Source organism: Bacillus sp. AFS015802 (assembly GCF_002561455.1).
Classification (GTDB): domain Bacteria; phylum Bacillota; class Bacilli; order Bacillales; family Bacillaceae_B; genus Rossellomorea.
In genome coordinates this window covers 1-57,118 of the sequence record NZ_NTUP01000059.1, presented here as the reverse complement: position 1 = coordinate 57,118, position 57,118 = coordinate 1, and the positions used below count along the sequence as shown (strand labels likewise).

Genomic DNA, 57,118 nt, shown 5'->3' with positions numbered 1-57,118 from the left:
GAGAGTCGTCCCTTTATTCGGGGATGCCCTTGAACTCGGTGAGGAAGTGGCAAAGCACGGTCCTTTTGATGCCATTTTCATCGATGCGGCCAAGGGACAATACCTTAAATTCTTTGAACTTTACTCTGAAATGCTGTCGGAGGAAGGGGTCGTCTACTCGGACAATGTCCTGTTCAAGGGACTTGTCGCTCAAGAAGAAGTAGAGCAGAAAAGAATCCGGAACATGGTCAAGAAACTACGGAATTATAATGAATGGCTCATGAAACATGAGCATTTTCATACGAGTATTTTACCCGTTGGAGACGGAATTGCCATCAGTAAAAAAAGAGGTGAGCGCTCATGAAAAAACCAGAACTACTCGTCACTCCAGTCTCTGTTTCCGATATCGAACCCCTGGCACTGGCAGGGGCAGATGCGTTCATGATCGGTGAACAAAGATACGGCTTAAGGCTTGCCGGTGAGTTTTCAAGAGAAGATGTGACAGAAGCCATCAAGCTTGCTCACAAACACGGGAAGAAAGTGTATGTGGCCATGAACGCTCTTTTCCATAATGATAAAATTTCTGAGCTTGATGAATATATTGCCTTTCTTAATGATTCCCGCGCTGATGCCATCGTGTTTGGTGATCCGGCGGTATTGATGGCTGCCCGTGATGCGGCTCCAGGTATGAAACTTCACTGGAATACCGAAACCACGGCAACCAATTGGTATACATGCAATTACTGGGGCAGAAAAGGGGCGAAGCGCGCCGTTCTGGCCCGTGAATTAAGCATGGATGCGATCGTTGAGATGAAAGAGAATGCAGAGGTTGAAATCGAGGTTCAGGTGCATGGTATGACATGCATGTTCCAGTCCAAACGGTCTTTGCTGGGAAATTATTTTGAATATAGAGGCAAGGCGATGGAGATTGAAAACCGTCAAGAACAACGTAACATGTTCCTGCATGATGAGGAACGACATAACAAATATCCGATCTTTGAAGATGAGAATGGGACCCATATCATGAGTCCGAATGATATGTGCATCGTCGATGAATTGGGTGAGATGATAGAAGCAGGCATCGATTCATTCAAAATCGACGGGGTACAGAAATCATCAGACTATATACTTGAAGTGACGAAGTTATATCGGAAAGCCATTGATCTATATGTAGAAGACGAAGATCAATATGAGGAGAAGAAAGATGACTTCCTGGAAGAGGCGAAGAAGCTGCAGCCGGAAAATCGGCCGCTGGATACGGGATTCTTCTTTAAAGAAACGGTGTATTAATCAATGAAATGATGTTTGATCAGAACGGAGGAGTTACGATGACCACGGTTGTGAAAACCCCTATATCCCAGATGGTAGATGGAAAGCGTGTCATTGTGAAGAAACCTGAGCTACTGGCACCTGCCGGTAATCTGGAAAAATTGAAGATTGCCGTCCATTATGGGGCAGATGCCGTCTATATCGGCGGACAGGAATACGGATTGCGTTCAAATGCCGGTAACTTCACCCTGGAAGATATGAAAGAGGGCGTTGAGTTTGCGAAGAAATATGGTGCAAAGATTTATGTAACCACGAACATCTACGCCCATAATGAGAATATGGATGGGCTAGAGGAATACTTGCGCGGGCTTCAGGAAGCGGGAGTCGCGGGTATCATCGTGGCAGATCCCCTCATCATTGAGACCTGCAGGAGGGTCGCTCCGGATGTTGAGGTGCATTTAAGTACCCAGCAGTCCTTGTCCAACTGGAAGGCCGTCCAATTCTGGAAAGAAGAAGGCCTGGATCGTGTCGTGTTGGCCCGTGAAGCAAGCGGCGACGAAATCCGTGAAATGAAAGAAAAAGTGGATATTGAAATCGAAACCTTTATTCATGGGGCGATGTGCATTGCCTACTCAGGACGCTGTACATTAAGTAACCATATGACGGCCCGCGACTCGAATCGGGGCGGTTGCTGTCAATCATGCCGCTGGGATTATGATTTGTATGAAAGCGACGGAGAGAATGAACATCCCCTTTTCGAAAGCGGCGAAGCCCCTTTTGCCATGAGTCCGAAAGACCTTAAGCTCGTCGAGTCCATCCCGAGGATGATTGAACTCGGGATCGACAGCTTGAAGATTGAGGGACGCATGAAGTCCATTCACTATGTAGCCACTGTCGTTAGCGTGTACCGCAAAGTGATCGATGAATATTGTAAGGATCCCGACAACTTCAAGATTCAAAAGGAGTGGCTGGACGAACTGGAGAAATGCGCGAATCGTGACACTGCCCCTGCTTTTTTTGAAGGGGTACCGGGATTCAAGGAGCAGATGTTCGGTGTCCATAACAAGAAAAATACAAATTATGAATTTGTCGGTCTTGTATTGGATTACGATGAAGAAACCCAAATGGTCACCTTGCAGCAACGGAACCATTTTAAGACGGGGCAGGAAGTGGAATTCTTCGGTCCTGAAATTTCGAACTTCACCCAAGTGGTAGAAAAGATGTGGGATGAGCGCGGAAATGAGCTTGACGTGGCCCGTCACCCGTTACAAATTGTGAAATTCAACGTTCATCAGCGAGTATATCCTGATAACATGATGCGAAAGGAGAACACCTAATACTTATGAAGCATAAACCCGTTGTGATCGGTGTAGCAGGAGGATCCGGCTCTGGGAAGACGAGTGTCACCAAAGCCATATATGAGCAATTTCAGGGTCATTCGATATTAATGCTGCAGCAGGATTATTATTATAAAGATCAATCGAATCTACCTTTTGAGGAACGTCTGAAAACGAATTATGATCATCCATTAGCCTTTGATAATGATCTGTTGATTCAGCATCTGCACGGTCTTTTAGATCATCAGCCCGTCAATAAGCCGGTGTATGATTATAAAATGCACACCCGTTCGGATGATACGATTCTCGTTGAACCGAAAGATGTGATTATTTTAGAAGGAATTTTAGTATTAGAAGATGAAAGATTGCGTAACTTAATGGATATTAAGCTATATGTAGATACAGACGCCGATCTTCGCATCATCAGAAGAATGCTTCGGGATATTAAAGAGCGCGGCCGTTCCATCGATTCCGTGATCGATCAGTACATTACAGTCGTCCGTCCCATGCATAATCAATTCATCGAACCGACGAAGCGATATGCCGACGTCATCATCCCTGAAGGCGGTCATAATCACGTGGCAATCGATTTAATGGTAACAAAAATTCAAACAATTCTTGAACAAAAGTCATTTTTGTAATACGATAGCATAGATAAAGACATATAGGCGAGTTGTACCATTTTCCCACATTGTAAAGAAGCAGGGAATGGAGAGAGAAGCGATTCTCCCTCCATTCCCTCCCTTTACATACGCAGCACATTTACATAAAGAGCATGGGGAAGCTCTTGGATAGAAAAGGAGTGAAGAGGGTCATGAGTACAGAAAAAGTATTTCCTATGACAGCAGAAGGTAAAGAAAAGTTAGAAAAAGAATTGGAGAATTTGAAAACGGTTAAACGTAAAGAAGTCGTTGAGCGCATCAAGATCGCCCGCAGCTTCGGGGATTTATCCGAGAACTCGGAGTACGACGCAGCAAAAGATGAACAAGCATTCGTCGAAGGTCGTATTTCCACATTAGAAAACATGATTCGCAATGCGAAAATCATCCAAGAAGATGATATGAATTCAGATACAGTACAATTAGGTAAAAAAGTGACATTCGTGGAACTGCCTGACGGCGACAAAGAAACATACACCATCGTCGGCAGTGCGGAAGCGGATCCATTTGAAGGAAAGATTTCAAATGATTCACCTATCGCGAAAAGCCTCCTTGGACACAAAGTGGGCGCTGAAGTGAACGTTCAGACTCCAGGCGGGGAAATGAGCGTCAAAATTGTAGAAGTAAGCTGATCACCCTGGAAGGGGCTCAAAATCGAGCCCCTTCTTTTTTTGTGCCTATAACAGATTAATTCGTATGAAACTCGTCAACAATGGGGACGAGGTGACAAAATGAAACGGAAACGAATCAGGCTGTTCAGCGTCTTCTTATTACTTGCTCTTCTTGCCCTTTCAGGGAGATTGATGCAGCTGCAATTATTTCAAACTGAATCCTATTCAAAACACAAAATCAATCTTCTTGAAGAAAGCGTCGCTCAACGGACGCAAGCACTGGTGATCGATGAAGGCCGGGGGGAGTTTCTTGACCGGAACGGGGAGCCCCTTACGTTTACAGAGAAAAACGTCCTTGTCCTCTTTCCGTTCCTCAAACAAATGGAGTGGCCGGTGGAAAAAGTGGCAGATATCCTTCATGTTCCCCCGCAAACGATCCAAACCAAGGTGGAGGAAGCAAAAGGGCCAATCATCTTCGGCGGGAAAGAACCCTTAAGGCTTTCGGAAGAACAGATGAAGGAAATCAATTCCCTTGAAATACAGGGCGTGTTCGCTCTTGCCAAAAAGTTCAAAAGCGGCGAGGTGCCAGCCTCACAGCTAATCGGGGTGACGGGGGAAAATACAGAAATATTCCACGAGCGCTACCCTGACAGAGTAAAGGGGGCCAATCAGAAAATCGGGGTCTCCGGCCTGCAGGAGAGCTTTGATGAGTGGCTGGTCGCTGAAGAGGAAGCAAGACTGATCTATCATGTCGATGCAAGAGGGGGCCCGTTATTCGGTGTAGATGTAAAATACCTCGCCCCTGCCAATCCCTTTTACCCCCTCAATGTAAAAACGACCATCGATGCCAGGATGCAGCAGGCACTTGAGGGAGTTGCCGATACGTATAACATTCAAAAGGGGGGATTACTGCTCCTTGATATTGAAAAAAGCGAAATTGTCGCAAGTGTGTCAAGACCTGTCATGAAAAGCCGTGACCCATTCAGTGGAGGCGCAACCAATTATATGCTGAAAGCGCTGATCCCTGGTTCTGTGTTTAAGACCGTCGTTGCGGCAGCAGCATTGGATGAGGGGATCGTGGATGAACGCAGGCTTTTCCCGTGTGATGAAGACATCCGCGGGGAAGCGGCCGAAAAGCCACACGGAAACATCAATATCAAGACGAGTATCGCTGTCAGCTGTAACCGGACATTTGCGGATTTAGCGAAAGAGCTGACGGAGAAGGATGATCACCTCCTGGATGAGTATGCCGGGAAGATCGGACTGATCGGTGACATTGCCTGGAAAGGGAACGTCTATCATTATGAAAACTTTCCACAGCTTAATGTGAGTGAAGGAAGGATCTTCGCATCCGACGAAGAGAGGAAAGATCCGAACTACGTTTCCCAAACGGGGATCGGACAGAGGGAAGTGCGCGTCACCCCGCTCGGAATCGCCAATATGATGGCGACCATCGCCAGAGGGGGAGAGAAATTCCAGGTGAGTGCCGTATCTTCCGTACAATATCAAAATGGGACGAATATGTTTACCTTCCCTAAACAGAAGATCGAAGGAGAAACAATCACACCATTCACGGCCATGAAGCTTCAGCAGTACCTGAGGGGCGTGGTGAACTCACCTGAAGGAACGGCACCCTATCTGCAAAACGCTGCTTATGCCATCGCTGGAAAAACCGGCACCGCACAGACAGGAAATTACCGGGGCGAAAGAGTGAAGGCAAACGAATTGTATAATAAATGGTTTGCAGGCTACTTTCCCTTTGAAAACCCCAAATACGCCCTGGTTGCCGTCAACATGGATGTGAAAATCGATGAGGGGGGGATCTACCCGATCTTCAAAGACAGCGTCGATGCCATCTATCATCTGGAAAACTAAAACTGTTGTGTCCAATGGTCCTGCGACCTTTTTCCCTTTATGGATGGGTTGGATCATGTTTCGCTTTATTCTTTTCCTCTTATCATGTTAAAATGTTTAGGATAATAGGGAGGGAACAATATGGCGAAATACCAATCTCGATTAGATAAACGATCCAAAAAGAATACAAATAAAATTTTAAACATAATGATTGCAGTCGTACTTCTTCTGATTGTCGTTGTCGGAGGCACCATCGTATTCGGCGGCGGGGGAGACGAAAAGGCGACGACTGACGCTCCGAAGAATTCAGAAACAAAAGATGCCGGCAGCGATAAAGATGCAAACAAAGAAGACAAATCCGTTTCCATGGATGATAAGGACGATTCAGGGGAAAAAACGGATCAAGACGATAAAGCCGATGAAAAGAAAAAAGAAGACGAACAAAAGAAAAAAGAGGATGAACAAAAACAAGACGAATCCGCTGATGAAAACAAGGAAAGTGTCGCTTTAGACGGTGAAGACGATAGTAAGATGAAAGTCGAGGAAAGTGACGAAACCAATGTGGAGAAAAACATGGTGCACCCTGACTGGAAGCCTATCGGTACCGAGCAAACAGGTGAACACGTTTCTTCCTATGAACAAGGCTCTGTCGACTGGCAGGAAAAAATCAAGGCGATCTCTTATGCCACAGGCATCCCGGAATCCAACATGACCGTTTGGTGGGTAGAAGGGAATGGCGGTCCCCAGAAGTCGATGGCGACCGTGACGGCCAAAGATACAAAGACGCCTTACAGAGTGTATTTGCAGTGGATCGACGGCAAAGGATGGCAGCCGACGAAAGTCCAGGAACTAAAGGAAAATGATAAAGACTGATTCATGTAAAAAGGCCCTTNNAAGGGCCTTTTTACATGAATTATTTCTTCACTTTAAAATGAACCATGGCACTGTACAATCGTCTGCCGTTCTCATCGATGGAGACAGCATGATCGACATGGTGCACACTCAGCATGATCGCTTTATTATGCTGGATTTGTTCGTCCACCTTCTTCTCCAGGGTACGCAAGCTGTCTGCCTCAAAAAATTCCACTTTATCTTCTATTAAATCAAATGAAATATTCATGGAAACCTCCTTCTTATGCATGTTCTTAATAGGGTTATCCACTTTATTTTAGAGTCCCTTTCCCCTTTTTACAAATAATATTTGTTGAATAAGTCAGGAGAATATGATAATTTAATAACAGTTTTAAATTTAATTCATAGTATGTTTATAGGAATTATAAACTTAATGTGGCTGAGGTGCTTAACCATGGGTAGAGAATTTTTGGATCTGTTCGAGGAATGGGCAGATTCTTATGATGATACAGTGACAGGGAAAGATCTGGAATATCAAGCAGTATTCGAACACTATGAATCCATTCTGGACGAAGTGGTCTCCCGTTCGAGGGGAAGGGTCGTCGAGTTTGGACCCGGTACGGGAAATCTTACGAAGAAATTACTTGATGCAGGGCTTGAGGTCATCCCTTTTGAACCTTCTCCCGAAATGAGAGCGGTCGGAATGCAAAAGCTGGGTGAGCGTGTCACGTTCAGAGACGGAGACTTCCTCGACTTTTCCTTTGAAGGAAAAGTCGATTCCATTGTGAGTTCATATGCATTTCATCATTTAACCGACAAAGAAAAGGGAAAAGCTTTCGGCATCTATGGAAAGCTCCTAGTACAAGGTGGTAAAATAGTATTTGCTGATACGATGTTCGAAACAGAGCAGCACTATCAAGCCGCCATATCCCAGGCAATCAAGAAGGAGTTCTATAACCTTGCTGAAGATCTTAAACGGGAATATTACACCACTCTCGATGTACTTGAGAATTTATTAGTGAAGAAGGGGTTTTCGGTCCGTTTTCAGCAAGTGAATGCGTTTGTGTGGATCATGGAGGCGACTAAACAGTAGAAAGAGGTATTAACGAATGAAAATCGCCATCATCGGAGCAATGGAAGAAGAAGTAGCCCTACTTAGAGAGAATATTTCAAACCCAACGGTGGAAACGATCGCAGGGTGTGAATATACAAGCGGTACTATGAGTGGTAAAGAAGTGATTTTACTTCGTTCAGGAATCGGGAAAGTGAATGCAGCGATGTCGACTGCGGTCCTATTGCAGCACTTCAAGCCGGATTGCATCATCAACACGGGGTCAGCAGGAGGATTCGATCCTTCTCTAAATGTTGGGGATGTCGTCATTTCTACTGAAGTAAGACATCATGATGTGGATGTAACGGCTTTTGGATATGAATATGGTCAGGTTCCACAGCTTCCGGCAGCGTTTGAGGCTGATGAGAAATTGAAGCAAACGGCCATCGACAGCGTGAAGGAGCTTGGAGACGCACAGGTGGTATCCGGCTTGATTGCCACCGGAGATTCATTCATGAATGATCCTGTGCGGGTGGATGCGATCCGGGATAAATTCACGGATCTGCAGGCAGTGGAAATGGAAGCGGCAGCCATTGCACAGGTGGCCCATCAATTCCATGTACCATTTGTCATCATCCGTTCCCTTTCGGATATTGCCGGTAAGGAATCAGATGTTTCCTTTGATCAATATCTGGAAAAAGCTGCACTGCATTCGGCCAAAATGGTCATGAATATCGTTAAATCTGTTTAATACAACGAATATAAGCTGACCCAGGCGCCTTCTTCTCTAGACCAGTGATACATGTTTGGTTTCCTATCACACTTTAGAGAATCGATTGGTAAATGGGTCAGTTTTTTGTTTGAAGGGGGATTGAATGCATGGACGTGTATAAAAGTGTACATGACCTGATAGGAAATACACCGATTGTCGAACTGACACATTTCCCGCTTAAGAACGGCGTCCGCCTTTTTGCCAAGCTTGAATTCTTCAACCCCGGAGGCAGCGTGAAGGATCGGCTGGGACTTGAGCTATTGAAGGATGCCGTTGAGAGCGGCAAGATAGAGCCCGGGGGTACCTTCATCGAGCCGACGGCAGGCAATACGGGGATCGGGCTGGCTTTGGCCGCGGTGAACTCCGGGTATAAAGTGATGTTCTGTATCCCGGAAAAATTCAGCATGGAAAAACAGGAGCTGATGAAAGCCCTGGGAGCGGAAATCGTCCACACCCCTACGGAAGAAGGGATGAAGGGAGCCATCGCGAAGGCTGCACAATTGGTGAGTGAAATCCCTAACTCCTATTCACCGCAGCAATTCGGAAATGAGGCCAACCCGAAAACGTATTACAAAACGTTGGGACCTGAACTCTGGAGACAGATGGACGGTCAGATTCATACCTTCGTCGCCGGTGCAGGAACAGGCGGAACCTTCATGGGGACTGCCCGTTATCTTAAGGAAATGAAGAGCACGTTGAAAACGGTGATTGTCGAACCTGAAGGATCCATTCTTAACGGGGGGGAGTCGGGACCACATAAAACGGAAGGGATCGGCATGGAGTTTCTCCCGGATTATATGGATCATGAGTTTTTTAACAGCATCCATACCGTTACGGATGAGGATGCGTTCAGGAGAGTAAAAGAACTTGCAGCATGGGAAGGGTTGCTGGTGGGAAGTTCTTCCGGGGCAGCCCTGCACGCAGCGCTTATAGAAGCGGAACAAGCCAAACCGGGAAGCCATATCGTCACGATCTTCCCTGATTCAAGCGAACGATATTTAAGTAAGAAAATATACCAAGGAGGAATCTAATCATGAAAAAGAAAACACAATTAATACACGGTGGTATCCCGACAGATCCTCAAACAGGTGCCGTATCCACCCCCATCTATCAGGTGAGTACGTATAAGCAGGATGAAGTGGGAAAACACAAGGGGTTCGAATATTCACGTTCAGGAAATCCCACCCGTCACGCCCTTGAAGAACTGATCAAAGATCTCGAAGGCGGCGAAAAAGGCTTTGCATTCGGCTCTGGGATGGCGGCGATCACAGCAGTCATGATGATGTTCAACAGCGGGGATCATATCGTCATGACAGATGATGTATATGGGGGAACATACCGCGTGATGACCAAAGTGTTAAACCGGATCGGAATAGAGTCCACATTTGTTGATACAAGTGATGTCAACAATATCGAAAAGGCCATTCGACCGAATACAAAAGCTGTCTATATCGAAACACCGACCAATCCACTACTTAAGATCACGGATATCGAGGCGGCCGCTTCATTAGCGAAGAAACACAATCTGCTGACGATCGTCGATAATACGTTCAGCACACCTTACTGGCAAAACCCGATCGCACTTGGTGCAGATATTGTCCTACACAGTGCGACGAAATATATCGGCGGACACAGTGACGTGGTCGCGGGGCTTGTGGTCGTGAACTCTCAAGAATTGGCTGAAGAATTATTCTTCGTTCAGAATTCCACTGGAGGGGTCCTTGGACCGCAGGATTCATGGTTATTGATCCGCGGTATTAAGACACTTGGACTTAGAATGGAAGAGCATGAAGAAAACACAAGGAAAATCGTCGAGTTCCTTACTGCCCATCCAAAAGTATCAAAGGTGTACTACCCGGGATTAGAAACCCATCCGAATCACGCCATTGCCAAGAAACAGGCATCAGGATTCGGGGGGATGGTTTCCTTTGATGTTGGCAGCGAAGAGAATGCGGACCGCCTGTTAACCAACACGAAGTATTTCACATTGGCTGAAAGCCTGGGAGCGGTTGAGAGCCTGATTTCGGTTCCTGCCCGCATGACCCATGCGTCCATTCCGGCGGACCGTCGAAACGAACTTGGCATCACAGACGGACTTGTCCGCATTTCTGTGGGTCTTGAAGATGTAGAAGACCTTATTGAAGATATCGAGAACGCCCTTTCCAAGTAGGGAAGCGTGTGGCAGAACTGGTATCAATTACATGGCAGCCTGCATGCATTCATATGTTACCATAGAATGAGAGTTTACTAGTTCTAAAGTAGGTGAATGCACATGGAAAACAAAAAGACCGTTCAACATAAGGTCGTTGACTTTAAACGATTTGGATTTACGTTACTTGCACTAAGTGTCTTTATGTATTTAGGTGTCATCATTCCAACAGAAACCGTCACTCCTGGTAAAACGGTCACCCTCATGACGGGAACCGTCATCTTACTCGGGATGTCACTATTATTTTTTACAAGAGCCATCAAATATAAAAAAGATCTGCAGTCTGCGGATGAATGATAGATAAAGAAAAGCGGAAGGGCTTTGCCCAGAGGCGACAAGCATAAGGCGAACCTGCCGGAAAGGCGTTCTTTGCCTTTATGGCAGGTTAGACTTATGACCTCGAGCCTCTAAGCCCTGCAGCTGGCCAATAAGAAAAGCGGAAGGGCTTTGCCCAGAGGCGACAAGCATAAGACGAACCTGCCGGAAAGGCGTTCTTTGCCTTTATGGCAGGTTAGACTTATGACCTCGAGCCTCTAAGCCCCGCAGCTGGACAATAAAGAAAAACGGGTCCTCATTGAGGATCCGTTTTTTCACGTCAACTATTGTGGGAATTTGTAGAAAAAATATTGAAGAAAAGAGTTTACATTACATCAGGAATTGGATATACTAACCAATGTAAGAAAAAAATCACAAGAGGGAGGTCGAAGAAGATGTTCGTGCTTATTGGAAAAAGAGACACAACTTCATATTGTTTTTATCATTCGACCGCTTGTGGGATGTTTTCTGCTTAATTTGAATTCCATTAACTGATAGCCACAGGGAGAATGTACGTCCCTGTGGCTTTTTTGTGCCACAAGGACCGGTCTCTTTGTGGCTTTTTATTATGTCCTGCATTACTGCAGGCACTTTGAAAGGGGTGATACGTATGACACTGAATCTTTTATTTATAACCGTAACCTTCAACAAGAAACAAGAAACATTTGAAGAAGCTTCCCACAACGAAGCGGTTTCAAAAAGCTATGAAGAAACGAAAACAAAGCAGCACTACATGTCTCAATTGTTTTAATCCTAAGAAAACCAACCAGTGGAGAGGAGAATGAAAAATGATTTATGTACAGGAGAAAATGCTGAATGCGCTATGGGTAGAGAAGGATACTGCCTAACGAAACAGAAGGTGGTGGAATGATGTTTTTGAATATTATCATTTGGTCGGCTTTCTTCCATAGAAAGAAGACGCGGCCGATGAAATAACAAAAAGGAGGATCTCTGGTGGTTGAGGGGGTCCTCCTTTTGTTCTCGTGGTCACATATCTGTCATTTTTTAGTAAAGAGTTGTTCACGAATGGCAGGGGAATATCCGTTTTTTCGTGATACATTAATAGTAAGAAATCCAGTTAGCATGAAGGAGGGGAACGCGATGTTCTCAATGGTAATGGGCCTTATCCTGACATCTGTGATTGGTTTGATCATTTCTGCTGAAGTGAGTGTGGAGTAGGGAAAACGGAAAGAAAAGCGGCCCCGGGCCGCTTTTCTTTTTTTAGGATTTATTCCGTTTTTCTTTTTCCTCCCGATAAAATTCGTGGAACATCTTCATAAGCGCCCGTTTTTCAATCCGGGAGACATAGCTTCTGGAAATCCCCAATTCCTTAGCGATTTCCCTTTGCGTTTTCTCTTCTTTTAAGTCCAGTCCGAATCGCCCGACGATGACTTCCTTTTCCCTCTCGTCGAGGACACAAATGTATTTTCTCACTTTTTCAAGCTCCATGCTCAATTGAATCGTATCAATGACATCATCGCTTTCCGATTTTAAGATATCGATCAGGCTGATTTCATTGCCTTCTTTATCCTGGCCGATGGGATCGTGGAGGGAAACGTCTTTCTTGGTTTTCTTGAGGGCGCGGAGGTGCATGAGGATTTCATTCTCGATGCATCGGGCCGCATAGGTGGCGAGTTTCGTCCCTTTTCCTTCTGAATAACTTTCAATCGCCTTGATTAATCCGATGGTCCCGATGGAAATCAAATCTTCTGGATCTTCGCCTGTGTTTTCAAACTTTTTGACGATGTGGGCAACCAGCCTCAGGTTATGTTCGATGAGCATGTTGCGGGCGTGTTCATCCCCCTCCGCCATCAGCTTTAGATACTTTCGTTCATCTGCAGCGGATAACGGTTGAGGAAAGGCATTATTCTTAACGTAAGAAACGAGGAAAATTAACTCCTTAAAGAAATACCCCAGTGCTGTTAGAACTCCGGACATATTTACACCTCCATAAGGACTTAAGCCTATACTCATTCATATGATAAGGAAGGAATGTCCTTGCATGTCCGGTGAAAGTAATCGGGAAATGGAACATTTTTTTCCAAAATGAATTCTATAATAAAGATGTAAACTGCCTATACGCTATTTACCCATGTACATATACTGATAGTAAAAGTGAGTGAGGAGGTATGGCCATGCCTTATGGATATCCGTGTTACGGCCCAGTCTATCCAGGTTGCTATGGTGGTGGAGGATTCTATTTTGCCCTTGTCGTCGTATTACTCATCCTGCTTTTCTTATTTGGTGGATGGTGGTATGTCAATAACTGTTAGCCTGATAAGAATTTCATGAATACCCAAAGAGAGCCCCGTTCATAATGGAACAGGGCTCTCTTGTATGCGTTACACCTTTTTTAGCGTAAACGGACTGATCATCAGGATCGACAGAACGATCACGATACATAGTAGCAGAACGCTTGAAACAAACGGAATCACAAAATAGCACATCGTCAGTAAGCAGCCGGCTGCAGTAATGGGTAACCCGGTAAAATAGCCGTCATTATCCGAAATATTAAAGCGTGCCAATCGATAAGCTCCGCATGCTAAGTATAAAATCGTGAAAAAGATGCCGGGAAAATCAAACTGACTGAGAGCGGCCGTGTACAGAAGCAAAGCAGGGGCCACGCCGAAGGAAATAATGTCACTCATGGAATCCAGCTGTTTTCCTAATTCTGATTCGATGTTTAATTTTCTCGCCACCATTCCATCGAACCGGTCGGTTAAGGCGGCTGTGAAGATAAGAATCAAACTTAAATGTAATTGGTTATGAAGAATGGAAATGATAGCGCAACCACCTAAAGATAGATTGGACAATGTAATCAGGTTGGCTGTTTGAGCTTTAAGCTTTTTGAATGTTTGATCGATAACGCCGGAGAGAAACAACCATCACTCACTCCTTATCATTAAGATTGTTCACTGTTGAACATGAAGCAGGGTTAAAAAGGCCTGAATGGCTGCCCGTTCAACCGATTACCATTGATTGTTACTGCACACAGTGAAAAAAGATTCTTATACATATAGTATATAACAATATTTTATTATATACTTATTAAACTGTGAAAGTTAGTCGTTTTTCAAAATTGTGTATGAAACACGGTTCAGTGAAGATGACGGAGTCTGAAAAGTGCACTGGATTGGGACGGCCTTCAGGGAATGCGATCGGAGAGTTCATTCAATAAAAAGAGGACGGATTTAAACAAATCCGTCCCATTTCATGTTAGTATTCTACGAAGTAGCTTTTATTTTATTAGTAAGAGATCGACGGTGAATTTCCATTTCGATGAGGCGAATGAATTCTGTATTGAGTTTCAGCTCCAACGCTTTGAAATAAGAATCAATCAACAGTTCGTCCGATAATTTCCTCATTAATGCCACCTCCTATAATATAATCATCAACTTTTTATTTTGAAACCCATGTAAGTTACGTTTTAAGTAGTAATTAAACTTTACCAAATTTATTTTTGCAGAACAAGCGTTCCGTTATCCACAGTTCACGGTGGATAAGTTGTGACTAACTTGTATATAACTGGTAAATGAGCGATGTTTATGTTCTGTATAATGTGAATAAGGTTATCCACAGGTAAGAAAGAAACTGGAAATTTGTCGAAAAATATTTATTTTTATAAGGAATATGTTTGGAATTCCAGGAATATATATGATTTATTTTGAATCTGTATGTAAAATTGGTTATCATTAATCTGTTATAGGTTAAAGGTATAATATAGAAATCGTTCCTTCTTTCCAGGGGGACGTTCAATGAATGAAGAAAATCGAAAGTCATTTTCATATAATCGATAAAGAAATTTGAGGTGTAGCACGTGATCAAGCAGTTTTTACCGAATGAACAGGTCCAGGATATTTTCAGTATCAGCCCGGGGCATCTTAAGGAAAAAGGGATCAAGGCCATCATTACCGATTTGGATAATACGCTGGTAGAGTGGGATAGGCCCAACGCCACCCCGAAATTAATTCAGTGGTTTAAAGAGATGCAGGAGCAGGGGATCCTTGTCACCATTGTATCGAATAATAATAAAAACCGCGTGGGAGCATTCGCTGAGCCTTTGGGTGTCCCCTTTATATTCCAGGCGAGGAAGCCGATGGGACGTGCTTTTAAGAAAGCGATACAGCAAATGGGCGTAAAGAAGGAAGAGGCGGTTGTCATCGGCGATCAGCTTTTAACGGACGTATTGGGTGGGAATCGCAGTGGTTTCCATACGATTCTGGTTGTTCCAGTGGCTCAATCAGATGGTTTCTTTACCAAGTTCAATCGTCAAGTAGAACGGAGAATCATGAAGTTTTTCAAGCGTAAAGGCATGCTTGAGTGGGAGGATAAACAGTGAGTGAAGTTGTATGTATAGGTTGCGGCGTTGAAATCCAGACGGAAAACAAAGAAGGCATGGGCTATGCGCCTCCTTCGGCTCTTCAAAAAGAAGAGATCATCTGTCAGCGCTGTTTTAGATTGAAGCATTATAATGAAGTCCAGGATGTCCCGTTGACCGATGATGACTTCCTGAAAATATTAAATGAGCTTGGTGACTCTGAAGGATTGATTGTCAAAGTTGTAGATATCTTTGATTTTAACGGGAGCTGGCTGCCGGGGCTTCACCGGTTCGTCGGGTCAAACCCGATCCTGCTGATTGGAAATAAGGTGGACCTGCTTCCTAAGTCGGTCAAGCACTCCAAGCTGATTCATTGGATGAAGCACGAAGCCAGTCAGCTGGGATTAAAGCCGATCGATGTTCAGCTGGTTAGTGCCGCCAAGGGTCAGGGAATCTCAGATGCCATCGAAGCGATCGAAGAATACCGGAATGGCAAGGACGTCTATGTGGTAGGATGCACGAACGTAGGGAAGTCCACATTCATTAACCGTATCATCAAGCATGTCTCCGGAGAGCAGGATGTCATCACGACTTCCCACTTCCCCGGAACGACTCTCGATATGATTCAAATTCCATTGGATGATGAAGAATCCCTGATCGATACACCTGGAATCATCAATCATCATCAGATGGCACATTTTGTAGATAAGCAGGACTTGAAAATCATTACGCCTAAAAAAGAGATCAAGCCAAGAACGTTCCAGTTGAATCCGGAACAAACCTTGTTCTTCGGAGGACTGGCCCGCTTTGATTTCATGGCCGGTGAGCGTCAGGCGTTTACATGCTATTTCTCAAATGAGCTGTCCATCCATCGCACGAAGATTGAAAAGGCTGATGAGCTTTATAAAAATCACGCGGGTGAATTGCTGCAGCCGCCTAGAAAAGATGATATGGATACGTTTCCGCCACTTGTAAGACATGAGTTTAGGATCAAAGAAGCCAAAACGGATATCGTCTTCTCCGGATTGGGATGGATTACCGTGAATGATGCAGGAGCGACCATTGCCGCCCACGTTCCAAAGGGCGTCAGCGTGTTCCTGAGAAAATCATTGATCTAGGAGGGGTTCTATGGCTCTTTATGGTGTAATAGGGGACCCGATTGCTCATTCCATGTCTCCCCTGATGCATAATAGTGTATTTAAAGATAGTGGGATGGACGCTGAGTATGTCAAGTTCCACGTAAAGAAGGAGCAGCTTTCTGAGGCCATAAGCGGCATCAAAGCACTCGGCATCCAGGGGGTCAATGTGACGGTTCCCCATAAGGAGCATGTCATGCCTTTGTTGGACGGAATCGATCCATTGGCTGAAGCCATCGGCGCCGTCAATACGATTGTGAATGAAAATGGCAAGCTGATCGGTTATAATACGGACGGCCTTGGGTTTGTTGAGGGCTTGAAGAAGGTGGCAGGCGATCGACTTGAAGATAAATCGATGCTGATCATCGGAGCGGGGGGTGCGGCGAAGGCCATCTATTATACACTTGCCTCATCGGGAGTGAAGACGATCGATGTAACCAACCGCACCCCCGGCAGGGCAGAGAACATGATGGAAGCATGCCCGTTTGAATTACACTCTTCGTATTTGACTCTTGCCGCTGCCGAAAACGCTTTGCACCAATATGATGTGATCATCCAGACGACGTCGATCGGCATGTTTCCGCATATGGAAGATAGTCCATTGAAGATCAACAGGTTAAAAGCGGGAAGCATCGTCAGCGATATTATTTATAACCCATTAGAAACAGCATTACTGAAGCAAGCTAAACAAAAAGGTGCCCTTACGCAAAACGGGCTCGATATGTTCGTTTTCCAGGGAGCACTCTCATTTGAGAAATGGACAGGAATCTTTCCTTCCTATTCGATCATGAAGAACACCGTTTTACAACAACTAGGAGGTTAACATGTTAACAGGCAAACAAAAAAGATTTTTACGTTCAGAGGCACATCACCTAAATCCGGTCTTTCAAGTAGGGAAGGGCGGAGTCAATGATAATATGATCAAAACGATCGGAGAAGCAATTGAAACAAGGGAATTGATGAAAATCAGCATCCTTCAAAATTGCGATATGGATAAGTCTGAGGTTGCAGATCAGCTATCGAAAGGCGTAGGGGCTGAAATCGTTCAGATTATCGGTAATACCATCGTCCTTTACAAAGAATCCAAAGAAAACAAGCAATTAATCCTACCAAGATAAGGATTGATACGATGAAGAAAAAGGTTGGACTTCTGGGGGGGACATTCAATCCTCCCCATATGGGTCACCTGGTCATTGCCGAGCAGGTGCTTCAAAAGGCACAATTGGATGAAATCCGTTTCCTTCCCAACCATGTGCCTCCTCATAAACAGGTGGATGAACGGGTATCGGTGAATCAGCGCCTCTCTATGCTGGAGGCAGCCATCAAGGGGCATCCCCGTTTTTCCATTGAACGGATCGAACTGGAAAGACAGGGTGCCTCCTATACGTATGACACCATCAAGCTTTTGAGAGAAAGGGAAGCGAACACCGAATTTTCATTTATAATCGGTGGGGATATGATCGAGTATCTTCCAAAATGGCATAAAATCGAAGAGCTCCTGGAAATGGTGACGTTTATCGGGGTGAACCGCCCCGCCTATTCCCACGAGACTTCTTTTGATGTGCAGTTGATCGAAGTCCCGGCCATCGATCTTTCTTCTTCTTACATCCGCGACACAGTGAGGAAGGGACAATCGGTACGTTATTTAGTTCCCGACGATGTGTATCGTTTCATAAAGGAGGAGAAGTTGTATGAATAGAGAAAAAGCGCTGGAAATCGTGAAAGAACATTTAACGGAGCATCGCTACATTCACACATGCGGGGTCATGGAGACGAGTATCGAGCTTGCCGGACGGTATGGAGCCGACGTGAAAAAGGCCGAAACCGCCGCGATTTTTCATGACTATGCAAAGTTCCGTGATAAACAGGAAATGAAAGCGATCATTGAAAGGGAGAACCTGCCGAAGGATCTGCTGCTCTATAATGGCGAGCTGTGGCATGCGCCGGTAGGAGCTCTTCTCGTAGAACGTGAAGTCGGGATAGAAGACGGGGAAATCCTGGATGCCATCCGCTTCCATACTTCAGGTAAAGAAGGAATGACCGTTCTCGACAAGGTGGTTTATCTGGCAGATTATATTGAACCGAATCGTCAGTTTCCAGGAGTGGATGAAGTGAGGGATCTCGCTCAAGAGTCTCTGGACCTGGCCATCATCAAAGCTCTTCAGAATACAATGACGTTTTTGATGAAAAAAAACCAAGCGATTTATCCGGATACATTTCGCTTTTATAATGAATTAACTTTAAATCAGAGGAGATGAAGGAATGGAACAAAATTTAGTGGAATTAGCGTATAAAGCCGCTGATGACAAACGCGCTGAGGATATTGTTGTATTAGATATGAAAGGTGTTTCGTTGATTGCGGATTATTTCCTGATCTGCCACGGGAACTCGGATAAGCAGGTACAGGCGATTGCCCGTGAATTGAAAGACGCAGCAGAAGAAAAAGGATACACCGTTAAGCGATTAGAGGGCTTTGATCAGGCACGCTGGATCTTAGTTGATTTGGGTGATGTAGTCGCTCACGTGTTCCATAAAGAAGAAAGAGGTTACTATAATCTTGAACGCTTATGGGGAGACGCATCATTCGTCGAAGTCGGACAAGGTGAGAACCTCTAAATGAGTTATGAACGTTTTGCTTATGTATACGATTATTTAATGCAGGACGTCCCATATGACGGCTGGTTGGAGTATGTTAATAAGCAGGCGGCGGACTATCAGGTTCAAGGGAAAAGAGTGCTGGATATCGCTTGTGGAACAGGGGAGTTATCACTGAGGCTTGCACGGCATGGGTACGAAGTGACGGGTGTCGACTTATCAGAAGATATGCTCATGATCGCCCGGGAAAAGGCATCGGTACAGGATGTCCAGGTTCAATTGTTCCAACAGGATATGTCAAAGCTTGATTCGCTTGGGGAATATGATATCATCACGATATTTTGCGATTCGTTGAATTACCTGGAAGACGAGGGTGACGTGGAGAATACATTTCAAAGTGTCCATGCCCATCTGAAGCAGGACGGGTTATTCCTTTTTGATGTTCATTCGATATTCAAGATGACGCAGATATTCATGAACCAGACCTTCACACTTACCGATGATCATGTTTCCTACATCTGGGATTGCTTCCCCGGGGAAGTCCCCAACAGTGTAGAGCATGAGCTGACGTTCTTCGTGAAGGATGAAGACACCGGACAGTACGGGAGAGTGGAAGAACTGCACAAACAGCGTACGTATCCGGTCCTTCAGTTAAAGGAGTGGCTGGAAAGCTCCGGATTCGATGTGTTGAAAATCACGGCTGATTTCACGGAGCATTCCCCAACTGACCAGAGCGAAAGAATCTTCTTTGCGTGCAAAAAGAAATAACAAAACCGGATCGTCTCTGAAAGAGAGTGATCCGGTTATTTTATTTCTGAAAAAAATTTTAGAAAAAAGAAGGAAAAAATCATTTTGTGTCGAAATATAAAAAAGGAGTCTGATTAGACTCCGAATTGTGATTTCGTCCCTTCGATATCATCCACGAATTTTTCCTGTGTCGCTTCAAATAATTTCTCGAAAACATCCCCCAATTCCCTTTCCATCACGGAAATCCCTATACCGGTCACCCCGCCTTTCACACAGACCTTCTCTTGTAGTGTCGGTAATGTGTAGATGTTCTTTTTTAACAGGTCCCCAAGTCCGACCAGCATTTCAGATGCCAGGACGGTTGCCGTTTCAGGATCAATTTCCGTCACCTCCACAGCAGCATTAATGAACCTTTGAGTCACATAACTGAAAAAAGCCGGCCCGCAGCTGACGATGTCAGAAGCTACCCGTGTCACGTTTTCATCAATCACCACCGGCGTAGAGATGTGGCCGGCAAGCCTCGATAAATCCCGTCTCCATTTATCTGAGCAATGACTTCCATACGTCAAAAGGGAAACACCGCTCAAAGCCCGATTCGTGATACTTGGAATGAATCGGGCGCAAGAACAGGATAATAATGACTCCAACTGACCCACACTTACCGGGCTCGTGATGGAAACGACGCATTTGTCCTTTGTGAAGCTTTTCTTATTCTCCTCGATCACATCATATACATCATGTGGCTTGACGCAGATGAAGATTAAGTCAGATGAAGAAATGACGTCTTCATTTGAATGAGCTACATTTACGCTGCGGAATTTCTCTTTTATATCTTCGGCTTTTTTTAATGAACGATTTGTAATATGAAGATGCGAAGGAGAAATCGCCTTTGATTCAATGAGAGCCTCAATAATGATTTTCCCCATGTTTCCGGTCCCGATGATACCTACCTTCATGTTCAGCCCTCCTTCTATCACACACTCTCCTAAAACTTATGAGTCCCATGCAATGAATATTCCACAAGAGGTGATTTCACGTGAGGTCCATAATCGAAAAGTACAGAACGATCCTTGTGACTCTTATGATTTGTGCCGTTTTTTTGATTGCATATATATTGAAAAATGCTTCCCATCCTCCCGCCGAAGAGACTTTAGCCACGACCACAGCCGTCGCGGTAGAGAAGGAAGTAAAGCCAGAGGCAGCAGAAATAGAGCGTCGGGAGAAAGTGTATGTGGACGTAAAGGGGGAAGTGGTGAACCCGGGACTCTATGAGGTCGGGCAGGGGGATCGGTTAAAGTTTGTCATTGACCGTGCCGGTGGATTCACTAAGGACGCTGATCAAAAATTGATGAATCTCGCCGTCAGGGTGACGGACGAGATGATGATCTATGTCCCGAAAATCGGTGAAATGGATATGCCCCTTGAGATTCAGTCCTCTTCTCCTCAAGAGGCGGATTCGGGACAGGAGAAACTCAATCTCAACACAGCCTCTCAAGCTGAGTTCGAAACCCTGCCTGGAATCGGTCCATCGAAAGCCGCCACTTTTGTCCAACATCGTGAAGAAAATGGACCGTTTACATCCATTGAAGAGATCACAAACATCCCGGGGATCGGTGAAAAAACATTCGAGAAATTAAAAGAGCATATTTTTGTCCAATGAATTGACGAAACAGAGGGACTCTTTATACACTTAAACAAGCATCAAAAAATATCTCAACATACAGAAGGGAGAATGGGGATGGAAAGAATAGCGTGGCATCAATATTTCATGGCTCAAAGTCAGCTGCTTGCCCTCCGCAGTACGTGTACGAGGCTCGCGGTGGGAGCAACCATCGTCCGTGATAAGAGAATCATTGCAGGCGGCTATAACGGTTCCATAGCAGGAGGTGATCATTGTATAGATGAGGGGTGCTATGTCATCGACAATCACTGCGTAAGGACCATCCACGCCGAAATGAATGCCCTCCTGCAGTGTTCGAAGTTCGGAGTCGGAACAGAGGATGCGGACATATACGTGACTCACTTTCCCTGTCTTCAATGCTGTAAGGCGCTCATCCAGGCGGGGATCAAAACGGTCTATTACGCAAAAGACTACAAAAATCATCCCTATGCCATTGAACTATTCGAAAAGGCAGGCGTCCATGTGGAAAAAGTACCCTTCCAGGAAAGCAGCATCGATGTCAAACACAGTGAAAAAGCATCTTTGATGATCCAACTGATAGAAGACCTGAGGGAACAGGGAGTGTCAGAGGAAAAACTTCGCCATTATGAACAAGAATACATAAAGCTTTTTGATGAGTAGAGGTTTATGCCTCTACCTGGCTTTGGCGGTTTTGTCAGGGACATTATTGGCACTTCATTTCCGGTGGGGTGCTGTTCTCTTTGTCCTCCTCCTACTTTCACTTTTCCTCAGAAAAATGACCCGTACCATCCCCATCCTTTCTTTCTTATTTGTCACTCTTTCCTTCCTGAACACGTTCCAGGAAAAACATCAACAATCACGAATATCCCCTCAAGATGAACCTTCCAGCCTCCGTGTGTCCATCGATGACATCCCGACCATTGACGGCAGCTCCTTTGTGTCCCTCGTGACACTTCAGAAAGAAAATGAGAAAGTGCTGATGCGTCATTATTTTTCTTCCAAGGAAGAAAAAAAGACATTTGCGAAGCTGCGCCCCGGTTATGTATGCCGTGTTAACGGCACGTTCATAGAGCCGGAGCAAAACAAAAATCCGAATTTATTCAATTATAAAGACCATCTGTCACATGGAGGGGTCTATTGGATCCTTGAGGTACAGGCGTTCGAGGATTGTGCGGACAACAGCTCATGGAAACACAACCTCACCCGTCTCAGGTTTCAAGGATTAAAAAAAATCGAACAGGAATTTCCGGCTTCTACTGTCGGTATCACACAGGCATTGTTATTCGGGGAGACGGGAATGATCAAAGAGGACACAATGAAGGCCTTCAGGGAGCTGGGTGTCGTTCATTTACTGGCTATTTCAGGTCTTCATGTGGGCCTTTTATTTGCGTTCCTTCATTATTTTTTATTAAGGGTGGGGATCACCAGGGAAGTGTCGTCGTGGCTTTTGATTGCGTTCCTTCTCTGTTACATTGTATTGACCGGCGGCTCACCCTCTGTCGTCCGGGCATCCTCCATGCTGATCGTCCTGATCCTCACGAGAAAGGCAGCAGGTAAAATCAGTGTGATGGACAGTTTAGCCGTTGTGTTCCTTCTGCTCGTCCTTTACGACCCTTTTTCAGTTTACAATGTGGGCTTCCAGCTCTCTTTTTTGGTCAGTTTTTCCCTCGTCATGTCTTCCGGGACAATACTGAAGGCGTCGTCATCACTCAGGCAACTATGCAGCGTAACGATTGTTGCCCAGTTATCATCCCTTCCCGTCGTGATCTATCATTTCTATGAGTTTCCGCTGATCGGCTTTCTGACCAATCTTCTCTATGTACCCCTTTTTTCAATTTTCATCCTCCCGATGGCCATCGTCGTCTATTTCTTCATGACGTTTTCATCCGCTGAATGGATCCTGTCTCTCTATCAGACGCTGTTGGATGGAATTCAATGGATCTCTTCAATCTTGCCTTCGCTTCCTTTCAGTACAATGGTGATGGGGAGGCCGCACTTTTTATTTTTACTGTGTTACCTCATACTCATCTACTGTGTTTTTGTCGGAATGGAAAAAAAGAGGGCATTTATTCCCGTTGGATGGCTGATTGTATTCACGTCTTTTCACCTTTTCATGAACGCCTTCCATCCCTATGGGGAGATTGTGTTCATTGATGTTGGACAGGGTGATGCCACCCTCATCGATCTCCCTTATAATCGGGGGACGTATCTGATTGATGCAGGAGGGGAAGTGCAGTTCCCGAAAGAAAAATGGGAGGAAAAAAAAGACCCCTTTTCTGTGGGGGAAGACATCGTCGTGCCTTTTTTAAAAAGCAGGGGAATCACCTCCATCGATACGTTGATCCTGACCCACGGAGATCTGGATCATATCGGAGGAGCGGAGGCTGTCCTGGAAGAAATGAGGGTGGGGGATATATTGATCAGTCCCGGCAGCCAAGCGAAAGCGGAAGTGGAGAAACTGGTGAGAATGGCCAGGACAAAGCGGATTCCGGTGAAAGAAGCGATGTATCCGCACACTTGGCGGGGCGATGAAGACGGGTTGCATATCGTTTCCCCCCTTGATGATCGGTATGAAGGAAATAATGACTCCCTTGTGTTATACGGTGAAATCGGATCAAAGAAATGGCTATTTACAGGGGATCTGGAGAAGGAAGGGGAAAGAGAGTTCAATCGTACATTCGATCTTCCGGTGGATGTGTTGAAAGTCGGTCATCATGGAAGCAAAACGAGTACCACGGAAGAGTTCCTGGATGAATTGGATCCTGCCGTCGCGGTGATCTCCGCCGGGGAAACCAATCGCTTCGGCCACCCTCATCCTGATGTGATGAAGAGGCTTGAGAGCAGGGGATTGACAATTTATAATACGGGAAGGAATGGGGCGGTCACCTATCGTTTTTGGTATAAAAAAGGAACGTTTTCTGCCCACCTGCCATAGGATGTAGAACAAAACAAATTAAGCGCTAATGAAAAAAGCGGCAGACCCATCACGAAGAATCAGGTGCCTTCAACCCATACGTATGATACCGGAAGTACCATATATGGAAGTTGGAGTAACCGTTTTCTTTCAGGCCTGCCTCCTATTTTTCATTAAGATCCAATGAACTTGATCGCTGTTGCAATAATGAACATTAATGCAAAGAATCCAAAAGAAACACCGAAGGCTACACCTGAATCTACTGCATCATTTCTTTTCGATTGTACATTCTTTTCAAATTGGTTCACAATTACCCCTCCTATTTCTATTCTAGTATAGAACAACGCTTCTGAAAAATCTATACTTCCCTTTACTTTTTCCTTTACTGACAAGAGTTGTCACCCATAAGTTCATGGTTGTGTGGTGACACTAATCAATACAAAGGAAATACCGCTTGACGGAAAAGGTTCCTAGGTCTTATCCGTCAGCGTTAATATAGATATAGGGGGTGTCCTATATGAGGGATGTCCCCTTTACCCCTTGCCAAAACCAAAAAGCTTTTTTACCATAGAGTAGAGAAAAGACTTAATGGAGAGTGCTGACTTGGTTATCGATACATGGAAAAAAATAGAGAAGTCTCAATTTGCCGCTATATATTTAGTTTACGGAAATGAGTCATTTATTATTAATGAAACGAAGCAAAGAATTGTCTCGAAAGCCATTTCCGAAGAAGAAATGGATTTCAATTTTTCCAGCTATGACCTGGAAGAGACGCCTGTAGAAGTAGCGATTGAAGATGCTGAAACTTTCCCTTTTATGGGAGAAAGAAGAGTCGTCATTCTTCAGAATCCCGTTTTTTTGACGGCAGAAAAAACGAAAGAGAAGGTAGAGCATAATATCAAACGCTTCGAACAATACATACAATCACCTGCTCCGTATACGATACTCGTCATCACCGCGAATTACGAAAAACTGGACGAGCGAAAAAAGATCACCAAGTCCTTGAAGAAGCTGGCTGACGTCGTGGAGGCCAAAAAGCTGAATGAGCATGAATTAAAATCCTGGGTAAGGGAGCGTGCCGCGGATCATAGTGTTCAGATCGATGAAGATGCGGTTGAATTACTTCTGGCTCTCGCAGGGACGAACCTGATGATGCTCACCCAGGAATTGGACAAGCTTTCTTTGTACGCCAGTGATACGAACAGGATCGATGTGGAAGTGGTCGAACGGTTGACATCGAGATCCTTGGAGCAGAACATTTTCGCATTGGTGGACAAGGTCGTTCATAGAAGGATCGACGAGGCTTTACGGATTTATTATGATCTTCTTAAACAAAATGAGGAGCCTTTAAAGGTCCTGGCCATTTTGGCAGGCCAATTCAGGCTTATTTACGGGGTCAAGGAACTTTCCAGGAGGGGATATGGGCAGCAGAAGATTGCTTCCACCCTGAAGGTGCATCCTTTCCGGGTAAAGCTTGCAGCAGGACAGGCGAAGCATTTCAATGACAAGCAGCTCGCCTATATCATGGAGCTTCTCTCTCAGGGGGATTACGAGATCAAAACGGGGAAAATTAAAAAAGAACTGATGATTGAGATGTTTCTGTTTAAACTTCATGATCAGAGTTTTACGTAAAAAAAACCACCCGGCCTTTTTGGCAGGGTGGTTCTTTTCAATTAGTTCGCTTTTTTCATAAGGCGAGACTTTTGACGATCTGCAGCGTTTTTGTGGATAAGACCTTTTTGAGCTGCTTTGTCTAATTGACGTACCGCTTCAGTTACTAGATCTTTCGCGTTATCAGCGCTGTTAGTCGTAGCTGCTTCTGCTTTCTTGATAGCAGTACGCATTGTAGATTTTACTGCAGCGTTTTGAGCGTTACGCTCGTTGCTAGTTTTTACGCGTTTGATAGCTGATTTGATATTTGGCATTCCTGTCACCTCCTATAAAAGGATCGAGATTCTATGTGACTCGATTTAAATTCCTAAACAATAAGAACAAATGATATTTTATCAAACGGACAGTGATATTGCAATACTATGGAGTGAAATTAAACAAGTGAATGAACACATATCAAAAAGGTAAACCTAAAAAAATACTGGATAATATCCCAAGCATGGAGGTAGAGTCACAATGAAAAAAGAAGAAATCGATCTGAGTAAATATTCCATCCGTACCGATCTTGCCGTAGAAGCAAAAGAAATGGTGGATGCAGATAAAGCCGAAGACACGTCATCCATTCAGGGTGTCATGATTAAAGAAAGGGAAGAAGAGGGAGTGAAGGTTTCCCTTGTCACGGTGACACCTGAAGGGGAAGAAAAAATCGGCAAGAAACCGGGGAACTATTTAACCATCGAGGCCCATGGTATACGGGAAGAAAATACAGAACTGCAACAACGGGTTGAAAAGGTATTTGCCAATGAACTTAGCCAATTTTTGATTAATAACAAGATCAGCAAAAATGCAAGCTGCTTAATTGTCGGTCTCGGAAACTGGAATGTGACCCCTGATTCTCTTGGACCACGGGTATGTGAAGATGTGATTGTGACAAGGCACTTATTTGAACTTCAGCCTGAATCGGTGGAAGAAGGATATCGGCCGGTCAGTGCCCTCGTTCCGGGTGTCATGGGACTGACCGGGATCGAAACGAGCGATATCATTTTCGGTGTGGTAGAGAAATCCAAGCCCGACTTCATCATCGCCATCGACGCACTGGCATCCCGTTCCATCGAGCGCGTCAATGCGACCATCCAGATTTCAGATACCGGTATCCACCCGGGGTCAGGAGTGGGGAATAAACGTAAAGGGTTGGATCAGGAAACGCTGGGTGTTCCCGTTATTGCCATCGGTGTCCCGACCGTGTTGGATGCAGTGACGATTGTCAGTGATACAGTGGATTTTCTATTAAAGCATTTTGGAAAAGAAATGAGAGAAGGCGACCGTCCATCAAGATCGCTTGCGCCTGCAGGATTAAGCTTCGGTGAGAGAAGGAAATTGACGGAGGAAGATCTTCCGGAAGAACAGCATCGCCAGACATTCATGGGAATCGTCGGGACCCTGCCAGATCAGGAAAAACGGAAACTGATCCATGAAGTGCTCTCTCCGATCGGACATAATCTGATGGTCACCCCGAAGGAAGTGGATGTATTCATGGAGGATATGTCCAATCTCATTGCGAGCGGCCTCAATGCCGCCCTGCATGATGCCGTGGATCAGGACAATACGGGGTATCAGACGAGATAAGGTTATCTTGACGCCTTAAGGTGCAGCGAGCACCTTGGGGCGTTTTTTGATGGGGCGATTCGATGAAAATGGGTTGTGGTGTATGTCGGTTTCGCTGATAAAATGAAAATTCCGCTGATATCCCTCTTCCATTCCCCCTCCCCAACCTATCATTGATTTTCAGAAGATAAAATTCAGCCAATCCATGATCAAAGTGGATCTCCCTCTCCAAATACAGGCAAAAACCCACACCACCACGAAAAATAATAGACTCCACCGTTTAACTTTCCTCCATTCATCTCATAATGACTACTAAATACAGTTCTACTATCTCTAGCAATGTCATAGGTTGTACTAGAGTAGAGAAAAGAAAGGGTGGGAGAATGAGATCATACAAAGCCTCTAATTATGTTGTAGCGATTAATTTGTCGACTATATTGAAAGGGTTGTTGATCTTCGTCGCGGGATTGCTATCCGTTTTCTCGATCATAGGCATCCTCACTTCCTTGAACCCTGAATACAGAATTACGTCGGATTCTTTAAATCAAGCAGCTTCCAATGTGAAAGGCGAGGCATTATATAAAATTCTGGCGCTGGAAAACCGGTCCTTTAATCATATCCTGACAGAAGGGGAGCAGGCTATGCCAAGCTTGTCTTCGATCTTTTTTCAGGTAGCCACGAATGTAAGCTTCGAAGATCCGAGAAGCTTCCTTGGCCGGGAACTTCCCGGATTTTCGATATTCGATGGGGACATCCTGGTGGCGGGGGAGGGGACGGACTTTACAAATATGCCGATTGAATCGGTCCCGCCTCCAGAAGCCCTGGAAGCAGGAAATGAAGCACCGCTAAAAAATATGGGGGACCTGAAAGGAACGGATCAAAAGAGCGGGGATGTGGCACCTCCATTAACCACAGGGAATAAAAAGACGGTCTTCCTTTACTTCACCCATACCCGGGAATCGTATCTCCCTTATCTCGAGGGGGTGACCAATCCCGATTCAGCCATGCACTCCAAGATCAATGTGACGAGGGTGGGGGATATGGTGAAAAAACGACTGGAGGAGCTGGGCATCGGAACGAGCATCGATAAAACGGATGTAATCCAGAACCTGAACAATAAAGGGCTGAATTATTGGGCCGCCTATCAGGAGTCGAGGCCGCTCGTACAGGCAGCCATGACCAGCAATAAAGATTTACTGTACATGGTCGATATCCACCGTGACTCGCAGCGAAGAGATGTGACAACGGGGACGATAAATGGAAAATCGTACGCCAAGCTGGCCTTTGTGGTAGGGGAAGAACATCCGAACTATGAAAAAAATCTGCAAGTGGCAACAGAGCTCCATAAGCGCCTGGAATCAAAGTATAAAGGGATATCACGCGGTGTCATTGCGAAAAAGGGAAGCGGCACTAACGGGAAATTCAATCAGGACCTTTCCGGAAACGCCATGTTACTCGAATTCGGCGGTGTGGATAATACGTTTGAAGAACTTGAGAAAACAGCGGAGGCTTTCGCTGAAATATTCGCTGATTATTACTGGCAGGCAGAAAAGGTCGATCATGCACCCATTACTCCTGCTGTCAGACAGTGAAAAAAGGAGTGATGAAATCATGCCAAAATTCTTTTTGAAATGCGCACTTCTCATAGGGGCATTATTTATCGGGGTCCTGATCGGGATGCAATATGCCAATCAAGGTATCGTGGAAATGAAGGGACATGAACAACAGAACTTCACTTCCCCGGTCGGTATCAAGCAGAGCGGGGATGGGGATGTAGAGGCATCCTTCCTAGGAAATGAAGTGGAGTCCAGAACCCTGAGTGAAAAGAAAGAGAAGCTGGAAGAAATGAAGGCCTTCAATGTGTTTTCTTCGATCGGAAAAGTCATAGCGGATACCATTGAAAGCATCACCGGTAAAATAGTGGATGTAATCGCTTCCTTCATATAGAGGAAAAAGAGAAGGCGCTCATTAAGAGTCTTCTCTTTTTGCTGTTCACCGACTTGATCCGTTTGTTTTTGAAATGAATGAAATCCGACAATTCCCGTATAGCCATTCAGTTTACATTGAATAATATATAGTCTACTGCTATAATTCAAAATAGTGTACATGTGTGGATATAACAGGAGTTGAACGAATAATGAACCGTGAAGAGAAATTAGAGAGACAGTCGAGAATCAGGAACTTTTCCATTATTGCTCATATCGATCATGGAAAGTCTACCCTCGCTGATCGCATACTAGAAAAGACGAAAGCACTGACTGCGCGTGAAATGAAAGCGCAATTGCTAGATTCAATGGATCTTGAGAGAGAACGTGGAATCACCATCAAATTAAATTCAGTACAATTAAAGTATCAGGCGAAGGATGGGGAAGAATATATATTCCATCTCATTGATACACCGGGGCATGTAGACTTTACATACGAAGTATCCCGTAGTTTGGCTGCCTGTGAAGGAGCTGTCCTGGTAGTGGATGCCGCTCAGGGAATCGAAGCCCAGACGCTTGCGAACGTTTATCTTGCACTGGATAATAACTTGGAAATCCTTCCAGTCATCAATAAAATCGATCTTCCTGCTGCCGATCCTGAAAGGGTTCGTCAGGAAGTGGAAGACGTCATTGGTCTGGATGCATCCGAAGCAGTCCTTGCATCAGCCAAAGCCGGAATCGGGATTGAAGAGATCCTCGAGCAGGTTGTGGAAAAGGTGCCGGCTCCAGAAGGGGATCCAGATGCACCATTGAAAGCCCTTATCTTTGACTCTTTATATGACGCCTACCGGGGAGTCGTTGCCTACATCCGTGTGATGGATGGAAGCGTCAAGGTAGGGGATAAGGTCCGCATGATGGCGACAGGGAAAGAGTTTGAAGTGACCGAGATCGGTGTTTTCACTCCGAAAGCGACGGGTCAGAAGGAATTGACGGTCGGGGATGTTGGATATTTGACTGCAGCGATCAAGAACGTCGGGGACACCCGTGTAGGGGATACGATCACACTTGCCGATCAACCTGCACAGGAAGCATTGCCTGGTTATCGACGAATGAACCCGATGGTTTACTGCGGTCTATATCCGATTGATTCAAATCGTTATAACGATTTGAGAGAAGCGCTTGAAAAGCTTGAATTAAATGACTCTGCCCTTCAATTCGAGCCTGAAACTTCACAGGCATTAGGGTTTGGATTCCGTTGTGGATTCCTCGGTCTTCTTCATATGGAGATCATTCAGGAACGGATCGAACGGGAATTCAAGATCGACCTGATCACCACTGCGCCTAGCGTTATCTATCATGTGAAATTGACGGACGGTGAAGAAGTGAAGGTGGATAACCCATCCATGATGCCGGATCCACAAAAGGTCGATCATGTTGAAGAACCTTATGTTAAAGCAACGATCATGGTTCCGAACGACTATGTAGGTGCCGTCATGGAGCTTTGTCAAGGAAAACGCGGAAACTTCATCGATATGCAGTATATGGATGACACGCGGGTGAACATCGTCTATGAAATCCCGCTAGCTGAAATTGTATATGACTTCTTCGATCAGTTGAAATCGAATACGAAAGGGTATGCTTCATTTGATTATGAGCTCATCGGATACAAGGAATCCAAGCTTGTGAAAATGGATATCCTGCTGAACGCTGAAAATGTCGATGCTCTGAGCTTTATCGTTCACCGTGACTTCGCTTATGAACGCGGGAAGCTGATTGTTGAGAAGTTGAAGGAGTTAATCCCGAGACAGCAGTTCGAAGTACCGGTACAGGCAGCGATCGGACAGAAGATTGTGGCAAGATCCACGATTAAAGCGATCCGGAAGAACGTTCTGGCCAAATGTTATGGTGGAGATATTTCACGTAAACGTAAACTTCTTGATAAACAAAAAGAAGGTAAAAAACGTATGAAGTCCGTAGGAAACGTTGAAGTTCCACAAGAAGCCTTCATGGCCGTCCTGAAAATGGATGACACGGATAAAAAATAATTGTACGAATGATAAAGGGGGAAAGTGGCTTGTGTATCAAGCACTGCTTACCCCCTTTTCTCTATGAATGCCCCCAAAGGAGGGATACACTTGGTAAAATCAGCTTATATTCATATACCTTTTTGTGAGCATATCTGTCACTATTGTGATTTCAATAAAGTCTTCTTAGAAGGTCAACCGGTCGATGAATACTTAATCAGCTTAGGGAATGAGATGAAACAACGGGTCCTTACCCCCGGCAAGCTTGATACTATTTTTGTCGGTGGCGGAACCCCGACTTCCCTGGATGCGGGTCAGCTTGATCTGTTATGCGAGTCCATCACGACCCACCTGCCTTTTGAGAAGGGGGAATTCACTTTTGAAGCAAACCCCGGTGATCTAGGTGAGGACAAACTCCGTGTGCTGAAGGATCACGGTGTGAACCGGTTGAGTTTCGGCGTTCAATCATTCAATGATGATCTCCTGAAAGGGATCGGCCGGACCCATAAGAGCGAAGATGTGTATACATCGGTTGAAGCAGCACAAAAAATAGGATTCTCTAATATCAGCATTGATTTGATTTATAGTCTTCCAAAGCAAACAGAGGAAGATTTCCAGGATACGTTAAAGAAGGCACTCGATCTTGAGCTGCCTCATTACTCGGCTTATTCACTCATTGTGGAACCGAAAACGGTCTTTTATAATTTAATGAGAAAAGGGAAGCTGTCACTTCCATCACAGGACCAGGAAGCGGCCATGTATGAAATCCTGATTGACACGATGGAAAAATACGGAATCAATCAGTATGAAATCAGTAATTTTGCCAAACCGGGATATGAAAGCAAACATAATCTCGTCTATTGGGACAATAATGAATATTATGGTTTAGGAGCAGGTGCACACGGATATATAAACGGAGTACGTTATTCAAACTACGGTCCCCTTAAAAAATACATGGACCCGATTTCAGAAGGTTCCCTGCCGACGATCCAGGAGCATCAGGTCACCAAAGCCGAAATGATGGAAGAGGAAATGTTCCTCGGATTGCGTAAGGCAGAGGGCGTAAGCAAGTCCACATTCCAGCAGAAATTCGGCTCAAGCATCGAGTCCGTCTTTGGTTCATCCATCGAAGAAATGGAAAAGCGCGGACTGCTCTCAGTAAATGAAGAGAGAATAGCACTTACAAAACAAGGGCGCTTTTTAGGGAATGAGGTTTTTCAATCATTCCTCGGCGTAATCTAATTGGTCCAATCTTTTAGAGCAGGGGTGTTTATTTAGTCTTGTAGTAAACAACTTATACTCAGAGAGTTGATTGAAGCGGAAGGTGCTCGACTCCTGCGGGAAACGCTGGACAACACGAAAAGCGGAGGCGGCTCGTTCAGCCCCGACAAGCATAAGATGAATGGGCTAAGAAGGCGTTCTTTTGCCTTCTTGGACCATTTAGCTTATGACCTCGAGGGGCTAGCCGCCGTAGCTGGACAGGTGAGACCCCGCAGGCGCAGCCGAGGAGGCTCACCGCCAGCCCCGCGGAAAGCGAGCACCTGCAGCGGAAATCAACCACCACTCGCTGTTTCAAAAGGCTCATTAAAAAGAGCCAATCTAATATATTGACATCCCTTTTCTGATTTGATAATTTATTAATTAGATTTAGCACTCATCTAAGTAGAGTGCTAACAGGGGTGATGAATGTTGTTAACAGATCGACAACTTCTAATTCTTCAAGTGATCATTGATGATTTTATTCTTTCAGCCCAGCCTGTCGGTTCGAGGAGCTTATCCAAAAAGGATGAGATCTCGTTCAGTTCAGCCACGATCCGGAATGAAATGGCAGATCTTGAGGATCTGGGATTTATTGAAAAAACCCATACATCCTCAGGGCGCGTCCCATCAGAAAAGGGTTATCGTTATTACGTGGATCACTTGCTTTCTCCTCAGAAATTAAAGAAGAATGACGTCCACGCACTTCGCTCGATCTTTACAGAGCGTATGTATGAACTGGAGAAAGTGGTTCAGAAATCGGCAAAGATCCTTTCAGAGCTGACCAATTATACAACGATTGTACTGGGGCCTGAATTAAAGGAAAACAAGTTGAAAAAGATTCAACTGATTCCTCTAAACAAAGATACGGCCATCGCCATCATCGTCACGGATAACGGCCATGTTGAAAATAAACTGTTCCAGATTCCGCCGACAATGGATGCATCCGAGCTTGAAAAGCTTGTGCATATCCTGAATGACCGCTTGACGGGGGTACCTATCAGTGAGTTGAACGATAAAATCTTTAAAGAAGTCGCTCTTTTACTTAAAGAGCACATTCAGAATTATGATTTGATCCTCCACTCCCTGACGGATTCCTTTCATCCAACGGTCACGGATAAGCTTTTCTTTGGAGGAAAGACCAATATACTGAATCAACCTGAGTTCAATGATGTGCAAAAGGTGCGCATGCTTCTGGAAATGATTGAACAGGAAGAAAGCATCTATAACCTCATCCGTCCATCGGCCACGGGGTTGAACATCAAGATCGGGAAAGAGAATGATCATCTTGCTATGGAGAATTGCAGTCTCATAACCGCTACTTATTCTATTGGTAAAGAACAATTAGGTTCCATTGCGATTATCGGGCCTACCCGTATGGAGTATTCCCGTGTCGTCAGTTTACTTAATTTCTTCTCGAACGATATGTCCAAGGTGCTGACGAAACTGTATCAAAGTGGGGATTAGTGGACATATTGTATAAAGGTAAATAAGGTCCGGGAGCAGTGATTACTGTCTTCTGGTGCCTTGTAATGGTCGCAGATTTTTAAGGAGGTGAATGTTATGTCTGAAGAAACAAAACAAGAGCAGCAGGAAGCGAAAGAGGAAAACAGCGAAGTGGTGGAAGAAGTGTTCGCTGAAGAACCTCAAGCAGAGGAAGCAGCACAAGAGCAAGAATCAGATGAGCTTTCACAATTAGAGGAAAAGCTGAATGAATCTGAAAATCGTTATCTTCGTTTAAGAGCCGATTTCGATAATTTCCGCCGTCGCGTGAACGTGGAAAATGAATCGAAGGAAAAATATCGCTCTCAAGGACTGATTACGGAACTATTGCCGGCACTCGATAATTTCGAGCGTGCTTTAAATATAGAGGCTGATAATGAACAAACGAAACAATTGCTTCAAGGAATGGAAATGGTCCACAGAAGTCTTGTTGAAGCCCTTAAAAAAGAGGGAGTGGAACCAATTGAAGCGGTAGGTCAGGAGTTTGATCCTCACTTGCACCAGGCAGTCATGCAGGTGGAAGACGAAAACTTCGACAGCAATGTCGTTGTCGAGGAATTCCAAAAGGGTTATAAGCTGAAAGACAGAGTGATTCGTCCTTCCATGGTGAAGGTCAGTCAATAATAAAGACATTACATATACAAAACAGGGAGGTTTCTTACTATGAGTAAAATTATAGGTATTGACTTAGGTACAACAAACTCATGTGTCTCAGTACTGGAAGGCGGAGAGCCTAAGGTCATTGCAAATGCAGAAGGTAACCGCACGACTCCTTCGGTTGTTGCATTCAAAAATGGTGAAAAGCAAGTTGGGGAAGTAGCGAAGCGTCAGGCGATCACAAACCCTAACACGATCATCTCGGTGAAACGTCATATGGGGACAGATCACAAAGTAGAAGCAGAAGGAAAAGAATATACGCCACAGGAAATCTCAGCGATGATTCTTCAACACTTAAAATCATATGCAGAAGATTATCTTGGTGAAAAAGTGGAGAAAGCGGTCATCACAGTTCCTGCTTACTTCAACGACGCAGAACGTCAAGCAACGAAAGACGCCGGTAAAATCGCGGGTCTTGAAGTTGAGCGTATCATCAATGAGCCAACTGCTGCTGCACTTGCTTACGGACTTGACAAAATGGACCAAGACCAAACGATCCTTGTATATGACCTTGGTGGCGGTACATTCGACGTATCCATCCTTGAACTTGGTGACGGAGTATTCGAAGTACGCTCTACTGCCGGTGACAACCGTCTTGGCGGAGACGACTTTGACCAAGTCATCATCGACTACCTTGTAGCTGAATTCAAGAAAGAGAACGGAATCGACCTTTCTAAAGATAAAATGGCTCTACAACGTTTGAAAGACGCTGCTGAGAAAGCGAAGAAGGATCTTTCAGGAGTGACTTCCACTCAAATCTCACTTCCTTTCATCACGGCTGGAGAAGCAGGACCACTTCATCTTGAAGTGACTCTTTCAAGAGCGAAATTCGATGAAATCTCTGCTGACCTTGTAGAACGTACAATGGGACCAACTCGTCAGGCAATGAAAGATGCTGGTCTTTCTGCAAGCGAAATCGATAAGATCATTCTTGTTGGTGGATCGACTCGTATCCCTGCTGTACAAGAAGCAATCAGAAAAGAAACCGGTAAAGAGCCATCTAAAGGCGTTAACCCTGACGAAGTTGTAGCGATGGGTGCAGCGATCCAGGGTGGAGTTCTGACTGGAGACGTAAAAGATGTTGTATTACTTGACGTTACACCACTTTCACTTGGTATCGAAACAATGGGTGGCGTATCAACGAAGCTGATCGAGCGTAACACGACGATCCCGACGTCAAAATCACAAACATTCTCAACTGCTGCTGATAACCAGACAGCTGTAGATATCCACGTATTACAAGGTGAGCGCCCAATGGCTGCTGATAACAAAACGCTTGGACGTTTCCAACTGGCAGACATTCCACCGGCACCACGTGGCGTACCACAAATCGAAGTGAAATTCGATATTGATAAGAACGGTATCGTGAATGTAAGTGCGAAAGACCTTGGAACAGGTAAAGAGCAAAACATTACAATCAAATCTTCAACAGGCCTTTCAGACGACGAAGTAGAACGCATGGTGAAAGAAGCCGAAGAAAATGCCGAAGCAGATAAGAAACGTAAAGAGGAAGTCGAACTTCGCAACGAAGCCGACCAACTTGTATTCCAAACGGAAAAAACGTTAAAAGATCTTGAAGGCAAAGTGGAAGAAGATGAAGTGAAAAAAGCGGAAGACGCGAAAGCTGAACTGAAAGAAGCGATCGAGAAAGATGACCTTGATCTCATCCGCGAAAAGAAAGACGCATTACAGGAAATCGTTCAAAGCCTAACAATGAAGCTTTATGAGCAGGCCCAAGCGGAAGCACAGGCAGCTCAAGGTGCTGAAGGCGAAGCTTCGAAGGATGACGATGTAGTCGATGCTGAATACGAAGAAGTAAATGACGACAAGAAATAATGTAAGTTGAACGAAAAAGTCAAAGTCAGGGCGGTTCTTGGCTTTGACTTTTTCTATGATTGAAGGAAGTGGGAATGCTTCATTCAATCAACAGACACAAACAATTGTAAGGAATGTTGAGTTTTTATTGATAATAGTCAAAGCTCAATGTTAAAATAACCTTTATGCAAAGGATTCGGGAGTGGTGTTTTAATGAGTAAACGGGACTATTATGAGGTTCTTGGGGTCGGAAAAGATGCCTCGAAAGATGAAATGAAAAAAGCATACCGCAAGCTCTCCAAAAAATATCATCCGGATATTAATAAAGAAGCGGATGCGGATGAAAAATTCAAGGAAATATCGGAAGCCTATGAAGTATTGAGTGATGATCAGAAGCGTGCTCAATATGATCGTTTCGGGCACACAGACCCTAACCAGGGATTTGGCGGCGGCGCTGATTTTGGCGGCGGCGGTTTCGGTGGTTTCGAAGACATCTTCAACACATTCTTCGGCGGTGGCGGCGGAGGCCGCAGACGGGATCCGAATGCCCCTAGACAAGGCGCCGATCTTCAATATACAATGTCGCTGACGTTTGAAGAAGCGGTATTTGGAAAAGAGACAGAAATCGAGATTCCGAGAGAAGAAGAATGTGACACATGCCATGGTTCAGGTGCAAAGCCGGGGACCAAGGTCAATACATGTTCTCACTGTAACGGATCGGGTCAATTGAATGTTGAGCAGAATACACCATTCGGCCGAATTGTGAACAGAAGGGTTTGTCACTACTGTAACGGTACAGGTAAGCAAATCAAGGAAAAATGCTCAACGTGTGGCGGTGCGGGTAAAGTACAGAAACGCCGTAAAATCTCTGTGAAAATTCCTGCCGGCATCGATGATGGACAGCAGCTGCGCGTGACAGGTCAAGGGGAGCCTGGTATTAATGGCGGCCCTGCAGGTGATTTATATGTCGTCTTCCACGTCCGTTCACATGATTTCTTCGAGCGTAACGGAGATGACATTTATTGCGAAATGCCTGTCACATTTGCCCAAGCGGCACTTGGTGATGAGATTGAAGTACCGACTCTACACGGAAAAGTGAAGCTGAAAGTACCTGCGGGAACCCAGACGAGCACGAGATTCCGTCTGAAAGGCAAGGGAGTACCGAATGTACGTGGATACGGTACTGGAGACCAGCATGTACAGGTGAAGGTTGTTACCCCATCCAAGCTGACGGATAAGCAGAAGCAGCTATTGAGAGAATTCGCGGACATCAGCGGTCAAGTACCTGATGAACAGCATGAAAGTTTTTTTGATAAAGTAAAAAAAGCCTTTAAAGGCGAATAACTAAAGAGCGGAGTTGGTAGATCAATGAAATGGTCAGAAATCAGTATTCTTACAACGAATGAAGCGATTGAGCCGATTTCAAACATTCTTCATGAATCAGGGGCAAGCGGTGTGGTCATTGAAGACCCTGCCGAATTACTTAAAGAAAGAGAAGATATGTTTGGAGAGATCTACCAACTCAACCCTGATGATTACCCATCAGAAGGCGTCTTAGTCAAAGCCTATTTGCCCGTCAATAGTTTCCTTGGGGAAACCGTTGACGAAATCAAGCAGGGCATCACGAACCTTGTTACCTACGATATCGACATTGGTGAAAACAAAGTGGAGATTTCTGAGGTAAATGAAGAAGAATGGGCCACAGCCTGGAAGAAATACTACCATCCTGTGAAGATTTCAGATAAATTTACGATTGTTCCTACTTGGGAAGACTATACGCCGGTTCACAGTGACGAACTCATCATCGAGCTGGATCCCGGAATGGCCTTCGGAACAGGGACTCACCCTACAACCGTCATGTGTATCCAAGCCCTTGAGCGAATCGTCAAAGAACACGATTCGGTCATTGATGTAGGTACCGGTTCAGGTGTATTATCCATTGCATCTGCTCTTTTAGCTGCAGATCAAGTACGTGCCTATGACCTGGATGAAGTGGCTGTCCGTTCGGCAAGGCTGAATGTGAAGCTCAACAAAGTACAGCAAACGGTGTCTGTGGATGCCAATAACCTGTTGAATGGTGTGACCGGACAGGCCGATGTGATCGTGGCGAACATCCTGGCCGAGATCATCCTGCGCTTTACAGATGATGCCTACGAGCTGGTTAAGCCGGGTGGATATTTCATCACTTCAGGGATCATCCAGCCTAAGAAGCAGGAGGTGCGCGACGCATTGGAGGCCTCAGGCTTCAAGATAGAAGAAATCATGGTGATGGAAGACTGGGTTGCGATCATCGCGTGTAAACCTCAGTAAAACAAAGTAAAAACGGTGGAGTTGAACTGTATGCAGCGATATTTTATCAATGAAGTATATCGAGAAAATGATCCGATCATGATTACAGGGGATGACTATCATCATATTGTCCGTGTCATGAGAATGAAGGAGGCGGATGAAGTATTTGTCGTCTTCAAGGATCAGGCAGCAGCGATCACCCGTATTGAAACGATTTCCAGTGACGCAGTCGAGCTATCAATAGTACAATGGGAAACATCGACGAAAGAATTACCAATTAAAGTAACCATTGCGAGCGGACTGCCGAAAGGGGATAAATTGGAGTTGATTTTCCAAAAGGGTACAGAGCTTGGAGCCACTCAATTTATCCCTTTTAATGCGGATCGCTCCATTGTAAAATGGGACGATAAGAAAGCAAAGAAAAAAGTGGAGCGGTGGGAGAAGATTGTGAAGGAAGCGGCCGAACAGTCCCATCGACTCCTCGTCCCGGAAGTATCAGAACCCGTTTCATTGAAACAATTGATCCAAGTGGGTAAGCCGTTCGATTACAAACTTGTCGCATATGAAGAAGAAGCCAGGGCCGGGGAAAAGGGGAATCTCTCGAAAGTATTATCCTCGATTGAAAGCGGTCAAAGTGTACTGGTCGTCTTCGGCCCTGAAGGTGGACTATCGGAAAAAGAAATAGAGCTGTTGAGGAGTGAGGACTTCCTGACATGCGGCCTTGGCCCAAGGATCCTGCGCACGGAGACTGCTCCATTGTATGTTCTCTCAGCCATCAGCTATCAATTAGAACTTATGAGGTGATTGCAATGCCATCAGTAGCGTTTCACACTCTAGGGTGTAAAGTGAACCACTACGAAACTGAAGCCATCTGGCAGCTATTTAAAGAAGAAGGATATGAACGTGTAGAATATGACTCCATCGCAGATGTGTATGTCATCAATACATGTACTGTAACCAATACAGGAGATAAGAAGAGCAGGCAGGTCATCCGCCGTGCCATCCGGAAAAATCCTGACGGGGTCATCTGTGTAACTGGATGCTATGCCCAAACGTCCCCAGCCGAAATCATGGCCATCCCGGGAGTCGATGTCGTTGTCGGCACACAGGATCGCAGGAAAATGCTTACGTATATCGAGGAATATAAAAAAGAGCGTCAACCGATCAATGGCGTCACGAACATCATGAAGAATCGGGTGTACGAGGAATTGGATGTCCCGGCATTCACGGACCGTACCCGTGCCTCCCTTAAAATCCAGGAAGGCTGTAATAATTTCTGTACGTTCTGCATCATTCCCTGGGCACGCGGCTTGATGAGATCCCGTGATCCGGAAGAAGTCATTCATCAGGCTCAGCAGCTCGTGGATGCAGGGTACAAAGAAATCGTCCTGACAGGGATCCATACCGGCGGATACGGTGAGGATATGAAAGATTATAACCTTGCCATGCTTCTAAAAGATTTGGAGCAAAAGGTGAAAGGCCTGAAGAGGATCCGGATCTCCTCCATCGAGGCGAGTCAATTGACCGACGAAGTCATTGAAGTGATCGATCAATCCGATATCGTTGTAAGGCATCTCCACATTCCACTTCAATCTGGATCCAATACGGTCCTGAAGAGAATGCGTAGAAAGTACACGATGGAATTCTTTGCCGAGCGCCTGGAGAAACTCAAAAAAGCTCTGCCTGGACTTGCCGTTACTTCCGATGTCATTGTTGGCTTCCCGGGTGAAACGGAAGAAGAATTCATGGAAACGTATAACTTCATCAATGAACACAAGTTTTCTGAACTTCATGTCTTCCCATACTCTAAGCGGACAGGTACGCCTGCAGCCCGTATGGACGATCAGATCGATGAAGACGTCAAGAATGAACGTGTTCACCGTTTAATTGAATTGTCGAACCAATTAGCGAAAGAATACGCTTCACGGTTTGAAAACGAAGTTCTGGAAGTGATTCCTGAAGAAATCTACCAGGATGATCTTTATGTAGGCTACACGGACAATTACTTGAAAGTCGTATTCCCTGCAACGGAAGACATGGTAGGAAAGCTCGTGAAAGTGAAACTCACAAAAGCGGGCTATCCACTGAATGAAGGCCAATTTGTACGAGTCCTTGAAGAGGCTGAAGAAAAAGCAGCCATCTAATAGATGAAGGCACCCGACCACGGTCGGGTGCCTTATTTACTTTTGTACAATCATACTTTGTAACCACTTTCTTTTTTTGGGTAAGAATCAAATTATCTATTGATTAGTGAAGAAGAAGGTTGTAAACTAATAGTGTTAATCGAATAGACGAAATGGTTCTTTTTTTTAATGAATAGTGCAAACGATTGCATTAAATGTAAGCGTTTGTATCTTACTATACTTTGATGAGGTGTTACGGATGAAAAAGGCATGGCGTAAAGAGGCAGTGGGATATCAAATCTACCCTAGGAGTTTCCAGGATTCCAATGGAGACGGGATCGGGGATCTTCAGGGAGTCATTCAGCGCTTGGATTATATTAAAGAATTGGGGATCGATGTAATCTGGATCTGTCCGATGTACAAATCCCCTAATGATGATAATGGGTATGATATTTCGGATTATCAGGATATCATGGAAGACTTCGGGACGATGGAAGACTTCGACCAACTATTGAAAGAAGTTCATAAAAGGGATATGAAACTGATCATTGATCTTGTGCTTAACCATACAAGTGATGAACATCCATGGTTCATCGAGTCCAAGAGTTCTAAAGACAATCCAAAACGGGATTGGTATATTTGGAGAGATGGTGTAAAAGGCAAGGAGCCGAATAACTGGGAAAGCATCTTCGGGGGATCTGCATGGGAATATGACGAAGAAACAGATCAATATTTCCTTCACGTATTCTCTACGAAACAGCCTGATCTGAATTGGGAGAATGAAGAAGTCCGCGATGCCCTTTATGATACTGTCAATTGGTGGCTTGATAAAGGAATCGACGGCTTCCGGATCGATGCCATCAGCCATATCAAGAAGCGTCCGGGCCTTCCTGATATGCCGAATCCAAAGAAGGAAAAGTATGTTTCTTCCTTCGACATGCATATGAATCAAAAAGGCATTCATACGTTCCTGCAGGAATTCAAAGACCGGACATACGGAAATTATGATGTCATGTCTGTAGGAGAAGCGAATGGCGTGAAAGCCGACGAGGCTGAACTGTGGGTAGGCAAAGAAAACGGGAAGATGGATATGATTTTCCAATTTGAGCATTTGGGATTATGGGATGCTGAAACAAGTCCGGATTTAGACATCGTGGAGCTGAAGAAGGTGCTCTCGCGTTGGCAAAAAGGGCTTGAAGGGAACGGCTGGAACGCTCTGTTCATTGAAAATCATGATAAAGCCCGCGTTGTATCCACTTGGGGGAACGACAAGGAGTATTGGAGGGAAAGTGCCACTGCGATGGCAGCCATGTATTTCTTGATGCAGGGAACACCGTTCATTTACCAGGGACAGGAAATCGGCATGACCAATGTTCAATTCCCTTCCATTGAAGATTATGATGATGTAGCCGTAAAGAATCTGTATCGCCTGAAGCGTGAAGAAGGGGTCCCTCACCAGGATATCATGGAAATCATCTGGGCTTCTTCCCGTGATAACAGCAGAACACCGATGCAATGGACGAACGGGAAAAACAGCGGGTTTACAAGTGGGACTCCTTGGATGAAAGTGAATCCCAACTACAAGACGATCAATGTAGAGGAGCAGGAGAAGGATGAAGACTCCATTCTCAATTTCTACAAAAAGATGATTCAACTAAAGAAAAAAGAAAATGTCTTCACATATGGAAATTATGATCTGCTACTTGAAAAAGACAAGCAAATTTATGCCTATACCCGCACAGGTGAAGACAAGTCCATGATTGTGATTACAAACCTTTCCACAAAGGAAGCCGTCTGTGACCTGGGTGAACTGAAAGTATCTTCATCGAACCTTCTCTTGAATAACTATGAAGCAGAAAACCATGAAGAACTAAGCAAGTTGACACTCAAACCATACGAAGCGAGAGTGTACCGACTTAAATAATGAAAATCGCACCCCCGGTCATGGACGGCCGGGGGTGTTTATGATAAATGGGACGAAAAGCCTACTGCAAATGGTGAAAAGGTTTTCTTTATTTTGGGAGATACTACAAAGTACTCGTCTTTTTCTCTTTGTTTTGGTATGATAAGAGAGGTACGGACAACTGTTAAAGGAGAGATAATGAATGACTACGAACATTGCAAGTATGATCGATCATACTTTACTTAAACCTGAATCAACCAAAGACCAAGTGGAGGTACTCTGCCAGGAAGCAAAAGAATTCAAATTTGCTTCTGTGTGCGTAAACCCGACTTGGGTACAATATTCAAGTGAATTATTGAGCGGTACAGAAGTGAAAGTATGTACGGTGATCGGGTTCCCGTTAGGGGCTTCTACACCTGAAACAAAAGCATTCGAAACAAAAGATGCCATCGAAAAGGGTGCCACAGAGGTCGATATGGTCATCAATATCGGTGCACTGAAAAGTGGCGACCATGAACTGGTTAAACGCGATATCGAAGCTGTTGTAGCAGCATCTAAAGGTAAAGCACTTTCAAAAGTGATCATTGAAACGTGCCTGCTGACGGACGAAGAAAAAGTGAAGGCCTGCCAATTAGCTGTAGAAGCCGGAGCAGATTATGTGAAAACATCTACAGGATTCTCTACAGGAGGGGCGACTGTAGAAGATATCGCTCTTATGAGAAAAACCGTTGGACCTGATATCGGTGTGAAAGCTTCAGGAGGCGTACGCTCAGCTGAAGATGCACAAGCGATGATCGAAGCAGGGGCTACTCGTCTGGGAGCAAGCTCAGGCGTGAAAATCGTACAAGGGTTGACAAGCGATTCAGATTATTAATAGGGAAAAAGCTGAATGGGGAGAAGGATACCCGTTCAGCTTTTTTTGTGGAGATGCATGTGTTCAATCAACCGGGCAAATCGACCCGCGAATGGAAGAACCAGCAGGGAACATAAAAGATTGAATATGACACTTGCGTGGGCCAATTGCAGATCGGGTGAATCCGCTAATGATTGAACCGAAAGGGCAAGTATCGGGATGAAGGGGATAAAAAGAGCGACCCCCAAAACGTTAAGCCAAATATGGGCATATGCCGTCAGCTTTGCCTGGTTCCCTCCACCGATGCTAGCGATAAAGGCCGTGATGCACGTGCCGACGTTGGCACCGAGCATAATCGCGATTCCGGCATGGAGGTCGATGGAGCCTGCAGCCAGAAATCCCATCGTCACCCCTGTCACAACGGTACTGGATTGAATGATCGCCGTCAACACACAACCAACCAACAATGCGAATACGATATGCTCATTCACCTCCATGATATACGTGCGCAAGGCTTCGTGTGTAGTCAATGGGGTGGCTAACCACTGAATCGCACGTATAGATGTGAAGATGAGACCGAATCCGATGCAGATCATCCCAGTACTCCGGATGGAGGGGGAGCGGAAGAAATATAATATGCATCCGATGATCATGGATGGAACGATAAGATAATTCATATCCAGAGTGAACATCTCAAGGGTGAATGTCGTCCCGATATTTGATCCGAGCATGATCCCGATTGTCTGCCTGAACGGAATCAAGCCGGAAGAAGCCAGTCCGACAGTGAGCACCATGACGGCAGAGCTACTGTGGATAAAGGCCGTCACAATCATACCTGTCAGTACACCCTTAGTAGGGGTATTCGTTAAATAATGGAGCCATTTCTTTATTTTCCGGTTTGCAATATTGAAGAGCCCCGACCGCAGCCATGTCATCCCCAACAAAAAACATAAAATGAAAAAAATAAAGGCGATCCCATGTAAAATCATTGAATTCCTCCTGAAAACCTGCCTGCTTTATACAAATGTATTGAGAAAATCAATGAGACATGCCTATTTATATGAGTGTTTTATGATAAATTGTTGACCTATCACATATCATATATTATAATGGCAAAGTACATGGATTTCTTTATATGATCAAAGGATCCATTCAAGAAAGACATACACTTTCTGTCCCCTTGTGACAATGATCCAAGGGCAAAGCCATAACCTATTGGTGAAGTAAAGGGCGCGATCCTTGCGTCTTAAGAAATTGGTACAAACCATTTCTTGACTTGAACATGTAAGTGTAGTGTGTTCGGAGGGAGGGAAAGAGAGATGTCAAAAACAGTTGTTCGTAAAAACGAATCGCTTGAAGATGCTCTTCGTCGCTTCAAACGCTCAGTTTCTAAAACAGGAACTTTACAAGAGTTTAGAAAGCGCGAATTTTATGAAAAGCCAAGCGTAAAACGCAAAAAGAAATCAGAAGCTGCAAGAAAGCGTAAGTTCTAAGAGAGGGTGTAAGTATGAGTCTTCTCAATCGTTTAAATGATGATATGAAACAAGCGATGAAAAATAAAGAAAAAGAGAAGCTTTCCGTTATCCGCATGCTAAAGGCTTCACTTCAAAATGAAGCCATCAAACATGGGAAGCAGGAACTCTCTGAAGACGAAGAGTTGACTGTCCTTTCTCGAGAAGTGAAGCAACGGAAAGACTCCCTCCAGGAATTTCAAAACGCTGGTCGCGATGACCTCGTTGAAAAAATTCAAACAGAACTGACTTACGTCGAAATATATATGCCTAAACAGCTTTCAGAAGAAGAAGTTTCTGCCATCGTCCAACAGACGGTAGCGGAGACAGGTGCTACTTCTAAAGCCGACATGGGCAAAGTGATGGGAGCAATCATGCCTAAATTAAAAGGGAAAGCCGATGGGGCTCTCGTCAACAAACTTGTTCTTCAACATCTATCATAAGATTAAAGAAACCGGAAGGCTGTGAAGCTTTCCGGTTTTTTTAAAATCTGTGTGGAAGTTTGAGAATATTTTTCTGGAAAAAGATGAAACTTCTTTAATAGGTCATACGTACATAGAGTATCAAGGAATATTCACCTGAAATGAGGGGGTTACATTGAGAAAAGGTATACTTGTATTATGGATGCTGATCCTTGGGTGCACCTTTACACAGCCTTTGATCGGTTCTGCTGCTGATTCAGAAAAGGTATACGTGATTCCCATTCAAAAAGAGGTCGAAAGGGGTCTTCATGCATTTTTGGAAAGGGCCATCAAAGATGCAGAGGATCACAATGCCGAACTGATTATATTTGATATCGATACACCCGGGGGATTGGTGGATGCAGCCGGTGATATCGGGCAGCTTCTGGACGGCATCGACACGAAAACGATTGCCTTTGTAAACGACCATGCGCTTTCAGCCGGAGCATTCATCTCCCTTCATGCTGATGAAATCTATATGGTCCCAAATGGACAGATGGGTGCAGCTGCTGTGATCGACCAGGCGGGGAATGCAGCCGATAAGAAGGCTCAAAGCTACTGGCTGTCCGCCATGAAAAGTGCGGCTGAATCAAACGGAAGAGATCCTCAGTATGCTTTGGCCATGGCGGATGAATCGGTAGAAATCGAGGAATTGGGTATCGAGAAAGGGGAGCTCTTGACTCTCGGCTCTAAAGAAGCCAAGCAAGTCGGCTACTCAGAAGGCACCGTTAGGAACCTGGATGAGTTATATAAAACCATTGGTGTCGATCCCTCTTCTGTTGTCAATGTCGAAGAGACCTTTGCAGAGAAGCTTGCACGATTCATAACCAATCCTGTGGTGGTTCCGATCCTGCTTTCATTGGCGAGTCTTGGATTGATTGTGGAGCTGTATTCACCAGGTTTTGGAATCGCCGGTTCTATCGGCTTGATTTCCCTTGTATTATTCTTTTATGGACACTTGGTTGCCGGGCTTGCGGGATATGAAACCATCATTCTCTTCGTCATTGGTATTATTCTCGTAGTGGCAGAGTTTTTCCTCCCGGGTGGAATAGCCGGAGGGCTCGGAATCGGAGCGATCCTTGCAAGTATTATGCTGGCTGGGGGCGATATGATGCAAATGGGGATATCTCTTCTGATCGCGTTGCTGATTGCCGTTGCGACCATGATTATCTTTGTAAAGGTGTTTGGTAAAAAAATGAAATTTTTTAACAAAATCATTTTAAAAGATTCTACCAGTACAGAAAGCGGATATGTATCAAATGCCAATCGATTGGACCTGATCGGGAAAGAAGGAGTGACCAAAACACCTTTAAGACCATCCGGTACCGTGATTGTCGATGATGAAAGAATCGATGCCGTGACCGAGGGCGGCTTTATCAAAGCCAATGAAAGGATTAAGATTGTGAAAGTGGAAGGTTCAAGGATTGTAGTCAGAGACATTTCATAAATTTTTCAGGAGGTAAGACATTATGGTTATAGGACCAAGTACCATTTTACTGCTCGTTGCCATCGTGGTGGGCATAATTGTGTTAGCTGTTTTATTTACATTTGTACCAGTGATGCTGTGGATTTCGGCAATCGCTGCAGGCGTGAGGATCAGCATTTTCACACTGGTGGGGATGAGGCTTAGACGTGTCATTCCGAGCCGCGTCATCAATCCGCTGATCAAAGCGCATAAAGCCGGAATTACCGTCACGATCAATCAGCTTGAGAGTCACTATCTTGCCGGAGGGAATGTCGACCGGGTGGTCAACGCATTGATCGCAGCCCATCGTGCAAATATTGAATTGACGTTTGAACGCTGTGCTGCCATTGACCTTGCAGGTCGTGACGTGCTTGAAGCGGTGCAAATGAGCGTTAACCCTAAAGTGATCGAGACTCCATTCATCGCGGGTGTTGCAATGGATGGAATTGAAGTGAAAGCGAAAGCGCGGATTACGGTCCGTGCGAATATTGACCGCCTTGTCGGGGGTGCCGGTGAAGAAACGATCGTTGCCCGTGTAGGGGAAGGGATCGTTTCGACGATCGGTTCATCCGACAACCATAAGAAAGTACTTGAAAACCCCGATCTTATTTCTCAAACGGTCCTTTCAAAGGGCTTGGACGCAGGAACGGCCTTCGAGATTCTCTCGATAGATATCGCGGACGTTGATATCGGCAAGAATATCGGGGCGGAACTGCAAACAGAGCAAGCGGAAGCGGATAAAAATATCGCACAGGCTAAAGCGGAAGAAAGAAGAGCGATGGCTGTTGCGAATGAGCAGGAAATGAAAGCGAGAGTAGAGGAAATGAGAGCGAAGGTAGTGGAGGCCGAGGCAGAAGTACCACTTGCCATGGCTGAAGCACTCAGGTCCGGCAACATCGGTGTGATGGACTATATGAACCTTAAGAACATCGATGCGGATACAGAGATGAGGGACTCGATCGGAAAACTTACAGGGGATAAAAACGATCCGAAGAGCGATAAGTAATCTCCCTTTGTTTAGAAAGGAGTTTTCTCCATGGAACCATTGATCATTGCTATATTGATCGGGCTCATCACTTCCATATTCAATAAAGTGAAACAGCCGCCTTCCAATAAGCCGAGGCAGAAACCGATTCAAACCGCCTCACCTGCTTCTTCCCAGCCTGAGAGAAGCAGGGATACCGGGCGGGAGAGGACACGACGGAGAGAACCACGGTCATACCAGGAGCCGGTGAAAGAGGCTGTCTCATCTATCCAGACCCGTTTGGAGGATAAGATGAGAGAAACGGAATCAACGTACTCAAGCCTCCAGAAGCAAGAAGAGCGGTATTCGAGGAAGCTTGAAGCCCATCAAACAAAAGCGAGGAAGATCCGGGATAACGGACGCCGCCTCATTGATTTTCAAAATGAGGATGATATCGTCAAAGGATTCATTTTCTCAGAAGTATTTGGGCCGCCAAGATCAAAAAAACATCATCATCGAAAATAACAGTGATGAAACCCCTTTTCATTTCATAAATATGAGATGAAAGGGGGTTCTTTTTTTATGGCAAAAAGCTTTTTACACCATATGCGTAAATGGGTGACACAGAAGATGGATTTACCCGAAGATGTCATGATGGACCTTCCTCGCGTCACAATGATTGGACAAATTCATATCTATATAGAAAACCACCGGGGTTTGTTGACCTTCACGGATCGAGAGGTTCGGCTTCTGCTGAAACAGGGTCAACTGTTAATAAAGGGAGAGCAATTTGTCATCAAGATGATCCTTCCGGAAGAAATACTCCTGCAGGGGAAGATCGTAGAAGTGATCTATTTAGAACAATAGGAGGGACGGATTTGAAGAATCAATGGTTCACCTTTCTAAGGGGAAAGGTATTCGTGAAAATGGAAGGCAGACTAGTCGAGCGCGTCATCAATCAATTGCTGCGGGCTAATATCCCGATTTGGAATGTGAAGAGAGCTGGAACGGAGACCATCACCTTTTACTTATCCTTAGAAGATGTACATAACTTCCGAAGAGCGGTTCGGGCATCCGGGTGTAAAGTGACATTTCTAAGAGGGCAGGGAGTTCCTTTTCTGTTCAAGCGATCCCTGAAAAACGCGGGATTCATGATCGGTGGACTGGCATTCTTCGTCATCGTATTCCTCCTCTCCAACATGGTGTGGGGAATAGAGATCAAGGGTGCCTCCCCTCAGACAGAGCACAGTATAAGAAAGGAACTGAAGGAAATGGGGGTGTCAAAGGGCAAGATGCAGTTTCACCTCCCGGATGTAGAAAACATTCAGCGCGAGTTATCCTACAGGATGAATAATATCACGTGGGTAGGGGTGGAATTACAAGGGACAACCTTTCACTTTCAAGTGGTGGAAAAAAATGCACCGGAACCTCCCGAGTCTACGGGGCTGCAGCATATCGTCGCCAAGAAGAAAGCGATCATTACCAACATGTTCGTCGAAGAAGGAGATCCCCAGGTGAGCGTCAATGATTACGTCAATAAAGGCCAGCTCCTCGTATCCGGTTTGATCGGGAATGAAAAAGAACCTAAAGGCGTCTCGGCTAAAGCGAAGATACTGGGAGAGACATGGTACAAGACATCGGTTGAACTTCCGCTGAAGTCACGGTTTATCGTGTTCAGCGGAAATGAGAAAAGAAAACATTATATCGGTTTCGGTTCAGTGAATATCCCGATATGGGGATTCGGGAAAAATGAATTTAAGAATGTCGTCACGGAAGAAAATAAAAAGGCCCTGCGTTTTCTGAAATGGGAGCTGCCCGTGTATTATATTGACCGCAGCATAAAAGAAAAAGAGGATGTAGAGAGGACGTATACGAAATCCGAAGCCATCAAGGCCGCGAAAAAGCTTGCCAAAAGCAACCTGGAGTCCTCCCTCCCGGAAGATGCAGAAATCAGAGGGGAAAAAATTTTGCAAGAAAAGGTCGAGAATGGTAAAGTTAGGTTAACCATCCACTTCAAAGTAATAGAAAATATTGCAGAAGGACAACCACTTATTCAAGGAGACTAACGAATGTCAGATGAAATCTTAATGAAATTACAACTTGAAAACCCTAACGAAGCCATTGCTTTGTTCGGTGTTTCAGATTCTCACCTAAAATTAATAGAACAGGAATTACACGTTTCGATCGTAACAAGAGGCGAAGAGTTGCTGGTTTCAGGTAAGGAAGAAGATGTAAGTCTCGCTCTTGATATTTCGGATCGACTGGTGGCCGTGATCCGTAAAGGAATCAATATCGGCCAGCGTGACGTCCACTATGCCATTGAAATGGGCAGACAAGGGACGCTTGAATATTTTACAGAGTTGTACAATGAAGAGATAACAAAGAACGCCAAAGGTAAATCGATCCGGGTGAAAACACTCGGGCAGCGCCAATACATCCAAGCCATCAAGAAGCATGATATGGTGTTCGGCATCGGGCCAGCCGGTACCGGGAAGACCTATTTAGCCGTCGTCATGGCTGTACATGCCCTAAAGAATGGGCAGGTCAAGAAGATCATCCTCACGAGGCCGGCCGTTGAAGCAGGAGAAAGCCTCGGGTTTCTTCCGGGTGACTTGAAAGAGAAGGTGGATCCTTATCTCCGTCCACTATATGATGCCCTGCATGATGTACTGGGAGCGGAGCATACCGCCCGTCTGATCGAGAGAGGGACCATTGAGATCGCTCCTCTTGCATATATGAGGGGACGTACACTGGATGATGCGTTTGTGATTCTGGATGAGGCCCAGAATACAACCAAAGCCCAGATGAAAATGTTCTTGACCAGACTTGGGTTTGATTCAAAGATGATCATCACGGGAGATCGTTCTCAAGTAGATTTACCAAGGGGGAGCGAGTCTGGGTTGATTTCTTCCGAGCGAATATTAAAAGATGTTAAAGGAGTATCGTTCATTTACCTCGACCAGGCCGATGTGGTCCGTCATCCTCTGGTCGCAAAAATCATCGATGCTTATGAAACAATTGAAAAATAAACAGAAGAGATTGATCCAATTGATTGATGCCAGCCTGAAATGGCCCGGCAAATCCTTGGATCAATCTTTTTTTATAGGGCTATACATAGATAAATTAGACAAAAACTGTTATGATTTTACATAATTACTACAGGTACTATTAGAAATTGTCTATACATAACAGGGGGTTCTTTATGCAAACTCACCCATTATTACTCAAGATAAGGAGCTTATTCAGCTACCGGCTATTTACCAATCTATTATTTGTACTGCTTGGCATCATTGTCTTCGGTGTCCTATATGGAAATGTAAAACCGAAAACGCTTGATATCCATTTATATGAAGATGCCCCCACTACGATAAGGGCGCCAAAGAAATTCGTCGATGAGGAAGCCACTGCTAAGAAGAAAGAAGAAGCGAAGGCGGAAGTGGCGGATGTGTACACCCCGAAAGAAGGGGCGATCGACAACTCTATTTCACTGCTTCACTCCTTGATGGAAAGCGTTTATGAAGTAAAAAAAGAGACGAAAGAGCAGGCGGTGGAGGAAGATTTAAAGCCTCCTACGACTCCCGATCTAAATGAACAGCTGAAGCTCCTTAAAGCCAAATTGCCAGAGGATAAAAACAGTAATGTGACCAACAGTCTCAGTGACGACGTGTTAAAGACCCTTTTGAATGCGTCGGAAGATGACTTGTCGAGGGTCGAGACCATCGTTTCCACACAAATGAAAATCATCATGGAAAACGGGGTGAAAGAGGAAGAATTAAATGAAGCGAAGTTGAACTTGGAACAGCGGATCACCAACTATTCATTCAATGGTGATTTATCCACCGCTGCCGTCAAATTGGGGAAAGTCGCATTGGAGCCGACCCTTTACTATGATGCTGAAAAAACGGATGAGTTAAAGAAGCTCGCCGAGGCAAATGTAGAGAAGGTGGAAATCATCGAAGGCGGGGTCATCGTAGAAGACGGGGAGCTGATCACCCCTAAAAAATACAGTATCCTGAAGTCATTGGGGATGGTGGAAAATACGTTTTCCTTCAGGCCTTATGTTGGTCTGGCGCTCTTCGTGCTCGTTGTGATCAGTTCGTTGTATTATTTCTTCTATACACTCGAAGTAACGGAGGAACGAAAGCAGAATTACCTGATCCTGACGAGTATCGTATTCGTCATATCCCTTTTGATCATGAAGATCGTAGGGCTATTGGGACAACTTGAAATCAATGATATTGCCTTCATTTTCCCTGCGGCATTCACGGGGATGATATTAAGGATCCTGTTGAATGAGCGGATTGCGATGATGATGGTGTTCATCCTTGCTGCCTGCTCAAGCATTGTGTTCCATCAGCAGTTCTCAGGTTCCGTCGATATCGAAATTGCGATTTATACGTTATTCAGCGGTGTATCTGGAATCCTTTTTCTCGTGAGCAGAAATCAGCGCTCGAATATTTTAAGGGCGGGAATTTACGTAGCTCTCGTCAATATCCTTATACTTGGTTTTTTGATTCTTTTAAGTGGTACTTCATACTCAAATAGTGAATATGTGTATTACATTGTGTTTGCCCTTGTATCAGGAATCAGCTCTTCCATCCTGACGATCGGTTTCCTTCCGTTTTTTGAAGCGGGCTTCGGGATCCTTTCCTCCATGAGACTGGTCGAGCTTTCAAGTCCGACACAGCCGTTATTGAAGAAGCTGTTGACCGATGCCCCCGGTACCTATCATCACAGTGTCATGGTGGCAAATCTTGCAGAGGCCGCATGTGAAGCCATCGGGGCTAACGGATTACTCGCGAGGGTCGGCTGCTACTATCATGATGTCGGGAAATCGAAACGGCCTCATTTCTTCATTGAAAATCAGCTGAACATGGGAAATCCCCATGACAGGGTCTCGCCTGAAACAAGCAGGGATGTTATTATTAGTCATGCTTCAGATGGTGCAGAGATGCTCCGGAAGTATAAGCTGCCCAAAGAAATAATCGACATCGCCGAACAGCATCACGGAACGACCCTGTTGAAATTTTTCTATTATAAGGCAAAGGAACAAGGGAAAGATGTTAAGGAAGAAGAATATCGCTATCCCGGTCCTAAACCACAGACGAGGGAAGCGGCCGTCATCAGCATTGCCGACAGCGTGGAAGCGGCTGTCAGGTCAAAGAAATCCCCGACCCAGGCAGAAATACAGCAGCTGGTTCATGCGATTGTACAGGACCGCCTGCAGGACGGTCAGTTCAACGAATGTGATATATCACTGAAGCAGTTGGAGACAGTGAAGAGGTCCCTATGTGAAACGTTAAATGGGATCTTCCATCCGAGGATTGAATACCCGGAACTTCAAGCAAAAGGAGAGTAAGCATGACATTATTGATCGACTTTATCGATGAAACAGAAACTCTGACGGAGGAACACACACAGCTGGTTCAAAATATCCTGAACTTTGCGGCTGAAAAAGAAGGGATCGAGGGTGACAGCGAAGTGTCCGTGACCGTTGTGACCAACGATCGAATCCAGGAAATCAACCGGGAATACCGGGATAAGGATCAGCCGACCGATGTGATTTCATTCGCCCTTGAGGAATTGGGTGAAGACGAGGTCGAAATCATTGGGGGGGAGATTCCCCGCGTCCTAGGGGATATCATCATTTCGATTGATCGGACGAAAGAACAGGCCGAAGAATATAATCATTCTGTCTCCCGGGAGCTTGGTTTTCTTGCCCTCCACGGCTTCCTCCATTTATTAGGGTACGACCATATGGAGGAAGAAGAGGAAAAGAGGATGTTTAAGAGACAAAAGGATATTCTGGATGAATATGGACTCAAAAGAGACTAAGTTCGGTTTATTCCGGTTCTTAAAGTCCTTTGGATATGCAGCGGAAGGGATCAAGTCTGTCTGGGCAACGGAACAGAATTTCAGGATTCATTCATGTGTGGGGATTGTCGTTTTCATCCTTGCCTGGATGCTTCAGGTATCCCTCATGGAATGGATCATACTGATCATCCTGGTCTTTGCTGTACTCGCACTGGAAACGATGAATACAGCGATTGAAAAGGCCGTCGATCTGACCACCAAAGAGTGCCATCCCCTTGCGAAGGCTGCGAAGGATCTTGCTTCTGCTGCGGTGCTTCTCTTTGCAGTATGTACCGCGATCGTGGGGACGATCATCTTTCTTCCAAGGGTTTTGGAACTTATTTTCCAGTGAAAAGAAGCCGGGATGCCGGAAAATAAAGGTTCCAGGGACGAAATGCTGTGATTTCTTCCCTGGAGCCTTTAATTCATTTGAAAACGTTCTTATACTTGTATAGAATATATGGAGCAAAGAACAAAATCGATAAATAGTTTGAATTATCTAACTATTTTATTACAAAATGATAACAGCCCATTTTCTTTTATGAAAATTGTAGTAAAATGAATGTGTAAGGGTTAAAAGGAGAGTTCAATCAATGAATGCAGAACAATTGATACAAGAAGCGAAACTAGCGAGAGAAAAAGCATACGTACCCTATAGTAAATTCAAGGTGGGAGCGGCCCTTCTGTCAAAGGATGGCAAGGTCTATCACGGCTGCAATATTGAAAATGCAGCTTACAGCATGTGTAATTGTGCTGAAAGGACTGCTTTATTCAAAGCATACTCAGAAGGTGACACAGACTATTCGATGATTGCGGTTGTGGCAGACACGGCAAGACCTGTTCCGCCTTGTGGAGCATGTCGACAAGTCATTTCCGAACTATGTCCGAAAGAAATGAAAGTCGTACTGACGAACCTTAAAGGCGATGTAGAAGAATTAACCGTAGCAGAACTATTACCTGGAGCTTTTTCACCGGAGGATTTGAATGAATAATATAGGCAGTAATACAGAATACAAATCAGGCTTTATCTCCATCATCGGAAGACCGAACGTCGGGAAATCCACTTTCCTGAACCGGGTCATCGGTCAAAAGATCGCCATAATGAGTGATAAGCCCCAAACGACACGTAACAAAGTTCAGGGAGTGTACACAACAGATGATGCCCAGATGATATTCATCGATACTCCCGGAATTCACAAACCGAAACATAAACTGGGAGACTTCATGATGAAGATTGCTCAGAACACTTTAAAAGAAGTGGACGTCATATTGTTCATGGTGAATGTCGAAGAAGGTTTGGGAAAAGGTGATCATTTCATCATAGAGAAGCTGAAAGGTGTCAAAACACCGGTCTTCCTCATCCTGAACAAGATCGACCAGATTCATCCGGATGCACTGCTCCCGATGATCCAACAATACAATGACCTGTTTCCGTTTGCGGCGACTGTCCCGATTTCCGCACTGGAAGGAAACAACGTGGACCAGCTGCTTCAGTTACTGAAGGATCAGTTACCGGAAGGGCCTCAATTTTATCCTGCAGATCAGATAACCGACCATCCTGAACGTTTTATCGTTTCAGAACTGATCCGTGAAAAGGTCCTGCACTTGACCAGGGAAGAGATTCCCCACAGTATTGCGGTCATGATCGATAAGATGGAGAAAAAGGAAGAGAAGGACCTTATTGACGTCATTGCCACCATCATAGTGGAGAGGGACTCCCAAAAGGGAATTGTAATCGGTAAAAAGGGATCCATGCTCAAGGAAGTCGGAAAGCGCGCAAGGGTAGACATCGAAAACCTGTTGGGATCGAAAGTGTATCTTGAATTATGGGTGAAAGTACAGAAGGATTGGCGTAACCGTTCATCGAATCTTCGTGACTTTGGTTTCAGCGACGACGAATATTGATAATTAACAATATTTAGGCCACATGTTTTAGAGAGAATATGTTCATTCTAATCACAAGAAAGCTTATGAAGTCTTGCTAGTTTAAATCCAGAAAGGTGGGTTTTTTATGTTAGACTTAACATGGAAATTTTTTTCGCAAACGGGTAGTATAGATACCTATCTCCTATTTAAGGAGCTTGAAAAGGAGACCATCGAGGATCCTTACAGCTTTGAAGAAGAAACAGCGGAAGTAGATTTTCCTTTAACGTGATAAGTGTGTCATCACCCGGGAAAGCAGAGATCGGGAGGTGGCTAAATGCTGCAGAAGTGTGAAGGAATTGTCATTCGAACCAATCATTACGGTGAGTCGAACAAAATTGTTACCATATATACACGGGAATTCGGAAAGATTGGATTGATGGCTAGAGGGGCAAAGAAACCTAATAGCCGTCTATCCGCCATTTCACAATTGTTTACATATGGTTATTTCCTATTTATTAAGGGAAGCGGATTGGGTACTCTTCAACAGGGAGAGATGGCTGAGTCGCTCAGGCATGTAAGGGAAGATCTGTTCAAAACCGCTTACGCCACTTACATCGTCGACCTGCTTGATAAGGCGACAGAGGACCGCAAGCCGAACCCTTTCCTGTTTGAATTGCTTTATAAGACTCTTCACTACCTGAATGAAGACTACGATCCGGAAATCCTCATGCATATTTTTGAGATGAAGATGCTCCCCGTATTAGGGTTGTATCCTCATCTGAACGGATGTGCCGTATGCGGGGAGACCGATGGTGAATTTGCCTTTTCCTTCAAGGAAAATGGATTTATCTGTCATCGTTGCCTCAGTGAAGATCCTCATCATTTACCGATCTCCCAAAGTACTGTAAAGCTTTTGAGGGTATTTTATTATTTCGATCTCAATCGATTGGGGAATATTTCGGTAAAAGATGAAACAAAACGTCAATTGAAGCGGGTAATCCGGACTTATTACGATGAAAACTCAGGTCTGACACTAAAATCCAGAAGGTTTTTAGATCAGATGGATAACCTTAAGGACTTATTCTAGTTTAATAGATGCTGCTTGTGATTTAGAAAGGCCCATTCACGGTTGTGAATGGGCCTGTTTTTTGTGGGGTCTTAGAGGCTCGAGGT

General features: G+C 44.9%; 63 protein-coding genes (1 of these 63 cut by a window edge). 55 read left to right on the top strand and 8 right to left on the bottom strand.

The window, feature by feature from the left end; translation table 11 throughout:
- The 7 genes from CN378_RS15025 to CN378_RS14995 all read left to right on the top strand — a co-directional run.
- A protein-coding gene (locus CN378_RS15025; protein WP_098353187.1) for an O-methyltransferase crosses the window boundary here: on the top strand, positions 1 to 343 show its 3' portion. Its footprint begins 305 nt before the window's first position; 343 of the gene's 648 nt are visible here — the last part of the coding sequence; the start codon falls outside the window, past its left edge; it ends in the stop codon at positions 341 to 343.
- On the top strand, positions 340 to 1,269 hold the full coding sequence (locus tag CN378_RS15020; RefSeq protein ID WP_098353185.1) for a peptidase U32 family protein: 930 nt from the start codon (positions 340 to 342) through the stop codon (positions 1,267 to 1,269). Before CN378_RS15025 ends, CN378_RS15020 begins: the two co-directional genes overlap by 4 nt.
- A gap of 38 nt (positions 1,270 to 1,307) precedes the next feature.
- Complete coding sequence (locus CN378_RS15015; protein ID WP_098353183.1) at positions 1,308 to 2,585, top strand: peptidase U32 family protein; 1,278 nt, start codon at positions 1,308 to 1,310, stop codon at positions 2,583 to 2,585.
- A gap of 5 nt (positions 2,586 to 2,590) precedes the next feature.
- A complete protein-coding gene (udk, locus tag CN378_RS15010; RefSeq protein WP_044339568.1) occupies positions 2,591 to 3,226 on the top strand; it encodes a uridine kinase in 636 nt (211 codons plus the stop codon).
- A 173-nt stretch (positions 3,227 to 3,399) separates the two neighbouring features.
- Positions 3,400 to 3,876: a transcription elongation factor GreA gene (gene greA / locus CN378_RS15005; RefSeq protein WP_034760526.1), complete on the top strand. Its 477-nt coding sequence runs from the start codon at positions 3,400 to 3,402 to the stop codon at positions 3,874 to 3,876.
- Positions 3,877 to 3,975: 99 nt separating this feature from the next.
- Positions 3,976 to 5,730, top strand: a complete 1,755-nt coding sequence (locus CN378_RS15000; protein WP_098353181.1) for a peptidoglycan D,D-transpeptidase FtsI family protein — start codon at positions 3,976 to 3,978, stop codon at positions 5,728 to 5,730.
- A 120-nt stretch (positions 5,731 to 5,850) separates the two neighbouring features.
- Positions 5,851 to 6,582 carry a YrrS family protein gene (locus CN378_RS14995; RefSeq protein ID WP_098353179.1) on the top strand — a complete coding sequence of 244 codons (732 nt, stop codon included), beginning with the start codon at positions 5,851 to 5,853 and terminating at the stop codon, positions 6,580 to 6,582.
- Between the two features lie 40 nt (positions 6,583 to 6,622).
- Here the strand turns inward: CN378_RS14995 and CN378_RS14990 are convergent, their stop codons facing one another.
- Complete coding sequence (locus CN378_RS14990; RefSeq protein WP_098353178.1) at positions 6,623 to 6,829, bottom strand: DUF2536 family protein; 207 nt, start codon at positions 6,827 to 6,829, stop codon at positions 6,623 to 6,625.
- 186 nt (positions 6,830 to 7,015) lie between these two features.
- Here CN378_RS14990 and CN378_RS14985 point away from each other — a divergent pair, with 186 nt between their 5' ends.
- The 6 genes from CN378_RS14985 to CN378_RS14960 all read left to right on the top strand — a co-directional run bounded on the left by CN378_RS14985 (position 7,016) and on the right by CN378_RS14960 (position 11,659).
- Complete coding sequence (locus CN378_RS14985) at positions 7,016 to 7,654, top strand: class I SAM-dependent DNA methyltransferase (RefSeq protein WP_098353176.1); 639 nt, start codon at positions 7,016 to 7,018, stop codon at positions 7,652 to 7,654.
- 16 nt (positions 7,655 to 7,670) lie between these two features.
- Positions 7,671 to 8,363, top strand: coding sequence for a 5'-methylthioadenosine/S-adenosylhomocysteine nucleosidase (gene mtnN, locus CN378_RS14980; protein ID WP_098353174.1), 693 nt, complete (start codon positions 7,671 to 7,673; stop codon positions 8,361 to 8,363).
- Positions 8,364 to 8,491: 128 nt separating this feature from the next.
- Positions 8,492 to 9,415: a PLP-dependent cysteine synthase family protein gene (locus CN378_RS14975; RefSeq protein WP_098353173.1), complete on the top strand. Its 924-nt coding sequence runs from the start codon at positions 8,492 to 8,494 to the stop codon at positions 9,413 to 9,415.
- Positions 9,416 to 9,417: 2 nt separating this feature from the next.
- Positions 9,418 to 10,554, top strand: a complete 1,137-nt coding sequence (locus CN378_RS14970; protein WP_098353171.1) for a bifunctional cystathionine gamma-lyase/homocysteine desulfhydrase — start codon at positions 9,418 to 9,420, stop codon at positions 10,552 to 10,554.
- Between the two features lie 102 nt (positions 10,555 to 10,656).
- Positions 10,657 to 10,890, top strand: a complete 234-nt coding sequence (locus CN378_RS14965; RefSeq protein ID WP_179884938.1) for a YrhC family protein — start codon at positions 10,657 to 10,659, stop codon at positions 10,888 to 10,890.
- 628 nt (positions 10,891 to 11,518) lie between these two features.
- Positions 11,519 to 11,659: a YrzI family small protein gene (locus CN378_RS14960; RefSeq protein ID WP_179884937.1), complete on the top strand. Its 141-nt coding sequence runs from the start codon at positions 11,519 to 11,521 to the stop codon at positions 11,657 to 11,659.
- A gap of 470 nt (positions 11,660 to 12,129) precedes the next feature.
- On the opposite strand, the gene sigK is transcribed toward CN378_RS14960, so the two are convergent.
- Positions 12,130 to 12,846: an RNA polymerase sporulation sigma factor SigK gene (gene sigK / locus CN378_RS14950; protein WP_034757411.1), complete on the bottom strand. Its 717-nt coding sequence runs from the start codon at positions 12,844 to 12,846 to the stop codon at positions 12,130 to 12,132.
- 197 nt (positions 12,847 to 13,043) lie between these two features.
- Between sigK and CN378_RS22685 the strand changes: the two genes are divergently transcribed.
- A complete protein-coding gene (locus CN378_RS22685; RefSeq protein WP_179884936.1) occupies positions 13,044 to 13,181 on the top strand; it encodes a hypothetical protein in 138 nt (45 codons plus the stop codon).
- Positions 13,182 to 13,250: 69 nt separating this feature from the next.
- Here CN378_RS22685 and pssA read toward each other — a convergent pair whose 3' ends face one another.
- Positions 13,251 to 13,790, bottom strand: coding sequence for a CDP-diacylglycerol--serine O-phosphatidyltransferase (gene pssA / locus CN378_RS14945; protein ID WP_098353164.1), 540 nt, complete (start codon positions 13,788 to 13,790; stop codon positions 13,251 to 13,253).
- A gap of 342 nt (positions 13,791 to 14,132) precedes the next feature.
- Positions 14,133 to 14,273 (bottom strand): sporulation histidine kinase inhibitor Sda, encoded by a 141-nt coding sequence (gene sda / locus CN378_RS14940; RefSeq protein WP_044339579.1) that lies wholly within the window; start codon positions 14,271 to 14,273, stop codon positions 14,133 to 14,135.
- A 452-nt stretch (positions 14,274 to 14,725) separates the two neighbouring features.
- On the opposite strand from sda, the gene CN378_RS14935 reads away from it, so the two are divergent.
- The 8 genes from CN378_RS14935 to CN378_RS14900 are packed head-to-tail and all read left to right on the top strand — an operon-like array spanning position 14,726 to position 19,725.
- Positions 14,726 to 15,247 carry a YqeG family HAD IIIA-type phosphatase gene (locus tag CN378_RS14935; protein ID WP_098353163.1) on the top strand — a complete coding sequence of 174 codons (522 nt, stop codon included), beginning with the start codon at positions 14,726 to 14,728 and terminating at the stop codon, positions 15,245 to 15,247.
- Positions 15,244 to 16,344, top strand: a complete 1,101-nt coding sequence (gene yqeH, locus CN378_RS14930) for a ribosome biogenesis GTPase YqeH (RefSeq protein ID WP_098353161.1) — start codon at positions 15,244 to 15,246, stop codon at positions 16,342 to 16,344. The genes CN378_RS14935 and yqeH overlap by 4 nt, the downstream gene beginning before the upstream one ends.
- A 10-nt stretch (positions 16,345 to 16,354) precedes the next feature.
- Positions 16,355 to 17,185: a shikimate dehydrogenase gene (aroE, locus tag CN378_RS14925; protein WP_098353159.1), complete on the top strand. Its 831-nt coding sequence runs from the start codon at positions 16,355 to 16,357 to the stop codon at positions 17,183 to 17,185.
- Between the two features lies 1 nt (position 17,186).
- Complete coding sequence (yhbY, locus tag CN378_RS14920; protein ID WP_098353157.1) at positions 17,187 to 17,480, top strand: ribosome assembly RNA-binding protein YhbY; 294 nt, start codon at positions 17,187 to 17,189, stop codon at positions 17,478 to 17,480.
- A gap of 11 nt (positions 17,481 to 17,491) precedes the next feature.
- Positions 17,492 to 18,061 (top strand): nicotinate-nucleotide adenylyltransferase, encoded by a 570-nt coding sequence (locus CN378_RS14915; RefSeq protein ID WP_098353155.1) that lies wholly within the window; start codon positions 17,492 to 17,494, stop codon positions 18,059 to 18,061.
- A complete protein-coding gene (yqeK, locus tag CN378_RS14910) occupies positions 18,054 to 18,620 on the top strand; it encodes a bis(5'-nucleosyl)-tetraphosphatase (symmetrical) YqeK (RefSeq protein ID WP_098353153.1) in 567 nt (188 codons plus the stop codon). The genes CN378_RS14915 and yqeK overlap by 8 nt, the downstream gene beginning before the upstream one ends.
- Before the next feature lie 4 nt (positions 18,621 to 18,624).
- Positions 18,625 to 18,978, top strand: coding sequence for a ribosome silencing factor (rsfS, locus tag CN378_RS14905; protein WP_098353151.1), 354 nt, complete (start codon positions 18,625 to 18,627; stop codon positions 18,976 to 18,978).
- The gene (locus tag CN378_RS14900; RefSeq protein ID WP_098353149.1) at positions 18,979 to 19,725 is read left to right on the top strand and encodes a class I SAM-dependent DNA methyltransferase; all 747 of its coding nucleotides are present in this window, start codon (positions 18,979 to 18,981) and stop codon (positions 19,723 to 19,725) included.
- 113 nt (positions 19,726 to 19,838) lie between these two features.
- Here the strand turns inward: CN378_RS14900 and comER are convergent, their stop codons facing one another.
- Positions 19,839 to 20,660: a late competence protein ComER gene (comER, locus tag CN378_RS14895; RefSeq protein WP_098353147.1), complete on the bottom strand. Its 822-nt coding sequence runs from the start codon at positions 20,658 to 20,660 to the stop codon at positions 19,839 to 19,841.
- Between the two features lie 80 nt (positions 20,661 to 20,740).
- Between comER and CN378_RS14890 the strand changes: the two genes are divergently transcribed.
- The 3 genes from CN378_RS14890 to CN378_RS14880 all read left to right on the top strand — a co-directional run bounded on the left by CN378_RS14890 (position 20,741) and on the right by CN378_RS14880 (position 24,281).
- On the top strand, positions 20,741 to 21,364 hold the full coding sequence (locus CN378_RS14890; protein ID WP_098353145.1) for a helix-hairpin-helix domain-containing protein: 624 nt from the start codon (positions 20,741 to 20,743) through the stop codon (positions 21,362 to 21,364).
- Positions 21,365 to 21,442: 78 nt separating this feature from the next.
- Positions 21,443 to 22,006 carry a ComE operon protein 2 gene (locus CN378_RS14885; protein ID WP_098353144.1) on the top strand — a complete coding sequence of 188 codons (564 nt, stop codon included), beginning with the start codon at positions 21,443 to 21,445 and terminating at the stop codon, positions 22,004 to 22,006.
- Positions 21,999 to 24,281: a DNA internalization-related competence protein ComEC/Rec2 gene (locus tag CN378_RS14880; RefSeq protein WP_098353142.1), complete on the top strand. Its 2,283-nt coding sequence runs from the start codon at positions 21,999 to 22,001 to the stop codon at positions 24,279 to 24,281. Before CN378_RS14885 ends, CN378_RS14880 begins: the two co-directional genes overlap by 8 nt.
- 152 nt (positions 24,282 to 24,433) lie before the next feature.
- Here the strand turns inward: CN378_RS14880 and CN378_RS14875 are convergent, their stop codons facing one another.
- A complete protein-coding gene (locus CN378_RS14875) occupies positions 24,434 to 24,568 on the bottom strand; it encodes a YqzM family protein (RefSeq protein WP_098353140.1) in 135 nt (44 codons plus the stop codon).
- Between the two features lie 295 nt (positions 24,569 to 24,863).
- Here CN378_RS14875 and holA point away from each other — a divergent pair, with 295 nt between their 5' ends.
- Positions 24,864 to 25,892 (top strand): DNA polymerase III subunit delta, encoded by a 1,029-nt coding sequence (gene holA / locus CN378_RS14870; RefSeq protein WP_098353138.1) that lies wholly within the window; start codon positions 24,864 to 24,866, stop codon positions 25,890 to 25,892.
- A 41-nt stretch (positions 25,893 to 25,933) separates the two neighbouring features.
- Here the strand turns inward: holA and rpsT are convergent, their stop codons facing one another.
- Positions 25,934 to 26,185, bottom strand: coding sequence for a 30S ribosomal protein S20 (gene rpsT, locus CN378_RS14865; RefSeq protein WP_098353137.1), 252 nt, complete (start codon positions 26,183 to 26,185; stop codon positions 25,934 to 25,936).
- Between the two features lie 202 nt (positions 26,186 to 26,387).
- On the opposite strand from rpsT, the gene gpr reads away from it, so the two are divergent.
- The 14 genes from gpr (at position 26,388) to deoC (ending at position 43,846) form a co-directional block, all read left to right on the top strand.
- Complete coding sequence (gene gpr, locus CN378_RS14860; RefSeq protein WP_098353135.1) at positions 26,388 to 27,497, top strand: GPR endopeptidase; 1,110 nt, start codon at positions 26,388 to 26,390, stop codon at positions 27,495 to 27,497.
- Between the two features lie 362 nt (positions 27,498 to 27,859).
- Positions 27,860 to 29,068: a stage II sporulation protein P gene (spoIIP, locus tag CN378_RS14855; RefSeq protein WP_098353132.1), complete on the top strand. Its 1,209-nt coding sequence runs from the start codon at positions 27,860 to 27,862 to the stop codon at positions 29,066 to 29,068.
- A 19-nt stretch (positions 29,069 to 29,087) separates the two neighbouring features.
- The gene (locus CN378_RS14850) at positions 29,088 to 29,423 is read left to right on the top strand and encodes a DUF3679 domain-containing protein (RefSeq protein WP_098353130.1); all 336 of its coding nucleotides are present in this window, start codon (positions 29,088 to 29,090) and stop codon (positions 29,421 to 29,423) included.
- A gap of 190 nt (positions 29,424 to 29,613) precedes the next feature.
- On the top strand, positions 29,614 to 31,446 hold the full coding sequence (gene lepA, locus CN378_RS14845) for a translation elongation factor 4 (RefSeq protein ID WP_034757457.1): 1,833 nt from the start codon (positions 29,614 to 29,616) through the stop codon (positions 31,444 to 31,446).
- A 63-nt stretch (positions 31,447 to 31,509) separates the two neighbouring features.
- A complete protein-coding gene (gene hemW, locus CN378_RS14840; protein WP_098353344.1) occupies positions 31,510 to 32,667 on the top strand; it encodes a radical SAM family heme chaperone HemW in 1,158 nt (385 codons plus the stop codon).
- A gap of 447 nt (positions 32,668 to 33,114) precedes the next feature.
- On the top strand, positions 33,115 to 34,149 hold the full coding sequence (gene hrcA / locus CN378_RS14835) for a heat-inducible transcriptional repressor HrcA (RefSeq protein ID WP_098353343.1): 1,035 nt from the start codon (positions 33,115 to 33,117) through the stop codon (positions 34,147 to 34,149).
- Positions 34,150 to 34,245: 96 nt separating this feature from the next.
- The gene (grpE, locus tag CN378_RS14830; protein WP_098353128.1) at positions 34,246 to 34,809 is read left to right on the top strand and encodes a nucleotide exchange factor GrpE; all 564 of its coding nucleotides are present in this window, start codon (positions 34,246 to 34,248) and stop codon (positions 34,807 to 34,809) included.
- Positions 34,810 to 34,848: 39 nt separating this feature from the next.
- Positions 34,849 to 36,678 carry a molecular chaperone DnaK gene (dnaK, locus tag CN378_RS14825; protein WP_098353126.1) on the top strand — a complete coding sequence of 610 codons (1,830 nt, stop codon included), beginning with the start codon at positions 34,849 to 34,851 and terminating at the stop codon, positions 36,676 to 36,678.
- Between the two features lie 192 nt (positions 36,679 to 36,870).
- The gene (gene dnaJ / locus CN378_RS14820) at positions 36,871 to 38,001 is read left to right on the top strand and encodes a molecular chaperone DnaJ (RefSeq protein ID WP_098353124.1); all 1,131 of its coding nucleotides are present in this window, start codon (positions 36,871 to 36,873) and stop codon (positions 37,999 to 38,001) included.
- Positions 38,002 to 38,025: 24 nt separating this feature from the next.
- Positions 38,026 to 38,967, top strand: a complete 942-nt coding sequence (gene prmA / locus CN378_RS14815) for a 50S ribosomal protein L11 methyltransferase (RefSeq protein ID WP_098353122.1) — start codon at positions 38,026 to 38,028, stop codon at positions 38,965 to 38,967.
- A gap of 30 nt (positions 38,968 to 38,997) precedes the next feature.
- A complete protein-coding gene (locus CN378_RS14810) occupies positions 38,998 to 39,750 on the top strand; it encodes a 16S rRNA (uracil(1498)-N(3))-methyltransferase (RefSeq protein ID WP_098353120.1) in 753 nt (250 codons plus the stop codon).
- Between the two features lie 5 nt (positions 39,751 to 39,755).
- The gene (mtaB, locus tag CN378_RS14805; RefSeq protein ID WP_098353118.1) at positions 39,756 to 41,090 is read left to right on the top strand and encodes a tRNA (N(6)-L-threonylcarbamoyladenosine(37)-C(2))-methylthiotransferase MtaB; all 1,335 of its coding nucleotides are present in this window, start codon (positions 39,756 to 39,758) and stop codon (positions 41,088 to 41,090) included.
- A 238-nt stretch (positions 41,091 to 41,328) separates the two neighbouring features.
- The gene (locus CN378_RS14800; protein ID WP_098353116.1) at positions 41,329 to 42,993 is read left to right on the top strand and encodes a glycoside hydrolase family 13 protein; all 1,665 of its coding nucleotides are present in this window, start codon (positions 41,329 to 41,331) and stop codon (positions 42,991 to 42,993) included.
- A gap of 181 nt (positions 42,994 to 43,174) precedes the next feature.
- Positions 43,175 to 43,846: a deoxyribose-phosphate aldolase gene (gene deoC / locus CN378_RS14795; protein ID WP_098353114.1), complete on the top strand. Its 672-nt coding sequence runs from the start codon at positions 43,175 to 43,177 to the stop codon at positions 43,844 to 43,846.
- A 35-nt stretch (positions 43,847 to 43,881) separates the two neighbouring features.
- Here the strand turns inward: deoC and CN378_RS14790 are convergent, their stop codons facing one another.
- A complete protein-coding gene (locus CN378_RS14790) occupies positions 43,882 to 44,814 on the bottom strand; it encodes a Na/Pi symporter (RefSeq protein ID WP_098353112.1) in 933 nt (310 codons plus the stop codon).
- A 330-nt stretch (positions 44,815 to 45,144) separates the two neighbouring features.
- Between CN378_RS14790 and rpsU the strand changes: the two genes are divergently transcribed.
- The 15 genes from rpsU (at position 45,145) to recO (ending at position 57,032) form a co-directional block, all read left to right on the top strand.
- Positions 45,145 to 45,318 carry a 30S ribosomal protein S21 gene (gene rpsU, locus CN378_RS14785; RefSeq protein ID WP_032087602.1) on the top strand — a complete coding sequence of 58 codons (174 nt, stop codon included), beginning with the start codon at positions 45,145 to 45,147 and terminating at the stop codon, positions 45,316 to 45,318.
- A 14-nt stretch (positions 45,319 to 45,332) separates the two neighbouring features.
- Positions 45,333 to 45,779 carry a GatB/YqeY domain-containing protein gene (locus CN378_RS14780; RefSeq protein ID WP_098353110.1) on the top strand — a complete coding sequence of 149 codons (447 nt, stop codon included), beginning with the start codon at positions 45,333 to 45,335 and terminating at the stop codon, positions 45,777 to 45,779.
- A 154-nt stretch (positions 45,780 to 45,933) separates the two neighbouring features.
- The gene (locus CN378_RS14775) at positions 45,934 to 47,244 is read left to right on the top strand and encodes an NfeD family protein (RefSeq protein WP_098353108.1); all 1,311 of its coding nucleotides are present in this window, start codon (positions 45,934 to 45,936) and stop codon (positions 47,242 to 47,244) included.
- 28 nt (positions 47,245 to 47,272) lie between these two features.
- On the top strand, positions 47,273 to 48,268 hold the full coding sequence (gene floA, locus CN378_RS14770) for a flotillin-like protein FloA (protein ID WP_098353341.1): 996 nt from the start codon (positions 47,273 to 47,275) through the stop codon (positions 48,266 to 48,268).
- 30 nt (positions 48,269 to 48,298) lie between these two features.
- Positions 48,299 to 48,751, top strand: coding sequence for a hypothetical protein (locus CN378_RS14765; RefSeq protein WP_098353106.1), 453 nt, complete (start codon positions 48,299 to 48,301; stop codon positions 48,749 to 48,751).
- 57 nt (positions 48,752 to 48,808) lie between these two features.
- Complete coding sequence (gene yqfC, locus CN378_RS14760; RefSeq protein WP_098353104.1) at positions 48,809 to 49,093, top strand: sporulation protein YqfC; 285 nt, start codon at positions 48,809 to 48,811, stop codon at positions 49,091 to 49,093.
- Between the two features lie 11 nt (positions 49,094 to 49,104).
- Positions 49,105 to 50,292 carry a sporulation protein YqfD gene (gene yqfD, locus CN378_RS14755; RefSeq protein ID WP_098353102.1) on the top strand — a complete coding sequence of 396 codons (1,188 nt, stop codon included), beginning with the start codon at positions 49,105 to 49,107 and terminating at the stop codon, positions 50,290 to 50,292.
- Between the two features lie 3 nt (positions 50,293 to 50,295).
- Positions 50,296 to 51,255 (top strand): PhoH family protein, encoded by a 960-nt coding sequence (locus CN378_RS14750; protein WP_098353101.1) that lies wholly within the window; start codon positions 50,296 to 50,298, stop codon positions 51,253 to 51,255.
- 173 nt (positions 51,256 to 51,428) lie between these two features.
- A complete protein-coding gene (locus CN378_RS14745) occupies positions 51,429 to 53,585 on the top strand; it encodes an HD family phosphohydrolase (protein ID WP_098353099.1) in 2,157 nt (718 codons plus the stop codon).
- 2 nt (positions 53,586 to 53,587) lie between these two features.
- On the top strand, positions 53,588 to 54,061 hold the full coding sequence (gene ybeY / locus CN378_RS14740) for an rRNA maturation RNase YbeY (RefSeq protein WP_098353097.1): 474 nt from the start codon (positions 53,588 to 53,590) through the stop codon (positions 54,059 to 54,061).
- Positions 54,036 to 54,431: a diacylglycerol kinase gene (locus tag CN378_RS14735; RefSeq protein WP_098353095.1), complete on the top strand. Its 396-nt coding sequence runs from the start codon at positions 54,036 to 54,038 to the stop codon at positions 54,429 to 54,431. Before ybeY ends, CN378_RS14735 begins: the two co-directional genes overlap by 26 nt.
- A 241-nt stretch (positions 54,432 to 54,672) precedes the next feature.
- Complete coding sequence (locus CN378_RS14730) at positions 54,673 to 55,071, top strand: cytidine deaminase (protein ID WP_034757514.1); 399 nt, start codon at positions 54,673 to 54,675, stop codon at positions 55,069 to 55,071.
- The gene (gene era / locus CN378_RS14725) at positions 55,064 to 55,984 is read left to right on the top strand and encodes a GTPase Era (RefSeq protein ID WP_098353093.1); all 921 of its coding nucleotides are present in this window, start codon (positions 55,064 to 55,066) and stop codon (positions 55,982 to 55,984) included. Before CN378_RS14730 ends, era begins: the two co-directional genes overlap by 8 nt.
- 106 nt (positions 55,985 to 56,090) lie before the next feature.
- On the top strand, positions 56,091 to 56,234 hold the full coding sequence (locus CN378_RS14720) for a YqzL family protein (RefSeq protein WP_098353091.1): 144 nt from the start codon (positions 56,091 to 56,093) through the stop codon (positions 56,232 to 56,234).
- Between the two features lie 45 nt (positions 56,235 to 56,279).
- Positions 56,280 to 57,032 (top strand): DNA repair protein RecO, encoded by a 753-nt coding sequence (recO, locus tag CN378_RS14715; RefSeq protein WP_098353090.1) that lies wholly within the window; start codon positions 56,280 to 56,282, stop codon positions 57,030 to 57,032.
- Positions 57,033 to 57,118 lie beyond the last annotated feature (86 nt).

Coding starts and splice junctions, on each gene's coding strand:
- CN378_RS15020 (WP_098353185.1), top strand. CDS start 340: ATGAAAAAACCAGAACTACTCGTCACTCCAGTCTCTGTTTCCGATATC.
- CN378_RS15015 (WP_098353183.1), top strand. CDS start 1,308: ATGACCACGGTTGTGAAAACCCCTATATCCCAGATGGTAGATGGAAAG.
- udk (WP_044339568.1), top strand. CDS start 2,591: ATGAAGCATAAACCCGTTGTGATCGGTGTAGCAGGAGGATCCGGCTCT.
- greA (WP_034760526.1), top strand. CDS start 3,400: ATGAGTACAGAAAAAGTATTTCCTATGACAGCAGAAGGTAAAGAAAAG.
- CN378_RS15000 (WP_098353181.1), top strand. CDS start 3,976: ATGAAACGGAAACGAATCAGGCTGTTCAGCGTCTTCTTATTACTTGCT.
- CN378_RS14995 (WP_098353179.1), top strand. CDS start 5,851: ATGGCGAAATACCAATCTCGATTAGATAAACGATCCAAAAAGAATACA.
- CN378_RS14990 (WP_098353178.1), bottom strand. CDS start 6,829: ATGAATATTTCATTTGATTTAATAGAAGATAAAGTGGAATTTTTTGAG.
- CN378_RS14985 (WP_098353176.1), top strand. CDS start 7,016: ATGGGTAGAGAATTTTTGGATCTGTTCGAGGAATGGGCAGATTCTTAT.
- mtnN (WP_098353174.1), top strand. CDS start 7,671: ATGAAAATCGCCATCATCGGAGCAATGGAAGAAGAAGTAGCCCTACTT.
- CN378_RS14975 (WP_098353173.1), top strand. CDS start 8,492: ATGGACGTGTATAAAAGTGTACATGACCTGATAGGAAATACACCGATT.
- CN378_RS14970 (WP_098353171.1), top strand. CDS start 9,418: ATGAAAAAGAAAACACAATTAATACACGGTGGTATCCCGACAGATCCT.
- CN378_RS14965 (WP_179884938.1), top strand. CDS start 10,657: ATGGAAAACAAAAAGACCGTTCAACATAAGGTCGTTGACTTTAAACGA.
- CN378_RS14960 (WP_179884937.1), top strand. CDS start 11,519: ATGACACTGAATCTTTTATTTATAACCGTAACCTTCAACAAGAAACAA.
- sigK (WP_034757411.1), bottom strand. CDS start 12,846: ATGTCCGGAGTTCTAACAGCACTGGGGTATTTCTTTAAGGAGTTAATT.
- CN378_RS22685 (WP_179884936.1), top strand. CDS start 13,044: ATGCCTTATGGATATCCGTGTTACGGCCCAGTCTATCCAGGTTGCTAT.
- sda (WP_044339579.1), bottom strand. CDS start 14,273: ATGAGGAAATTATCGGACGAACTGTTGATTGATTCTTATTTCAAAGCG.
- aroE (WP_098353159.1), top strand. CDS start 16,355: ATGGCTCTTTATGGTGTAATAGGGGACCCGATTGCTCATTCCATGTCT.
- yhbY (WP_098353157.1), top strand. CDS start 17,187: ATGTTAACAGGCAAACAAAAAAGATTTTTACGTTCAGAGGCACATCAC.
- CN378_RS14915 (WP_098353155.1), top strand. CDS start 17,492: ATGAAGAAAAAGGTTGGACTTCTGGGGGGGACATTCAATCCTCCCCAT.
- yqeK (WP_098353153.1), top strand. CDS start 18,054: ATGAATAGAGAAAAAGCGCTGGAAATCGTGAAAGAACATTTAACGGAG.
- rsfS (WP_098353151.1), top strand. CDS start 18,625: ATGGAACAAAATTTAGTGGAATTAGCGTATAAAGCCGCTGATGACAAA.
- CN378_RS14900 (WP_098353149.1), top strand. CDS start 18,979: ATGAGTTATGAACGTTTTGCTTATGTATACGATTATTTAATGCAGGAC.
- comER (WP_098353147.1), bottom strand. CDS start 20,660: ATGAAGGTAGGTATCATCGGGACCGGAAACATGGGGAAAATCATTATT.
- CN378_RS14885 (WP_098353144.1), top strand. CDS start 21,443: ATGGAAAGAATAGCGTGGCATCAATATTTCATGGCTCAAAGTCAGCTG.
- CN378_RS14880 (WP_098353142.1), top strand. CDS start 21,999: ATGAGTAGAGGTTTATGCCTCTACCTGGCTTTGGCGGTTTTGTCAGGG.
- rpsT (WP_098353137.1), bottom strand. CDS start 26,185: ATGCCAAATATCAAATCAGCTATCAAACGCGTAAAAACTAGCAACGAG.
- gpr (WP_098353135.1), top strand. CDS start 26,388: ATGAAAAAAGAAGAAATCGATCTGAGTAAATATTCCATCCGTACCGAT.
- spoIIP (WP_098353132.1), top strand. CDS start 27,860: ATGAGATCATACAAAGCCTCTAATTATGTTGTAGCGATTAATTTGTCG.
- CN378_RS14850 (WP_098353130.1), top strand. CDS start 29,088: ATGCCAAAATTCTTTTTGAAATGCGCACTTCTCATAGGGGCATTATTT.
- lepA (WP_034757457.1), top strand. CDS start 29,614: ATGAACCGTGAAGAGAAATTAGAGAGACAGTCGAGAATCAGGAACTTT.
- hemW (WP_098353344.1), top strand. CDS start 31,510: ATGAATGCCCCCAAAGGAGGGATACACTTGGTAAAATCAGCTTATATT.
- grpE (WP_098353128.1), top strand. CDS start 34,246: ATGTCTGAAGAAACAAAACAAGAGCAGCAGGAAGCGAAAGAGGAAAAC.
- dnaK (WP_098353126.1), top strand. CDS start 34,849: ATGAGTAAAATTATAGGTATTGACTTAGGTACAACAAACTCATGTGTC.
- dnaJ (WP_098353124.1), top strand. CDS start 36,871: ATGAGTAAACGGGACTATTATGAGGTTCTTGGGGTCGGAAAAGATGCC.
- prmA (WP_098353122.1), top strand. CDS start 38,026: ATGAAATGGTCAGAAATCAGTATTCTTACAACGAATGAAGCGATTGAG.
- CN378_RS14810 (WP_098353120.1), top strand. CDS start 38,998: ATGCAGCGATATTTTATCAATGAAGTATATCGAGAAAATGATCCGATC.
- mtaB (WP_098353118.1), top strand. CDS start 39,756: ATGCCATCAGTAGCGTTTCACACTCTAGGGTGTAAAGTGAACCACTAC.
- CN378_RS14800 (WP_098353116.1), top strand. CDS start 41,329: ATGAAAAAGGCATGGCGTAAAGAGGCAGTGGGATATCAAATCTACCCT.
- deoC (WP_098353114.1), top strand. CDS start 43,175: ATGACTACGAACATTGCAAGTATGATCGATCATACTTTACTTAAACCT.
- CN378_RS14790 (WP_098353112.1), bottom strand. CDS start 44,814: ATGATTTTACATGGGATCGCCTTTATTTTTTTCATTTTATGTTTTTTG.
- rpsU (WP_032087602.1), top strand. CDS start 45,145: ATGTCAAAAACAGTTGTTCGTAAAAACGAATCGCTTGAAGATGCTCTT.
- CN378_RS14780 (WP_098353110.1), top strand. CDS start 45,333: ATGAGTCTTCTCAATCGTTTAAATGATGATATGAAACAAGCGATGAAA.
- CN378_RS14765 (WP_098353106.1), top strand. CDS start 48,299: ATGGAACCATTGATCATTGCTATATTGATCGGGCTCATCACTTCCATA.
- yqfC (WP_098353104.1), top strand. CDS start 48,809: ATGGCAAAAAGCTTTTTACACCATATGCGTAAATGGGTGACACAGAAG.
- CN378_RS14750 (WP_098353101.1), top strand. CDS start 50,296: ATGTCAGATGAAATCTTAATGAAATTACAACTTGAAAACCCTAACGAA.
- CN378_RS14745 (WP_098353099.1), top strand. CDS start 51,429: ATGCAAACTCACCCATTATTACTCAAGATAAGGAGCTTATTCAGCTAC.
- ybeY (WP_098353097.1), top strand. CDS start 53,588: ATGACATTATTGATCGACTTTATCGATGAAACAGAAACTCTGACGGAG.
- CN378_RS14735 (WP_098353095.1), top strand. CDS start 54,036: ATGAATATGGACTCAAAAGAGACTAAGTTCGGTTTATTCCGGTTCTTA.
- CN378_RS14730 (WP_034757514.1), top strand. CDS start 54,673: ATGAATGCAGAACAATTGATACAAGAAGCGAAACTAGCGAGAGAAAAA.
- era (WP_098353093.1), top strand. CDS start 55,064: ATGAATAATATAGGCAGTAATACAGAATACAAATCAGGCTTTATCTCC.
- CN378_RS14720 (WP_098353091.1), top strand. CDS start 56,091: ATGTTAGACTTAACATGGAAATTTTTTTCGCAAACGGGTAGTATAGAT.
- recO (WP_098353090.1), top strand. CDS start 56,280: ATGCTGCAGAAGTGTGAAGGAATTGTCATTCGAACCAATCATTACGGT.